Genomic DNA, 54,996 nt, shown 5'->3' on the forward strand with positions numbered 1-54,996 from the left:
CCAGTCGAGCGCGCCGGAGCGCAGCGCGGGTTCCGCACGACGGATGCCGAGGGCTCGGCGGTAGAGCGAGAGCATGGAGGCGGGGTCGGCCTCCTGCGCCTCCACGGTGAGGCCGGACCAGTCGGCCGGCTGCGGCAGCCACGGGGCCGCCGCGGCGCTCGCGGGGCTGAAGCCGTACGGCTCCGCGAGCCCGCGCCAGGGCAGCGGCACCCGGCAGCCGTCGCGGCCGGGGTCGATGCCGCCGGAGCGGAAGTGCATGGGGTCCTGCAGCACCGCGACGGGCAGCTCGGCCTCGGGCAGGCCGAGCTCGTCGCCCTGGTAGAGGTAGAGCGAACCGGGCAGCGCGGCGGTGAGGAGTGCGGCGGCGCGGGCGCGGCGGGTGCCGAGGGCGAGGTCGCTCGGCGTGCCGAAGCGCTTCTTGCGGAAGGCGAAGCCCGAGTCCTCGCGGCCGTAGCGGGTGACCGGGCGGGTGATGTCGTGGTTCGAGAGCACCCAGGTGCTCGGGGCGCCGACGGGGGCGTGCACCCGCAGCATGAGCTCGATCGAGGCGCGCAGCTCGGCGGCGCTCCACGGCCGGGTCATGAAGTCGAAGTTGAAGGCCGTGTGCATCTCGTCGGGGCGGAGGTAGGCCGCGAAGCGCTGGGCGTCGGGCAGCCAGATCTCGCCGACGAGCACGCGGGGGTCGTCGTAGCTCTCGGCGATGCGCCGCCAGGAGCGGTAGAGCTCGTGCAGCTCGTCGCGGTCGATGTGCGGGTGCTCGCCGGGGCCGGGCTCGGCGGGGTAGTCGGGCAGCTCGGGGTGCTTCATGAGCTGGGCGGCGGAGTCGATGCGGACGCCCGCGACACCACGGTCGAACCAGAACCGGAGGATCTCCTCGTGCTCGCGCCGCACGTCGGGGTGGTTCCAGTTGAGGTCGGGCTGCTCGGCCGTGAAGAGGTGCAGGTACCAGTCGCCGGGCGTGCCGTCGGGGTTCGTGGTGCGGGTCCACGGCTCGCCCGTGAACTCCGACACCCAGTCGTTCGGCTTCTCCGCACCGTTCTCGCCGCGGCCCGGGCGGAACCAGAACCGCTCGCGCTCGGGGCTGCCCGGCCCGGCGGCGAGGGCCTCCTGGAACCAGGGGTGCTCGTGCGAGACGTGATTCGGGACGATGTCGATGATGGTGCGGATGCCTCGCGCCGCGGCGTCCTCGATGAGCTGCTCGGCGTCGGCGAGGGTGCCGAAGGCGGGGTGGATGTCGCGGTAGTCGGCGACGTCGTAGCCGCCGTCTGCGAGCGGCGAGGGGTACCAGGGGGTGAACCAGAGCGCGTCGACGCCGAGTTCGGCGAGGTAGTCGAGCCGGCTGCGGACGCCCTGCAGGTCGCCGATGCCATCGCCGTTCGAATCGGCGAAGCTGCGCACGTACACCTGGTAGATGACGGCGCTGCGCCACCAGTCGGCGTCGCCCGCGGGGGCGCCGGGGCCGGCCGTGGTGGCGGTGAGTGGCATGGTCACGCGGTGGTGCTCCTCGTCGTTCGGCGCGCCGTCGCGTCCGTGACGACGGCGTCTTGCCGGTCAACGTAATGAGAGCAACAGGATGATGCAACTATTCAACAAATCAACAAAATGTTTCGACGGCTTGCGTGGAATTGCGTCAGCGGCTTGCGGCTGGAGCGCAAGCGGCATCCACCCCCTCAGAACCCGACTTGCCCGACTTTCATGAAAGTCGGGCAAGTCGAGAGCGGGAAGCAGGGTTGCCCGACTTTCATGAAAGTCGGGCAAGTCTGAACTCAGACGGGCGCGGGGGCGGGGGCGGGGCCCGTCGAGCCGCGGACGACGAGCTCGGGCGCGAAGAGCACCTCGTCCCCGAGGGCGCGCTCGCTCGTCATCTGCCGCAGCAGCAGCTCGATGACCATCTTGCCCATCGCCTCGATCGGCTGCCGCACGGTCGTGAGTGGCGGCTCGGTGCAGTTCATCAGCGCCGAGTCGTCGTAGCCGATGACCGAAACGTCCTCCGGCACGCGCAGGCCCGCCCGACGCACGGCGCGCACGGCACCGAGCGCCATCGGGTCGCTCGCGCAGACGATCGCCGTGACACCGGCCCGCAGCAGCTTCGCGGCGGCCGCCTGCCCCGACTCGAGCGAGTACAGCGAGTGCACCACGAGCTCGTCGTCGAGGGCGAGGCCGTGCCGCTCCGCCATCCGCCTGGCCGCGGCCAGCTTGCGCCTGGACGGCACGTGATCGCGGGGCCCGAGCAGGATGCCGATGCGCCGGTGCCCGAGCTGCACGAGGTGCCCGTAGCCCTGCTCGATCGACATGGCGTCGTCGCACGACACGGTCGCGAAGCCGAGACCGTCGACCGGGGCGTTCAGCAGCACCGTGGGCAGCTTGAGCTCGACGAGGCGTTCGTAGTGCTCGTGCGAGGCATCCCCCTGCGAGTACGCGCCGCCGGCGAAGACGACCCCCGAGACCTGCTGGTGCAGCAGCAGCTCGACGTAGTCCGACTCGGAGACGCCGCCCGCGCTCTGGATGCAGAGCACGGGGGTGAAGCCGTTCTGCGCGAGGCCGCCGCCGATCGACTCGGCGAGCGCGGGGAAGATCGGGTTCTGCAGCTCGGGCATGACGAGCCCGACAAGGCGGGCTCGCTCGCCGCGGAGCTTCGTCGGCCGTTCATAGCCCAGCACGTCGAGCGCCGTCAGCACGGCATCGCGCGTGGAGGCGGACACCCCGGGCTTGCCGTTCAGCACCCGGCTCACCGTGGCCTCGCTCACGCCGACCTTGCGTGCGACATCCGCCAGTCGTCTCGACATGCGAGCAATGGTATGCGAAGTCCGCGCAAGAACTCGACGATCGGACACCCCGGGCGGCGGGCCACCGTCCCGCGTAGGCTTGGCACATGGGCAAACTGGTCTACGGCGCATCGTTGCGCGAGTTCGACATCGACGACCGGACGCTCGCCCACCTGCGGGTCGCCATCCTGAACAAGCTGCGACGCTCGGAGTCGTTCGCGTTCACCTGGGAGCACGGCGTCGACCGCGGGTCGGGTCGCACGACGGTCTGGCTGAACGAGTCCATCCCGGTGCAGTTCGTCTTCAGCGGCAATCGGCCGCCGAAGCTGAACCGGCTGTGGGTGGAGCAGCTGCTGCTCTCGGCGAACAGCGCGGGCGGGTTGCAGCACGTCCTCGAACCCGACGAGACCGAGCCGTTCGACGCCGAGTAGCCTCCGGCCGGACTGCGCTCAGTCGACGGCCTCGATCTGGGTGCGCACGTAGTCGCGCTCGTGCGCCTCGAGCCGCACCGGCGGTTCGGCATCCGGCCGGCCGCTGCGCGCCGCGATGACGACGATCTCGGCGATCGCCTCCTCGTCAAGCTCGGCCTCGAGGTCGCGGAGCACGCGGTGCTTCGCCTCGATCGAGAGGTGCGGCCACCAGCGCTCGATCTCGATCCGCGCCGCGGTCTCGTCGGCCTGCCGGAGTTTCTCGTCGCGCTCGCTCATTTCGGCGCCTCCTCGTCGTCGTCGTCGCTGTGCTCGATCTCCTGCACGTCGACGCCGACCCGCACCGGCTGGTCGGGATCGGTCGGGATCGGCCCGGTGTCGAGGTACTCGGGCAGGAACTCGATGCCCCCGGTGCTGTTCGCCGAGCGCATCAGCTCCTCGATCCAGCGCATGCTGAGGTCGGGCCGCTCGGGCTCGTCGAAGACGAAGCGCAGCGGGATGGACGGATGCATCCACAGGGTGCTGCGCCCGCGCGGCTGCTCGTCGGTGTGCCGCCAGGAGAAGGTGAAGCTCTCGTTGCGGCGCAGTTTCGTCGTGATCGCCACCTTCAGGTGGGTGAGTGCGCGATCCTCGATGCCGATCGGGGTACCGGAGTCGCCGTAGTACAGCGTGCCCATGCGGCCGATGCTACGCCCACCCGGGCGCGGCCGCGAGGCCGGCGAGGGGTGTCAACCCCCTGCCGGGCCGGCTGCGCGCGATCTAGCGTCGCAGGCATCGAGGAAAGGAGCACGCCATGCCCGGACGACGGAACGCCTCACTGAAGGACCCGGAGCTGTACGAGAAGCTCCGTGACGACGGTGCCTCCAAGGAGAAGGCCGCGCGCGTCTCGAACGCGGCGGCGAAGCAGGGGCGCAGCGCGATCGGCCGCAAGGGCGGATCGCACGGCGACTACGAGGACTGGACGGTTCCCGAGCTGAAGAAGCGCGCCAAGGAGCTGGGCCTCTCGGGGTACAGCGACAAGCGCAAGTCCGAGCTCATCTCCGCCCTGCGGAACCACTGACGCGGGATCGCGCCCCGGCTCAGCCGCCCTCCCGGCGCACGCCGGCCGGGTCGAGGTCGGGTCGGAGGCCGCGCCAGCGCGCGTGCCGCACGACGCCCGTGCGGGTCCACGAGCCGAACTCGATCTCGCCGACGAGTTCAGGACGCAGCCACACGGCGTCGGCGGCGTCCGCCGCGGGCACCTCGACGAACGGCGAGGTCTCGCGCTCCAGCTCGCGGAAGCGGGCCAGGAGCCGGTCGAGTTCGCGCTCGCGGAAGCCGCTGCCGACCCGGCCGACGTACTCGAGCCCGCGCTCGCCGGGCAGCCCGAGCAGCAGTGAGCGGATCCGGCCGGTGCGCGTGCCGACGCCGCGCCGGTAGCCGCCGATGACGACCTCTTGGGTGCGCGCGAGCTTCAGCTTCAGCCAGTCGTCGCTGCGCTCTCCCGCACGGTACGGCGAGTCCCGCCGCTTCGCCATGACCCCTTCGAGGCCGAGCCGTTCGGCCTCGGCGAGGGCGGTCTCGACCGAGCCCTCGGCGGGTCCCGGCACCTCGACGGGCGCGCCGGTGCCCGGTCGGAGCAGCCGCTCCAGCCGCTCGCGGCGGTGCCGGTACGGCTCGTCGACCGTCGGCGAGCCGGCGACTTCGAGTACGTCGAAGAGCAGCAGCCGCACCGGGATGCGCGGCGCCGTCTTCGCGATCTCGCGCGGGTCGGCGAGGTTCATCCGGTGCTGCAGCAGGCCGAAGTCGGGGCGGCCGTCCTCGTCGAGCGCGACGATCTCGCCGTCGACGACGGCGTCGGCCCGGAGCGCCGAGGCGAGCCCGGCGAGCTCGGGGTAGACGTCGGTCACGTCGCGCCCGGTGCGGCTCGCGAGCCGGCTCGCGCCGTCCTCGACGCGGGCGAGCACGCGGATGCCGTCCCACTTCCACTCGAGCGCCCGGTCGTCGCCCGCGAGGCCGGGCGCGCCCGCGACGGCGAGCATGGGGGCGTAGGGGATGCGCGGCGGGCGTCCGGCGGCCCCGCGCGGCGCGGGCGCGGCGAGGGGCGCCGCGGATGCCTCGGGCGGAGGCGGGACCGCGGATGCCTCGGACGCCGCTGCGGGGCCCGCGTGCCGCTGCCCGGCGCGCTGCTCCTTCATGCGGTGCAGCAGCCAGCTGCTCTTTTCGCCCTCCCCGTCGGTGCGGATGAGCGCGAGCCGCACCCGCCCGAGCGGCCCGCCGACGCGGCCCTCGAGGGTGAAGATCAGTTCGTCGTCACGCCACTTCTCGAGCTCGTACTCACCGGTGTCCCAGACCGTCATGCGGCCCGCACCGTACTCCCCGGCCGGGATGGTGCCCTCGAAGTCGAGGTACTCGAGCGGATGGTCCTCGGTCTGCACGGCGAGGTGGTTCACGCCGGTCGTCTCGGGCACGCCCTTGGGCACCGCCCAGCTGCGCAGCACCCCGTCGCGTTCGAGTCGCAGGTCGAAGTGCAGCCGTCTGGCGTGGTGCTCCTGGATCGTGAAGCGGCGGCCCGAGGCATCCGTCGCGCCCGAGGCATCCGCACCCGCCGCCTCGATGCGCTCGCGCGGGCCCGGGATCGGCTCGGGCGTCGCGCCGACCGTGCGCTTGGCGCGGTACGCGTCGAGCGCGTCGCCGCCGGGCGCCGCGCGACCGAGCTGCGCCATCGGGTCGCCGCCCGCGGCGACCCGGGCGAGCACCTCGTGGAACTCCAGCTGGCCGAAGCCCGGTTCGTCGAGCTCGGCCCACTCCCGGGGCGCCGCGACGGAGGGGCGCAGCCGCCCGCGCAGGGAGTAGGGCGCGATCGTCGTCTTCTTGCCGTTGTTCTGGCTCCAGTCGATGAGCACCTTGCCCGTGCGCAGCGCCTTGCGCATGCTCGACACGATGAGTTCGGGGTGGTCGGCCTCGAGGGCGCGCGCCAGCTCGTGGGCGACGTCCGAGACCTGCTCGGAGCTCTGCGAGCCGTCGAGCCCGGCGTAGAGGTGCAGCCCCTTGCTGCCGCTCGTGACGGGCACCGCCTCGAGGCCCATGCCGCCGATGAGGTCGCGCACCAGCCGCGCCACCTCCGCGCACTCGGCGAGGCCGACGCCCTCCCCCGGGTCGAAGTCGAAGACCATCCGGTCGGGGTTCGCGGCCGAGCCGTCGGGTGCGAAGCGCCACTGCGGCACGTGCAGCTCGAGCGCGGCCTGCTGCGCCATCCAGACGAGGCTCGCCCGGTCGCCCGCGATCGGGTAGGTCTTGGGCCCGTCGGAGTGCTGGATGACCCCGCGGCGCAGCCACTCCGGCGCGTGCTCGGCGAGGTTCTTCTCGAAGAACGGGGTCTCGGGATGCTCGGCGGTGCCGACGCCGTGCACCCAGCGCTTGCGGGTGACCGGGCGTCCGGCGACGTGCGGCACCATGACGGCGGCGATCTCGGCGTAGTACGAGATCACCTCGCCCTTCGTCGTGCCCGTCTCGGGGTACATGACCTTGTCGACGTTCGTCAGCCGCAGCCGTCGACCGTCGACCTCGACGAGCTGGCGCTCCGCATCCGCCATGCCCCCATCCTGCCCGCTCGCGCACCGGGGAGGCGAGGGCTTGCGCAAGGGGGTTCCGGTGCGGCACCCCTGGGTGTTCACTGGGGGTATGCGAGCCGTCTGGAAAGGGGCGGTCACGTTCGGCCTCGTGAACGTGCCCGTGAAGCTGTACAGCGCGACCGAGGACCACGACGTGAGCCTGCACCAGGTGCACGACGAGGACGGCGGCCGCATCAGGTACCAGCGCAAGTGCGAGGTCTGCGGCAAGGTCGTGGCCTACCAGGACATCGACAAGGCGTACGACGACGGCGAGCGCACCGTCGTGATCACCGACGCCGACCTGAAGGCGCTGCCCGCCGAGCGCAGCCGCGAGATCGAGGTCGTCGAGTTCGTGCCGAGCGAGCAGATCGATCCGATCATGTTCGACCGCTCGTACTATCTCGAACCCGATTCGGCGTCGAGCAAGGCGTACGTGCTGCTGCGCGAGACCCTCGAGTCCACCGACCGCACCGCGATCGTGCGCCTCGCGCTGCGGCAGAAGACCCGCCTGGCGGCGCTGCGCGTGCACGACGAGGTGCTCGTCGTGCAGACCCTGCTCTGGTCGGACGAGGTGCGCGAGGCCGCCTTCCCCGCGCTCGACGAGAAGGTGAAGATCAGCGACAAGGAGCTCGCGCTCTCGAAGCAGCTCGTCGAGAGCCTCGTGTCCGACTTCGATCCGACGCAGTACGTCGACGAGTACCAGCAGGAGCTGCGCACCCTCATCGAGGCGAAGCTCGAGCAGGGCGACGCGCTCGACACCGCGGCCACCTTCGGCGAGGAGCCGGAGGAGGAGGGCGCCGAGGTCATCGACCTGATGGAGGCGCTGCGCCGCTCGATCTCCGCCAAGCGCGGCGGCGGCAGTGCGGATGCCTCGGACGACGCGGATGCCTCTCCGGAGAAGTCGACCGGGAAGAAGCCCGCCACGAAGAAGACCGCGCCCAAGAAGGCCGCCCCCGAGAAGGCCACGGCGAAGAAGCCGGCGGCCAAGAAGAAGGCGGCCTCCTAACCCGCGGTATCGCCGGCGCGTCGCCGCTACGCCGCGACCTCCCAGCTGGGCCGGGGCACCGAGTCCACGAGCAGCCGGGTGTAGGGGTGCTCCGGCTCTCGCAGCAACTGGTCGCTCGGGCCCTGCTCGACGATCTCGCCGCGGCGCATGACGACGGCGCGCTCGCACACCCGGCGCACGACCCCGAGGTCGTGGCTGATGAAGAGCACCGTGAGGCCTCGTTCCTCCCGGAGCCGCGCGACGAGGTCGAGCACCTGCGCCTGCACCGAGACGTCGAGCGCGCTCGTCGCCTCGTCCATGACGAGGAGATCGGGCTCGATGGCGAGCGCCCGGGCGATCGCGACCCGCTGGCGCTGCCCGCCCGAGAGGGTCTTGGGTCGCGCGGTGAGGTGGCGCTCGCCGAGCCCCACCGCCTCGAGCAGCTCGAGGGCCCGCGCCTCGGCGGCGGCGCGGTCGAGGCCGCCGTGCAGCCGCAGCACGTCCTGGATGGCGCGTCCCGCCGGGATGCGCGGATCGAGCGAGAGGTAGGGATCCTGGAACACCATCTGCACGCTCTTCGCGTGCGCGAGCCGCTCTGCGCGGCCGTGCGGCGCGGCGCCCCGCTCGCGGCCCGCGACGCGCACCTCGCCGCGATCGGCGGCCTCGAGGCCGACGATCAGCCGGGCCAGCGTCGACTTGCCCGAGCCGGACTCGCCGACCACGCCGAGCGAGCCGCCCCGCGGGATCTCGAGCTCCGCCTCGACGACGGCGTGCACCGGGGGCCGTCCGCGCAGCTGGTACTGCTTGTCGAGTCCGCGCACCTCGAGCATCGGGCCGGCGAGGGCCGAGGCATCCATGCGCCCCGAGGCATCCGCCCGCGACGAGGCATCCGGTTCGATGCCGCCGTCCAGGCTGCGCACCGCGATGCTCGGCGTCGCCTCGATGAGCCGCCGCGTGTAGTCCGCCTCGGGCGCCGTGAAGACGCGGCGGGCGTCGCCCGACTCCTCGATGCGGCCGCGGCTCATCACGACGACCCGGTCGCAGAGCGAGGCCGCGAGGTTCAGGTCGTGGGTGATGAAGAGCATGCCCATGCCGCGCCGCTCGCGGAGCTCCACGAGCACACGCACGATCTCCGCCTGCGTCGTGACGTCGAGCGCGGTCGTCGGCTCGTCGCAGATCAGCAGCTTCGGCGAGCTCGTGAGCGCGCCGGCGATCATCACGCGTTGCAGCATGCCGCCCGAGAACTCGTGCGGGTACTGGTCGAAGTGCTCCTCGGGGCGCGGCAGCTGCACGTCGGCGAGGAGCTCGATCGCCCGCGCCCGCGCCTCGGCGGCGGACTTGCCCTCGCAGCGGCGCAGCGTCTCGGTCAGGTGGTCGCCGATGGTGCGCATCGGGTTGATGCCGGCACGCGGGTCCTGGAAGATCATGGCGGCCGCATGGCGGCGGAGGTCGAGGATGTCGCGGGCGGGCGCGCCGATCACCTCGCGCCCGTCGAGCCGCACCCGACCGCCGAGGCGGGAGCGCTCGGGCACGAGGCCGAGCACGGTGCGCGCGGTCAGCGACTTGCCCGAGCCGGACTCGCCAACCAGCCCGACGGTCTCGCCGGGCGCGACCGACAGCGAGATGCCGTCGAGCAGACGGGTGCCGTCGTGCAGTTCGAGCGTGAGCCCGTCGATGTCGAGCAGCTGGCTCATGCCGGCACCCCTCCTCCGATGCGGTCGGAGAGCTCTTCTCCGATGATGTTCACGGCCACGACGACGAGCACCACGGCGACGGCCGGCACGATCGCGGGCAGGAAGTAGCCGCCCGCGACGCCGGACTGCGCCTCGTTGATCATCGCGCCCCAGTCGGGCGTCGGCGGTTGCACGCCGAGACCGAGGAAGGAGAGCCCGGCGAGTTCCGCGAGCACGTAGCCGAAGTTCAGCGTCGACTGCGCGCCGACGATCGGCGTGACGTTCGGGAGCACCCGGCGGAACGCGATCCACGCGCCGCCGAAGCCCTGCACCCGGTACGCCGCGACGTACGGCCGGGTGCGTTCGGCCTTGACGAGGGCGCGGGTCAGCCGGGCCACGAAGGGGGCGTAGGCGATGCTCATCGCGATCACTGGCGCCACGAGGCCCTTGCCGAAGAGCGCGACCGCCATGATCGCGAGCAGCAGCGAGGGGAAGGCGAACAGCACGTCGAAGACGCGGCCCAGCACGGCATCGATCCAGCCGCCGCGCCAGCCGGCGAGCAGGCCGAGCAGCATGCCGATGATCGTCGAGCCGATGACGACGAGGAGCGGCCCGAGCAGCGCGGTCCGCGCGCCGTAGACGAGTCGGCTCAGCAGGTCGCGGCCGAGGCCGTCGGTGCCGAGCCAGTGCGCGGCGCTCGGCCCGGCGTTCACGGCGGTGAAGTCGACCGCGTCGGGCGGGTACGGCGCGACGAACGGGGCGAAGACGGCGGCGAGCGTCATCACCGCGACGACGCCGCAGGCGATCGCGAAGACGAGGCTCGTGCGGTGGGCGCGGGGCGCGCGCAGCACCTTCACGGCGAGGGTGGGGGTCGGGGTCGTCATCTGGCACTGGCTCCTGCGGCGGATCGGGGGTCGATCCAGGGTTCGGCGAGGTCGACGATCGCGTTCACGACGACGAAGGCGGTCACGACGAGCATCACGATCGCCTGCACGACCGGGAAGTCGAGGCGGTCGACCGACTGCACGAGCAGCGAGCCGATGCCGGCGAGCCCGAAGGCCGCCTCGACGATCGTGGAGGCGACGAGGAGGCCGGCCACGAGCACGCCGCTGACGGTGAGGATCGGGCCGAGCGCGTTGCGGAACACGTGCCGGCGGATCACGGTGGCCCGCTTCAGGCCGCGGCTGGTGGCCACCTCGACGTGCTCGCGGCCGAGCTGCTCGACCATCGAGGAGCGGGTGACCTTGCCGACGAGCACGACGAACACGATCGCGAGCGCGATCGACGGCAGCACGAGGTGGGAGACCATGTCGCCGAAGCCCTGGCCGGAGCCGAAGGTCGGGAACCAGCCGAGCTGCACGGCGAAGATCGCGATCAGCACGATCGAGCCGACGAACGAGGGGATGGCGCTCAGCACCGTCAGCCCGATGAGCGTCAGCCGGTCGAGCGGACGGCCCTTGTTCAGCGCCGCCACGACGCCGGCGGAGAGGCCGACGATCGCGATCAGGAGGCCCGACATGACGACGAGCATGAGCGTGACGGGCAGGCGCTCGCCGATCACCGTCGAGACGTCCTGGCGGTACTGCAGCGAGCGGCCGAAGTCGCCCGTGAGCGCGCCGCCCAGCCAGTTCAGATACTGCTGCCAGGGCGGCAGGTCGAGGCCGTACTGGGCGGTGACCTGCGCGACCGCCTCGGGACTCGGCTTGCGGCCGCGGAGCAGGAAGCTCACCGGGTCGCCCGGCACGAGGAAGCGCGAGAAGAACACCAGCAGGGAGGCGAGGAAGAGGGTGAGCGCGAGTCCGCCGAGCTTGCCGGCGACCCGGCGCACGCCGGCGGCCGACCACCGCCCGCGGCGGGGCGCGTCGGCCGCCGCCTCGCGGGCGGCGACCGAGACGGTGCGACTATCGAGCGCCAATGGTGGCCGCCCAGGGGTAGTAGAGGAACGCGATCGATGGCGCGACGCCGGTGATCCGCTCGCCGACGAAGACCGGCATCGGACCGGCGAAGAGGGGCAGCCAGGGCAGCTCCTCGTTCGCGATGTGCTGCAGCCGGCTCGTGAGCTTCGCCCGCTCCTCCGGGTCCATGGTGCCGACCGCCTGCGTCGCGAGCTCGTCGAACTCGGGGTTCGACCAGTTGCCGTAGTTGCTGAACTCGCCGGTGCGGAGCACGCCGTACATCTCCAGCGGGTCGGGGCTCGAGAGGTACCAGACCGTGTAGAAGAGGTCGACGCCCTCACGAGCGCTCGGGTCGGAGAAGAGCGCCGTGTACGCGTTCGGCGTGACCGTCTTGATCTCGGCCTCGAGGCCGATCGACTGCGCCGCGGCGGCCGTCGCCTGCGAGACGACGGTGAAGTCGTTGCCGATCGGCGCGGTCGCGAAGACGATCTTCTGCCCGGCGACCCCGGCCTCCTCGACGAGCGCCTTGGCCTGCTCGAGGTCGTTCGGGTACTCCTCGAGTCCCGAGAACGCCTCGTCGCGGGTGGCCTCGGACGCGCCGCCCCAGACCGACTCCTGCGTCAGGGCGTTCGACACCTCGCCGTAGCCCTTCGCCGCAGCATCCAGGATGCCCTGCCGGTCGAGCGCGAACATGAGCGCCTTGCGCACCCGCAGGTCGCCGAGCGGCCCGTCGAGGTTCGAGACGATGAGGTTCGACGTCGCGGTGCTGAGCCCGAAGTACACGTCGCCCGCGCCCGAGGCCTGCAGCTGCGGGATGCCGTCGACGGGAAGCATCCAGCTGCCGTCGACATCGCCCGACTTCAGCGCGTTGACGCGGGCGGTGGCGTCGTTCATGAAGACGAAGCGCACCTCGCCCGACTTCGCCCGGAGCGACTCGTCCCAGTAGTCGTCGAAGCGGGTGAGCGTGATCGACTCGCCCGACTTCCACTCGCTGAGCTCGAACGGCCCGGTGCAGTTCACGAGACCGGTCGAGTTGCCGTAGTCGGTGCCGTCGGCCGCGAGGGTCGCCGCCGACTCGATCACGCCGGCCGAGCCGCCCAGCCCGAGGTTGAACTGGGAGTCGGGGATCGTCGTGGTCACCGTCACCTGGCGGTCGCCGGTCTGCTCGATGCTCGCGACGTTCTGGTAGACGGAGTACCAGGAGGAACCGACGGCCGGGTCGAGGTGGCGGCTCATCGAGGCGACCACGTCGGCCGCGGTGAGCGGCGTGCCGTCGTGGAAGCTGACGCCCTCGCGGATCGTGTAGACCCAGGTGGTCGGGCTCGTCTGCTCGTACGCCTCGGCGAGGCCCGGGCTCAGCGTGTAGTCGGGGTTCAGCCGCAGCAGCGACTCGCAGACGTTCGAGAGCACCATGTTGTCGGCGTAGTCGAACGCGTAGGCGTAGTCGAGCGAGTACGGCTCGGCGTAGTTCGCCCAGGTGAACGAGTCGATGTCGCCGGACGGGGCCGGCGTCTCGGCGGTCAGCTCCCAGTCGGGGGCCGCGGTGGGGGCGTCGGATGCCGGCGTGCAGGCGCTGAGCGCGAGCGCGGCGGCCGCGGCGCCGGCGGTGAGCGCGACGATGCGCCGGCCGGTGCGGGGTCGGAGGACTGGCATTGGGGGGCTCCTCTGGGTACTGGTGGGTGGACGGATGCAGCGGTGCTGGTGCGTGCGGTGCCGGTGTGCGCGGCTCAGCCCGCGTCGGGGGCGGCGTACACGCGCTCGCCCTCGATCCAGGTCGAGCGCACGGCGGCGCGGTGGAGCTCCTCGGGCGCGAGCCCGAAGGGGTCGGGCGCGACGACCACGAGGTTCGCGAGGTACCCCTCGCGCACGTGCCCGGTGTCGTGGTCGCGGTGGTTCACGTAGGCGCTGCCGGAGGTGTACGCGGCGAACGCCGTCTCGAGCGCGAGCCGCTGGTGGGCACCGCCGAGCGGCTCGGCGTCCAGACCGGGGGCCACCCGGGTGACCGCGATGTGGATAGCGGCGAGCGGGTCGGCGGTGGAGACCGGCCAGTCGCTGCCGGCCGCGAGCCGGGCGCCGTCGCGGACGAGGTCGCCGAAGGGGTACTGCCTGGCCTCTGCGCCCTCCTGCAAGAAGGGCAGGGTGAGTTCGTCGATCTGGTCCTCGTGGGTGGCCCAGAGCATCTGCAGATTCGCGACGGCGTCGAGCTCGGCGAAGCGCGCGGTGTCGGCCTCGTCGACGATCTGCAGGTGGGCGAGGTGGTGGCGGCCGTCGCTCGGGCCGTTGGCCGCCCGGGCCGCGGCGACGGCGTCGAGCGCCTCGCGCACCGCGCGGTCGCCGAGGGCGTGGAAGTGCACCTGCACCCCCTCCGCGTCGAGCCGTTCGACCGCCGCGCGGAGCAGCTCGGGGTCGATGAAGGAGAGCCCGCGGTTCTCGGTGTCGTGGCCGTGGTGATCGCGGTAGGGGGCGAGCATCGCGGCGGTCTGGTTCTCGGCGACGCCGTCGACCATCATCTTCACGGTGGCGAGGGAGAGCCGCTCCTCCCGGCCGAGCGCCGCGATCTCGTCGCGGAGGGCGAGGAGCCCGTCGACCTGCTCGAGGCCGGCGTCGCGCCGCCACCACTGCGCGCCGACGACGTGCACCTTGAGCTCGCCGGCGTCGAGGGCGCGGCGGTAGGCGGCGACGGGGTCATGCACGCCGCCGCCCTGGCCGACCATGGCGTCCTGCCAGCCGGTGATGCCGAGCGCGAGCAGCTCCTCCTGGGCGCGAAGCAGGCCGCGGTACGCGAGGGCGTCGCTCGTGGCGGGCCGCACCTCGGCGAAGAGCTCCATGGCGCCCTCGTGGAAGGTGCCGGCGGGCCATCCGTCGGCCTCTCGCTCGATCCGGCCGTCGACGGGGTCGGGGGTGGAGGCGTCGAGGCCCGCGGCGCGGATGGCGGCGGTGCTCGCCCAGGCGCTGTGGTGGTCGCGGCTCATGAGCAGCACGGGACGGTCGCCGACGACGGCGTCGAGAAGGCCGCGGGTGGGTGCCCCGCCCGGATAGTGGTCCATCGACCAGCCGCCGCCGAGGATCCACGGCTCCTCGGGGTTCGCCGCGGCGTACGCGGCGACGAGCGCGACGGCCTCCTCGGCGTTCGCGCCGGAGCTGAGCTCGCACTGCAGCAGCTCGATGCCGCCGCCGACCGGGTGGATGTGCGCGTCCTGGAAGCCGGGTGCGAGCAGCGCGCCCTCGAGCTCGACGACGCGGGTGCCCGGCCCGCGGAGGGCGTCGGCGTCGGCGTCTGGCACGACCGCGGTGATGCGGCCGCCGGCCACGGCGACCGTGTGGCCTCGGAGCGGGGATCCGGTTCCGGTGAACACGGACCCGCCGGTGAACAGGACGTCGGCAGTCACGTCGCCTCGCTTCCTCATCGAACGGACGAGGCGAGCGTACTCAGAGCCCATCACCGCTGTCAACACTGTTGACAGCGGTGATGCGGGACTTGCTACGCTTCCCGAGCCGCTGCACCGCCCCGGCGTGGCAGCATGGAGGCGACGCGGAGCGAAGGAGCGCCATGACGACAGCCACCGAGACCACGGCTGGCGCGAGCGCGCGCGGCAAGGCCAGGCTCGACCACGACTCGATCGTGGCCGCCGGCCTGGAGCTCGCCGCGGAGACCCGGGCGACCACCCTTTCGGTGCGGGAGCTCGGCGCCCGGTTGGGCGCCGATCCGACGGCGATCTACCGGCACTTCCGCAACAAGGAGGCGCTCATGCAGGCGCTGCTCGACGAGCTCAACGCGCGCTCGGTCGCGGCGGTGCGCGCGCCGCTCGACGACTGGCGCGGGCGCATCCGCCAGCTCGGCGACGCCACGCTCGAGCTCTTCTGCGCCCACCCGGCCGTCGCCGCCGAAGCGGTCGTGCTCACGACGCACGGCCGCGGCGAGCTCGACGCGATCGAGCTCATGCTCGATGCCTTCGCGCGCGCCGGCCTCGCCGAGGAGGAGCTCGTGCGCCACTACGCCCTGCTCGCCTCGCACGTGCTCTCGACCGCGGCCGGCATCGCACGCAGTCGCAGCGAACGCGGGGCCAACGAGGACGGCACGAGCCCCTGGTTCGACGGGCCGATCCTCGCGGACGCCCGCAGTCACCCCCGCGTCGTCGAGTACGGCACGCGCCTCGTCGAGCTCGAGGACCGCGAACTGTTCCAGCTCGGCATGGACGTCATCATCGCTTCGGCCGAGCGCGCCGCCGCCGCGCGCTGAGCCCGTGCCCGCAGCCGGGCGGGGCGCCTCGCGGCATCCGGCCCGCGTGCCGGAGACGACGGAGCGCGCGGCACCCGGGGAGGGATGCCGCGCGCTCGTGCGTCGGTGCGCCTGCCGTCAGGCGGCGCAGGCCGTGTTGACCTCGTTCGCAGCGGTCTGAATGGCCGTCTGCTGGGCGGCGAGCGCCTCCGGGTCCTGGGTGCCGTCGGCCGGGATGGTCGCGGCGTAGTCCGCCGCGTCGCCGAGCGCGGCCTTCAGCCCCTCGAGCGCGTCCTCCACCTTGGTGTCGTCGCCGGCCTGCTCGTCGAGCGCGTCGACCCGGTCCTCGAGGCCCTCGAGGTAGGTCTTCGTCTCGGCAGCGTCGGTCGCGGTCGCGAGCGTGTTCTGCGCGCCGTTCGACACGTTGCGGACCTCGCTGCGGATCGTGTCGCAGCCGTCCTTCGCGGACGTCGAAGCGGCGTCGCCCGAACCGGACGTGGCGCAGCCCGAGAGCAGCAGAGCACCCGCGAACACGAGTGCCGTCGTCGTCATGAATCGTTGCATTGTGTGCAACCTCCCCTGTTCTGTTGTGACCACGGGAGTCTACGCCGGAGCGGGGACACCGCCTCACCAGCCCCGGGTGCGGGGCTGCCCTCGCGGCGCGTCAGGCGGTCGCGAGCCCGATCCAGAGCGCGACGGCACCGAGCAGCGGCGGCCCCAGCTGGATGAGCGCAGCGCGCGCCTTCGACGGGCTCGACAGCAGCAGCACGAGACCCGCGCCGACCATCATGCCCGCGCCGGCGAAGACGAGCGTGGCGCCCACGTTGCCCGCGCCGGCCGCGAACGCGACGATGCCGGCGAACACGGCGAGCGCGAGGAACAGGTTGTAGAAGCCCTGGTTGAACGCGAGGGCGCGGGTGAGCTGCGCCTCCTCGTCGCTGCGGATGCCGAAGGTGGCGCGGGCGCGCGGGCCGGTCCAGACGAGCGACTCGAGCACCCAGATGTAGACGTGGATCAGCCCGCCGAGGCCGGCGAGCACGAGCCCGGCGACGATCACGCGGCGGCCCTCGCCTCGCGGCGCAGGTGCAGCAGCGGGAACGGGCGACCCTCGCCGTCGAGCTCGGAACGGCCGACCTCGACGAAGCCGCGCGCGAGGTAGAAGCCGCGCGCCACGGGGTTCTGCTCATTGACGTCGACCCGCAGCTCGCCCCCGTCGGCGCCGACGTCTTCGAGCAGCCTGGTGCCGACGCCCTGCCCGTGCACAGCCGGGTCGACGAAGAGCATGTGGATCTCGCCGTCGTCGTGCGAGATGAAGCCGACGACCTCGCCCTCGGCGTCGCCGCCGCCGTCGACCGCGACACGCAGGTCGCCGAGCTGCGGCAGATAGCCGGCGACGACCTCCTCGTACCAGTCGATGTCGGCCGGCGCGAGGAAGTGGTGGGTCGCCTCGACGCTCGCGCGCCACAGCTCGAGCAGGCGCGGGTGGTCGCTCGGCGCGGCCGATCGGATCGTGAGTGCCATGCAAGCACGATACGCGACGCCTCCGACGCGAGTCGTCACTCAACCGCCGAGGCCGTCGCCCGCGAGCAGCCGCTCCAGCACCGAGCCCGGCGGCACCTCGTCGTACTTGTAGCTGAGCTTCTGCAGCGGGGCGACGTCGAGGATACGGCGCACGGTCGTCGCGCGCCAGGGCTGCATCATCTCGAGCTGCAGCAGGTGCGCGGAGGTCGCCGAGAGCGAGGGCACGGCATTCCACTGGCCTCGGGCCTCCGGGACGAGCGCCTGGATCACCTCGAAGACGCGGTGGTAGAGGAAATAGTCGGGCAGCTCGTCCGTCGACTCCCACCAGGCGTCGAGGGCGAGCCGTTGCAGGGTGAGCACCACGGCGCCGGGCTGCGCCGCGATGAACCAGTTCGCGATCTGACGCTTCGCCCAGCGCGGGAACACCACCCCGGCGCGGAGCAGCCGGTGCAGCTCCGGGTCGAGCGGCCGGTCGACCCAGGCCGTGGCATCCGCCCAGATGCCGCCGTGCTCGGCGAGCACCCTGGTGCGCACGTAGTCCGAGAAGTGGGCGGGACGCGCCTCCTCCAGCACGGTCGCGACGCGCTCGGGGATCTCGACGAGCTCGCGCGCGGACGCCCCGTCGAGCACCAGGACGTGCGGGTAGGCGCGGTACAGCTGGGCGATGCAGGCCTGCACGAGGGGCGGTGCCTCGGCGACCGGCCGGTTCCAGAACGTGAAGACGCGGTCGGACGGCACCGGACGCGCGGCGAAGGCGCGGGCCGAGCGCCGCGCCCGCCAGCTCGCGAACAGCGGAGGCGACTCGGGCAGCCCGGCTGCGAGCCGCAGCTCGCCCAGCCGCGGCTGCAGCAGCTGCACGAGGCGCAGCGAGGTTCGCAGCGAGGCCGCCAGATCGATCGTGTCCTCGAAGCGCGCCGATCGTTCGAGCTGGGCGCGCAGGCCCGCCATCACCCGGTCGAGCTCGGGGATGCCGCCGGCGCCGGTCATGCTCGAGCGCTCAGCCCCGCGACGCCGGGGCCTCCGCACCCGCGACCGTCGCGGCGATCGGGGTCGCCCGCCCGCGGATGAAGATCAGCAGCAGGAAGCCGCCGACGATCAGCAGGATCGTCGCCGGCCCGGTCAGCGCGAGCAGCGGGCTCTCCGACGCGGCGCCGCCGGTCTTGTCGACGCCGCCCGTCGCGAGGAAGGTGGTCGGGTCGGTGAGGCCGTGCAGCACCATCGCCCAGATCAGGCTGCCCGTCACGCGCATCGTCAGGTACATCAGGATGCCGAAGGCGAAGGTGTAGAGGAGGGTGAAACCGACCGCCGCGACGCCCTGGCCGGTGAGGATGTTCACCGAGTGCATGAGGGCGAAGAACAGCGCCGACACCGCGGCGACGGCCCACTCGGCATGCCCCGCCTTGCGCATCAGCGTCACGACGAGGCCGCGGGTGACGAGCTCCTCCGAGAAGCCGATGAAGAGGCCGGCGACGAACGTCATCACGATGACGCCCACCGAGTAGGCGCCGTAGTCGGTGCCGAAGAGGCGCAGCACGATCGGGATGAGCACGAGCACCGGCGCGAACCACATCCACCAGCGGCCGCGCACGGGCTGCCGGCCGAACAGCGGCTTCAGCCAGCCGAGCGACCAGGCGAAGACGAGCAGCACGATCGAGCCGAGGACGACCGGCAGGGCGAGCCCGGCGAACACGCTCGCCGGGCTCGCGAAGAGGTTCTCCTCCATCAGCGGCCGGGTGAGCGGGAGCAGCACGATCGGCAGCAGCTGGTAGACGCCGAGATAGACCACGACGACGATGAGGGCCTTCCACCAGCCGCCCCGGTTCCAGAAGGCGCGCCAGCCGCGCTCGCGGGTCTCGGGGACGGGTGCGTCGGCGAGGGGGGCGTCGGTCACAAAAGGTCCTCTCGGCAGGGTCCCCGATCGCCTCGCGCGGGTGGCGCGACGGGCCGAGGTCAGTTCAGAAGGTAGCGGAGCGGATGGCCCGCGCGGAAGCACCGCGCGAGACGATCGCGATCATGATCGCGGTCGCGGCCGGCGGGGATGGCGCATGTCGGCGGGCCCCGCTACCGTCGCGCTATGACCTCGACGGCACTCACCGCTCTCGCCGAGCGCTTCGGCGACCGACTCGTCCTCCCCGGCGACCCCGTGTACGACGAGGCGCGCGCGCCGTGGAACCGGGCGGTCGAGCAGCGCCCCGCCGCGGTGGCGAGCCCGCGCGACGTCGACGAGCTCCGCGCTCTCCTCGAGGCGGCGCGCGCCGACGGCCTCCAGCTGGCGGTGCAGCCGGGCGGGCACGGCGCCTCGGGCTCGCTCGAGGGGGCCGTGCTCGTGCGCACCGCGCACTTCGACACCGTCGAGGTCGACGTCGAGCGCCGGGTGGCGCGCGTCGGCGCGGGCGTCGGCTGGGGCCGCGTGCTCGCCGCGCTCGAGGGCACCGGACTCGTCGCCCTCTCGGGGTCCAACCGGGTCGTGCACACGGTGCCGTTCCTGCTCGCGGGCGGGCACTCCTGGTTCAGCCGCGCGCACGGGCAGGGCTCCGCCTCGCTCATCGCCGTCGAGCTGCTCACCGCCGATGGCGAGCACCGCTGGGTGCGCGACGCCGACGACCCCGAGCTGCTGTGGAGTCTCCGCGGCGCGGGCGGCGCCGCGGGCGTCGTCACCGCGGTCGAGCTCGAGCTGTACCCCGCACGCGAGCTCGTCGGCGGGCGGCTCGCCTTCGACGGCGCCGACCTCGCACCCGTGCTCCAGGCCGCGCTCGCGGCGCAGGCGACGGCCCCGCGCGAGATCGCGCTGCACGCCGGAGCGATGCGGCTGCCCGACGTCGAGGCGGTGCCCGCCGAACTGCGGGGTCGCACGATCGTCACCGTGCAGGCCGTGTCGACCGACGGCGCCGAGGCGCTCGAGGCGGTGCTCGCCCCGGTGCGGGCCGCCGGCACCGTGCAGCTCGACACGATCGCCCCGATCGGCATCGAGCAGCTCGCGGTCGTGGCCGACGAACCGACCGAGCCGAGCGCGGGCTACGGCTGGGGCCGCTTCGCCGACCTCGACGCGGCCGGCCTCGACGCCCTGCTCGAGACCTGGCAATCGCCCGTGGGGCAGGCCGTCATGCTCATCGAGTTCCGCGGGCTCGGCGGGGCGCTCGCCGAGGCGCCAGAGCGTCCGGCCATCGCCGGGGCCGTGCCGTACACGCACGTCGTGAGCGCCCGTGCGGTCGCCGTTCCCGGTATCGAGCCGGCTGTGCAGGCGGGGTTCGCCGCCATCGCGGCGGCGCTCGGCGAGCGAGTCGTCGAGCGCACCTTCGCGACGTTCCTCGAGGGCGAGCCGAGCTATCTCGGCGCCTACGACCGGGCCGACGTCGAGCGCGCCGACGCGGTTCGCCGCCGCCTCGACCCTGAGGGCCGCTTCCGCGGCAACCGCGTCTTCGCCTGAGCCGCCGCCCCCTCCCCACGGGTGCCCCGCCTGCCCCGGCGCCCACCCAACCCTTCCGGGGCCCCGCCTCCACGGCAAGACGGCAAAATCTGTGGGTGCGCGAGCTTCCTAACCCGCAAATACTGACGTCGCGCCATCCCGCTCCGGCCCGCCACCGGCCCACCGGCTGCGGCGCACCCATACCCCCGCTCGAGGCAAGGTGTCAGTATTTGCGGGTGCGCGAGACGGCAGACCCACGAATACTGACGTCTTGCCCCGGGTGGGGTGGCGGAGCCGGCCGGGCCGGCGGCTCAGCGGTAGGCGATGTGCACGGTGTCGATCGTGCCGTCGAGGGCGAACGGCATCCGCTCGGCGTACGCCCGCGACACCGCGCCGCCGTAGGCACGCCCGATGTCGAGACAGTCGTTCGCCGAGAAGAGCAGCGGGGCGCTCGCCGGCACCGTGCCGCTCGCCACCTCGGTGCCGTCGACCCGCAGCACGACCGAGAGCGGGCCACCGGGCCGTCGCTCCACGTACGCCGTCTCGATCTCGATCGTCGCCTCGCCCGCCGGCAACGGGGCGTCCGCCGCGATGATCGTCCGCTGCACGAGGAACAGGTTGTACTCGTAGTGCAGCACGCCGTCGAGCAGGTACGCGGTGAGCCCGCCGCCCGCGCCGCCGAGCTTGTAGAACACGCCGTTCGCCCGTTCGGGCAGCGTGGCCCGGATGGTGACCAGGTTCGGCGTGTTCCCGAGCGCGGGCGCGCAGAACTCCGGGATCCGCACCGTGTCGCCCGAGAGCTCCCACTCCGTGTAGGCCGGCCCGAGCCGGTACTCCGGGTGGTAGACGGGCACCCACAGCCCGCCGCCGACGGGCAGCACCTCGTTGCGCGCCGCCTCGATCGCGAAGAGCTCCTTCAACTGCGCGAGCTTCTCGGGATGCTCGGCGGCGAGGTCGCGCGCCTGGCTCCAGTCCTCGTCGAGGTGGTAGAGCTCCCACGGATCGGCGTCCGGCGTCCAGGTCGCGATGCCGGGAGGGGCGCCGGGCACCCAGGGCAGCCGAGGCCCCGTCGCCGAGGCGAGCCAGCCGTCGGCGTAGATCGACCGGCTGCCCATGATCTCGAAGTACTGCACCCGGTGCCGCCCCTCGGCCGCGGCGTCGTCGATCGCGTAGGCGAAGCTCGTGCCGTCAATGGGGATCTGCGGGATGCCGTTCACCGTCTCCGGCGGCTGGATGCCGATGATCTCGTAGATCGTCGGCACGAGGTCGATGACGTGGTGGAACTGCGTGCGCGGCGAGGCATCCGCCGCGATCCGGCCCGGCCATTGGATGAACATGGGGTTCCTGGTGCCGCCCAGGTGGGAGGCCATGAGCTTCATGCCCTGGTAGGGCGTCGACCCGGCCCAGGCCCACGCCGCGTGGTACTGGTTGTCGGTCGCCGGGGTGCCGAGCGCGTCGAGGCCGCCGAGTTCCTCGAGCGCGGCGAGGTGCTGGTCGACGGTCGTCGGGATCATGTTCTGCGCGAGCAGTTCGCTGATGGTGCCGTTCTGCCCCTCGCCCGAGGATCCGTTGTCGCCCCAGATGTACACGATGATCGTGTCGTCGAGGTAGCCGAGCCGCTCGAGCTCGTCGATGAGCCGACCGGCCTGCACGTCGGCGTGCTCGCCGAATCCCGCGGCGATCTCCATCAGGCGCCGCTGGAAGGGCTTCTGGTGCTCGGGGATCTCGTCCCAGCCCTGCAGGTTCTCGGGCCGCGGGGTGAGCTCGGCGTCGTCGGGGATCCAGCCCGCCGCCTTCGCCCCGGCGAAGGCCTCCTCGCGGTAGGCGTCCCAGCCGTCGTCGAAGACGCCGGCGTACTTGTCGGCCCACTCCTTCATGATGTGGTGCGGGCCGTGGATGGCCCCGGTCGCCCAGTACAGGTAGAAGGGCTGCTCGGGCGCGTTCGCCTTGTGGTCGCGCAGCCAGCGCATCGCGTCGTCGGCGAGGTCCTCGCTCAGGTGGTAGCCGTCCTCGGGCGAGCGCGGCGGCAGCACGGTCGTCGTGTTCCGCACGAGGTTGGGTTCGTACTGGGATGCCTCGCCGGCGAGGAAGCCGTAGAAGTACTCGAAGCCGTAGCCGGTGGGCCAGCGGTCGAAGGGGCCGGCCGCGGTCGTCTCCTCGGCGGGGGTGTTGTGCCATTTGCCCCACGCCGCGGTCGAGTAGCCGTACTGGCGCAGCACTTCGGCCATCGTCGCGCTCGACTTCGGGATGTGCCCCGAGTAGCCGTCCCAATCGTTCGCGAGCTCGGCGATCTGGCCGTTGCCGACGCGGTGGTGGTTGCGTCCGGTCAGCAGCGACGCGCGGGTGGGCGAGCACATCGCGGTGGTGTGGAAGCGGTTGAAGCCGATGCCGCCCTCGCGGATTCGGGCGAGCGTCGGCGTCTCGACGAGGCCGCCGAGCGGTTTCGGCAGGGCCGGGCCGGCGTCGTCGATGAGGATGACGAGCACGTTCGGCGCGTCGGCCGGGAGCCGCCGCTCGGGCGGTCTCGGCGAGTAGGTGGATTCCTGCAGCGTCCGCCCGGCGGTGCTGCCTGACGCCTTCGGCGGGAACGGCAGCGTGCGCGCCGTGGGCAGCGCCTCCCCGATGACCGATGTGCGCTCGCCCGTCATGTCGACCTCGACTCCGCGGTGCCGCGCCGTTGCGGCGGGCGGGCCGACCGCGTCCCCCCGGATCCTGCGGCGTGTTCGCCGCCGTCGCCTCGCCTGCTCGCAGCCTAGGGCGAGATGCGAGGCGGACTCAAGAACCCGTCTCGGGGGGCGACCCCGTGCTCGTAGGCGTAGATCACGGCGTGCACGCGGTCGCGGAGGCCCAGTTTGCCGAGCACCGCGCGCACGTGCGTCTTCACGGTGTTGCGGGTGAGGTGCAGCTTCGCCCCGATCTCGTCGTTCGAGCGACCGGCGACGATGAGCCCGAAGATCTCGCGCTCGCGCGCCGTGAGCGGGGCGAGCGCGTCGGGATCGGCGACGGGCGCCTGTCGGAGCAGGCCGATCACCTTCTCCGCGACCCCCGGCGCGAGCGCGGCGCTGCCGTCGGCGACGTCGAGCACCGCCTGGCGCAGGGCGGCGGGCCGGATGTCCTTCGTGACGTAGCCGCAGGCGCCCGCCCGGATCGCGGCGACGACGAGCTCGTCCGCGTCGAAGGTCGTGAGCACGAGCACGCGGGTGGCCGGCGCGAGCCGGGTGATCTCCGCGGTGGCGCGCACCCCGTCGAGGCGAGGCATCCGCAGGTCCATCAGCACGACGTCGACGCGGTGCGCGCGCACGAGCTCGACGGCGGCCGCACCGTCGCCGACGTCGAAGGCGACCTCGATGCCGGGGTCGACCTCGAGCAGGGCGCGCAGCGCCCCGCGCAACATCGCCTGATCCTCCGCGAGCAGCACCCGCACCGGCCTCATCGCTTCTCCCGCACCGGGAGCATCGCCTCGAGTCGCCATCCGCCCTCCTCCGTCACCTCGAACGTCCCGTCCGCGGCGAGCACCCGCTCGCGCACGCCCGACAGCCCGGACCCGGAGCCGCGCGCCCGGCGCGGCCCGCTCCCGCCGTCGTCCTGCACCACCACCAGCACCCGCTGCGGCTCCCAGCGCAGCCGCACCCGCACTGCGAGCGGCGGCTGCACGTGCCGCAACGCGTTCGTGATCGCCTCCTGCACGAGCCGCACGAGCGCGAGCTCGGCGCGCAGGGACAGCGGCCCGCGCTCGCCCTCCTCGACGAGCTCGACGGTGTGCAACGAGGTCGACGCAGCGGCGACCATCGTCGGCAGCGCCTCGAGCGAGAGCGGCAGCTCGGGCGTGGCCCCCGGATCGGCGTCGAGCACCGCGAGCATCGCGCGCAAGCCGTCGAGGGCGTCGCGCCCCGACTCGGCGATCTCCAGCAGCTCCGCCTCGGCGCCCGGGTCGACGGTGGCGAGCGCCGCGGCCTCGGCGCGCGCGATCATGACCGTGAGCGAGTGGGCGATGACGTCGTGCAGGTCGCCGCGGATGCCGGCGCGCTCGGCCCGGCGCGCCTCCTCGATGCGGGCGGCCTGCGCGGACGCCACGCGCTGCCGTCGTCGGGTCGCCGCGATCGCCGCGAGCCAGACACCGACGACGGCGCCGGCGAGCAGCGCCCCCTCGGTCACCCGCATCCACGTCGGCTCGATTTCGCTCGACCGTGAGACGGCGACGAGCTCCGCGAGCAGCACGCCGAGAAGGCCGACGGCGAGCGCGAGGAGGCGCCGCAGGCGCGCACCGAGCTCCGCCTGACGCCAGAGCACCAGCAGGAAGCACCCCGCCGAGGGCAGCAGGCTCGGCGACCAGCCGGGCATGGGCAGCAGCACGAGCGCGAGCATCGCCACTGAGGCGAGCGCGAAGCCGACGTCGGGGTGGCGAACGGCGAGCACCACTGCGAGGTGCAGCGCGACGGCCACGGCGACGGTCGCAGCGACGAGCCAGGGGCCGCCGCCGCTGAAGGCGATGAGCACGATCACCGCGGCCGAGGCCGGGGCGAGCACGAGGTGGCTCGCGAGCGCGGCGCGCCGCCAGCCCCGGCCGGGCTGCGCGGCGGGGTGGACGGCGGACGGAGGTTCAGGATGCATGCTGCCGCAACGATCCCACGAGCGGCGGATGCCTGCCTCATCCCGCGGGGTGATGTCCGCCCCTCGGGAGATGCATACCGTTCCTGGCATGCACCAGTCGCTCCCCCGTGAATCCACCCTCGCGCGCCGGCTCGCCCTCGGCGGCGCCGCGGCCCTCGCCGCGCTCCTCCTCGCCGTGGGCTCGCCCGCCGGGGCGGCGACTGCGGCGAGCGAGCCGCCCGAGCCTCCCGAGGCATCCGCGCCCTCGGCAGCCCAGCTCGTCGAGGACTACCGCGCGGTATACGGCACCCCCGGCGTCGCCGCGGCGCTCATCACCGGCGGCGGGGTGGAGCGGGTGACGAGCGGGCAGGACGGCGACGGCCGGAAGGTGACCGCGAGCACCCCGTTCCGGATCGCCTCGATCAGCAAGTCGATGACGGCGACCGCGGTCATGCTGCTCGTCGAGCGCGGCGAGTTCGGCCTCGACGATCCGGTGGCGGGCCTGCTGCCGGAGTTCCGCCTCGACGACCCGCGCGCCGGCGACGTCACCGTGCGGCAGCTCCTGATGCACCGCTCCGGGCTCTCGATCCGCACGAACGACGAGTATGCGCTGCCGCCCGCCGGCAGCGCGGAGGAGGCCGTCGCGCGCCTCGCGGACCGGCACCTCGCCTGGGACCCCGGCACGCAGTTCGAGTACCACAACACGAATTACGCGATCGCCGCCCGGCTCGTCGAAGTCGTCTCGGGCCGGCCGTTCGACGAGTTCCTCGAGACGGAGCTCTTCGCGCCGCTGGGCATGGCGGACACGCTCGCCACGGAGGGCTGCTCCGACGAGGTCCCCGGCGTGGCCGACGGCTACGAGGTCGTGCTCGGCTTCGCCGTCGACGTGCCGGAGATGCCGGGCCTCTGCGCCGGCAACGGCGGCGTGATCTCGACGCTCGACGACCTCGTGCGCTGGATGCGCTTCAACACCGGCGCGACGGTCGGCCTGCTCGGCGCGGACTCGCTCGCGACCCTGCACCGCGCGACGGCCGCGAGCGACGGCTATGCACTCGGCTGGCAGGAGCGGCGCACCCCGTCGGGCATCCCGCTGGTCGGGCACGGCGGCACGCTCGCGACCTGGACGGGCGACGTGGTCTTCTCGCCCGGCGACGGCACCGCCGTGGTCGTGCTGACGAACGCGGCCGGTTCGCCGGGCGAGCTGTCCGCGAATCTCTTCGCGACGGTCACGGGCGACCCCGTGCTGCCGATCGAGAATCCGTTCACCGTGCTGAACGCGGTGCTGCTCGCGCTCACGCTCGTCATCGGCATCCTTCTGATCGTCGCGATCGTGCGGGCGCCGCGCTGGGCGCGCCGTCGCGTGTTCGCGAAGCGCCCGCTCGTGGCGCTGCGGCTGCTGCCGATCGCGCTGCTCGTCGTCGCCGGGGCGCTGCTGCCGATGCTGATGAACGCGAAAGCGGGGCTCGTCACGAACTGGGTGGTGACGGTGTGGCTGCTGCCGATGGCGGCGATCCTCGGCCTGGTGTGCGTCGGGCTCGGGCTCGCCGCTCTGGTCTGCCGCCTCGCGGGCTACGCGAGGGCGCGCCGCCGCGCGGCGACCCCCTGAGCGCGCCGCGGGGGTCGCTTTCCGACGCGGGCGCGCCGCCGGGACGGAACGGATGTCGCAGAACGACCCCCTCGGCGGGCCGGAGCGGCCGGGCGCCGGGCGGGCAACCCCCGCGCTCAGCGGAGCACGCGGTCCCGCCCGGCCAGGAAGCCGAAGACGACCGTGAGGCACACGAGCCCGGCGAGCACGAGCAGCGGCGGCGTCCACGAGCCGGTGACGTCGTGCATGAGGCCGACCGCGATCGGCCCGATCGCGGCGAGCGTGTAGCCGACCGACTGCGCCATGCCGGACAGCGAGGCCGCCTGCGCGTGGTGGCTCGTGCGCAGGCCGAACGAGCTCAGCGCGATCACGATGTTCGATCCGCCCGCGATGCCCGCGAGCACCGCCCACCCGGCGGCGAGCTGCGGCGCGAGCAGCACCCCGAGCACCGAGCCGAGGAAGAGCGCCGAGCTGCCCGCGGCGAGCCAGCGCTGGTCGCGGAGTCTCGGGATGAGCGCGGATGCCGCGAGGCTCCCCGCGATGCCCGCCCCGTTCAGCAGCAGCTGGTGGAGGCCCGCCGACGCCCGGTCGATCCCCGCCGAGGCCTCGATCGAGGGCAGCCAAGTGATCAGCACGTAGAAGCCGAGCGACTGCAGCCCCATGAACGCGGTGACCTGCCAGCCGATCGCCGAGCGCCACGGCGAGCGCAGCCCGGAGAGGTCGGGGTGCTCGGCGTCGGCGAGGTCCTGCGCCGAGAGGTGGGTGGTGCGCCGGAACTGCGGCAGCATCACCGCGATCGCGAGGAGCGCGAGTCCGGCCCACATGCCGAGCGGCAGCCGCCAGCCGAGCGCCGATGCGCCCGCGACGGGCACGGCGACGCCGGCGGCCAGTGCGGCGAAGGCGGCCTGCACGGCCGAGTAGGCGCCGGTGACCTGGCCGATGCGCTTCGGGAAGTCGCGCTTCACGACCGCGGGCAGCACGACGTTCAGCACGGCGATCGCGACACCGAGCAGGGCGGTGCCGATCCAGAGCAGCGGCAGGCCGGGCAGCGAGCGCACGACGAGACCGACGGCGAGCGCGGCGAGGGCGATGCCGAGCGATCGCTCGAGGCCGATGCGGCTCGCGACCGCCGGCGCGATCGGCGAGACGATCGCGAAGGCGACGAGCGGCAGGCTGATGAGCACGGATGCCTCGAGCGAGGCCAGCCCGAGATCCTGCTGCAGCTCGCCGAGGACCGGGCCGACCGTGGTGATGCCGGCACGGAGGTTCGCCGCGACGAGCAGCAGCCCCGCGAGCACGAGCGCGGGGCTGAGGGCGCGGGCCGCTCCCCCGCGGCTCATCGGGCGGCCTCGGCGTCGCTCGCGGCGGTGCCGGTGACGGCGCCGGGGAATCCGGTCTGCTCGTGGGCGAGGCGGACCATCCGTTCCGCGGCCTCAGCCGCGGCGTCGGGATCGCGGGCGACGATCGCCTCGGCGAGCTCGGCGTGGGCGTCGTCGACGTGCCCGAACGCGGCGCGCTGCGCGGCGAGGTCGACCTCGGGCCCCGAGAGCGGCGCGAGCGCCTGCTCGTTGCCGCCGACCCCGCGGTAGAGCTCGGCGAGGAGTGCGTTGCCCGAGGCATCCTGCACCGCGCGGTGGAAGCGCACGTCGGCGGCCGCGTACTCCGGCGCCGTCTCGGCGGCGGCCCGGGCGGCGAGGGCTTCGAGGATGGCGCGACGCTCGGGTTCACCCGCACGCAGGGCGGCGAGCCGGGCGCCCTCGCGCTCGAGCAGGAGCCGCACCTCGGCGACGTCCTCGGCGCGGTCGTGGTCGAGCCGCCGGGCGAGCGCCGGGGCGACGTCGCTCGCGGCGACGACGAAGGTGCCGTAGCCGGCGCGGGCGCCGAGGAGCCCGGCGTGCACGAGCGAGCGGATCGCCTCGCGCAGGCTGTTGCGGCTCACCTCGAACTCGGCGGCCAGCTCGGCCTCGGTCGGCAGGAGCGCGCCGACGGCGTACTCCCCCTCGGCGATGCGGCGGCGGAGCTCGTCGGCGAGTTGGGCGGACAGGGGGATGTTGGGGGTGATTCCGGGCACCGATCCAGCCTAGCCGCAATAGAGCCAAATGTCGGACAAAAGATGTCGCGCTCCCGCCGGGCCGTCCCGGCGCGGCCGGGCGCCGCGGCACGGCGCCGAACCGCGGCGCGCCTCGGCACGACCGATCGGCGGCGCCTCCGCGCTACGGCAGCACGATGTCGAACGCCGTGTCGCCCTTCGAGAGCACCCCGAGCAGCTGCGACAGCACACCCGTGTCGCCGACGGCGTCGATCCCGGGCGAATCGAGGTCGCCGCCCGCGAGGGCGATCAGCCGCGGCTTCGTGAGCGACAGCCGCAGCGCCCCGTCGTCGGCGGGCTCGCGCTCCACGTATACGAACACCCCGTTCCGCAGCGTCAGCCGGAAGCTCCGGTCGAGGTCGGTGAGCACGAGGTCGAAGGCGAGGTCGAGGTCCCACGCCCGCGGGCCGTCGACCGTGATCGCGACGGCGTCGAAGAGCTGCTCCGGCGTGAGCTGGGCGAGGATCGCGGGCGCGTTCGTCGTGGTCGGCGTGCCGAAGTTGCCCTCGCGCAGCTCGGTCGCCCCCGAGAGGAAGAAGTTCCGCCACGTGCCGTTCTCCGCGCCGTAGCCGAGCTGCTCGAGCGTGTCGGCGTAGAGCTCCTTGGCGGCCTCGTTGTCCGGCTCCGCGAACACGGCGTGGTCGCAGAGCGTCGCCGCCCAGCGGAGGTCGCCGTCGGCGAACGCCTGCCGGGCGAGCTCGAGCACCCGGTCGATCCCGCCGATCGCGGCCACGTAGCGCTCCGCCTGCGCCTGCGGCGGGTGCGGCCAGAGTCGCGCCGGGTTGCCGTCGAACCAGCCCATGTATCGCTGGTAGATCGCCTTCACGTTGTGACTCACCGAGCCGTAGTACCCCCGGGTGTGCCAGGCGTTCTCGAGTGCGGGCGGCAGCTGGATGGCCTCCGCGATCTCGGCGCCCTGCATGCCCTGATTCAGCATCCGGAGGGTCTGGTCGTGCAGGTAGCCGTAGAGGTCGCGCTGCAGGCCGAGGAACTCGACGATGCGCTCGCTCCCCCACGTCGGCCAGTGGTGGGAGGCGAAGACGACGTCGGTACGGTCGCCGTAGCGTTCGATCGCCTCGGTGAGGTACCGCGACCAGATGTGCGGGTCGCGCACGAGCGCCCCGCGCAGCGTGAGCAGGTTGTGCAGGGTGTGCGTCGCGTTCTCCGCCATGCAGAGCGCCCGGTAGCGCGGGAAGTAGAAGTGCATCTCGCTCGGCGCCTCGGTTCCCGGGGCCATCTGGAACTCGATCTCGAGCCCGTCGATCGTGTGCCGCTCGCCCGTCGTCGTGACGTCGATCGTGGGCGCGATGATGGTCGCATCGCCGGTCGAGGTGGTCTGGCCGAGCCCCGCGCCGACAGCACCGCGCGGACCGCGGGCGAGCGCCGCGCCGTACATGTAGCCGGCGCGCCGGCCCATCGCCGGTCCCGCGTAAACGTTCTCGGCGACCGCGTGGCCGACGAGCCCCTCCGGCGCGATGATCTGCACCTCGCTGGCATCGACCTGGGCCTGGTCGACGATGCCCTGCACTCCGCCGAAGTGGTCGATGTGGGAGTGCGTGAAGATCACGGCGGTGATCGGCCGCTCGCCCCGATGCGCCCGGTAGAGCGCCATGGCGGCGGCGGCCGTCTCCGTGGAGATGAGCGGGTCGATGACGATGACGCCCGTGTCGCCCTCGACGAAGGACATCACCGAGAGGTCGAGGCCACGCGCCTGGTAGAGCCCGGGCACGACCTCGAACAGCCCGTGTTTCGCGACCAGCCGGCTCTGCCGCCAGAGGCTCGGGTTCACCGTGTCGGGCGCCTCCCCCTCGAGGAAGTCGTAGCTCGAGGCATCCCAGACCACCGTGCCGTCCGCGTCCCGGATGACCGGATCGTCGAGCGTGCCGAGGAAGCCGCGCTCGACGGCCTCGAAGTCGGCGGTGTCGGCGAACGGCAGTCGCGCGGCCAGCTCCCGCTGCTGCGCGACGATGGCCTCGCTCGGGTCCTTCTGCGGCATGGTCTCCCCCTCCGGGGGCGCCGGGCGGCGGATCCCCCCGCTCCCGACCCTGCCGGACATCCAGGCCCCGGGCAAGAGGGAATCCGCCGGGGGATGCGGCCGTCGGCGGTCGGTGGCATCATCGCGCCCATGGAGCGGGACGAACGCGACGAGGACGTCATCGACTGGCTGCTGCACGCCGACCCCGCGATCCGCTGGCAGGTGCAGCGCGACCTGCTCGACTCGCCGCCCGACCTCGTCGCCGCCGAACGGGCGCTCGCGACGCGCGAGGGGCTCGCCGCGCGCATCCTCGAGCTGCAGGACGAGCGGGGCTACTGGGGCGGCTTCACGTACGGGCCGCAGCGCGAGCGCGACAGCGTGATGTGGACCCTGCACGTGCTGCTCCGCTTCGGCGTCGACCCGCAGGCGCCCGAGGTGCGCACCGCGATCGAACGCGTGCGCGAGGGGGTGCGCTGGCCCGAGGAGGACGGCGGCCGGCCCTTCTTCGCCGGCGAGATCGAGGAGTGCGTCAACGGGGGCGTGCTGGCGTACGCCGCGTACTTCGGGGTGCTCGACGAGGCATCCGATCGCCTGGTCGACCGTCTGCTGGGCCAGCGGCTCAGCGACGGCGGCTGGAACTGCGACCCCGTCGAGGAGTCGGTGCGCTCGTCCTTCGACAGCACGCTCTGCGTGCTCGAGGGGCTGCGCGCGTACCAGCGGAAGACCGGAACGGCGGATGCCTCAATCGCCGACGCCGTGCGCACGGGCGAGGAGTACCTGCTCGAGCGCGGCCTGTTCCGCCGCCGGAGCACCGGTGAGCTCGCGAATCCGCAGTACGCGACGTTCGCGTTCCCCATGTACTGGTTCTACGACGTGCTGCGCGCCCTCGAGCACTTCCGCCTGAACGGCGGGGCGCCCGACGCACGGCTCGCCCCTGCGCTCGAGCTGCTCCTCGCGCAGCGGCTGCCCGACGGCCGCTGGCCGGCGGGACCGCAGCGGCCGACGCTGCGCGGCTACGTCGTCGAGGCGCCCGAGGGGCAGCCGAGCCGATGGAACACGCTGCGGGCGCTCCGGGTACTGCGCTGGGCGGAGCCCGCCGCGCTCACGCGCCGCTGAGGCGTCCGCCCGTCGGCCGGCGTGAGGAATCCGTTCGGATCGCGCGCCGGGCCGTTCGGACTCCGTCGGGCCCCCGCCGGCCGGCCTCGCTCCGGCGTAGACCGGACGGCATGACCCTGACGACCATCCTGCCGACGCTCCGCCTCAGCATCCCCGACCCGCACACCCCTGGGCTCTGGCCCGCGGAGACCCGGATGACGGTGACCGACGTGATCGTCGCCGGCGTCTCGCTGTCCGCGCTGGCGGCGGCGCGAGGCACCCCGTGCCGAGCCGCGGCGGCCGACGGGGTCCTGCTCATGCGGGTGACCGGCTGCGTCGACGGAGTGCCGCGCCGCCTCCTCGTCGACGCCGAGTTCGACGGCTCGGCGGTCTGCGCGGGCGAGACCCGGCTCGTCGGCCGGGCGTCGCGAGCGCGTGCGGCCCGCTTCGAGATCGGCGGCCCGGAGTGCGGCTGTCTCGCCGAGCTGCCCGGCGACGTCGGGATCGGGGATCTGCTCGCCGTGCCGATCGTCCGCGGCGCCGCGCCGACCCAACGCCGAGTTGCCCGACTTTCATGAAAGTCGGGCAACACCGCGTTGGGGCGGCTCAGCTGAGCTTCTTCCGGTAGATCGCGATCGCGAAGCCGTACGCGACGACCAGGATGCCGACGAGCCAGGCGAGCGCGATCCAGATCTCGGCGCCGACCGGCTGCCCCGCGAACAGTGCCCGGATCGTGTTCACGATCGAGGTGACCGGCTGGTTCTCGGCGAACCAGGCGACCGGGCCGGGCATCGAGTCGGTCGGCACGAACGCCGAGCTGATGAACGGCAGGAAGATCAGCGGGTAGCTGAACGCGCTCGCCCCGTCGACCGACTTCGCCGAGAGCCCCGCCACCACGGCCAGCCAGGTCAGCGCGAGGATGAAGAGCACCAGGATGCCGGCGACGCCGAGCCACGCCCCCACGGACGCCCCCGTGCGGAACCCCATGATCAGGGCGACGCCCACGACGATCGCGACGGACACGAGGTTCGCGACCACCGAGGTGAGCACGTGCGCCCAGAGCACGCTCGAGCGGGCGATCGGCATCGACTGGAAGCGGTCGAAGATGCCGCCCTGCAGATCGAGGAACAGCCGGTACGAGGTGTACGCGACGCCCGAGGCGATCGTGATGAGCAGGATGCCGGGCAGCAGGTAGTTGATGTACGACTCGTCGGAGCCCGTGTTGATCGCCCCGCCGAGCACGTACACGAACAGCAGCATGAGCGCGATCGGGGTGACCGCGGTCGTGATGATCGTGTCGGGGCTGCGGAGGATGTGGCGCAGCGAGCGCCCGGTGAGCACGCCGGTATCGGCGATGGCGTGGGTGGTCATCGTGCGTCCATTCGTGTCGAGGCATCCGCCGCCGCGTCGGCGTTCTCCGCCGCTTCGGCCTCGCCCGTGTCGCCGACGAGGGCCAGGAAGACGTCCTCGAGGGAGGGCTGCTTCTCGACGTACTCGATCTCGGCGGGCGGGAGGAGCTGCTTGAGCTCGGCCAGGGTGCCGTTCTGGATGATGGTGCCGCGGTGCAGGATCGCGATGCGGTCGGCGAGCTGCTCGGCCTCGTCCAGGTACTGCGTGGTGAGCAGCACGGTGGTGCCGCCGTCGGCGAGCTGCTTGACGGTGCGCCAGACGTCGATGCGCGCCTGCGGGTCGAGCCCGGTGGTGGGCTCGTCGAGGAAGATGATCTTCGGCTCCCCGATGAGGCTCATGGCGATGTCGAGCCGGCGGCGCATGCCGCCCGAGTAGGTCGCCGCGCGGCGGTCGCCCGCCTCGGTGAGCGAGAACCGGGCGAGCAGCTCGTCGGCGATCGCGCCCGGGTTCTTCACGTGCCGGAGCTTCGCGACGAGCACGAGGTTCTCCCGCCCGCTCAGCACTTCGTCGACCGCGGCGAACTGCCCGGTGAGGCTGATCGACTCGCGCACCTCGCCCGGCGCTCGGGCCACGTCGTGGCCCTGCACGGTCGCGGCTCCGGCGTCGGCCTTCAGCAGCGTCGACAGGATGCGCACGAGGGTCGTCTTGCCCGCGCCGTTCGAGCCGAGCAGGGCGAAGATGCTGCCCCGCTCGACGTCGAAGTCGACGCCTCGGAGCACGTGGACGTCCTTGAAGGACTTCTCGATGCCCCGCACCTGGATGGCGGTGTCGCTCACTTCCGATCACCTCGCTTCGCCTGGTCGATGTCCTTGACGAGCCGCGCCCGCTCCTTGTCGATCCACTGGGTGCCGCCGTAGGCCTGGGCGAACGTCTCGGCGAACTCGACGGGGTCGTCGCCCACGATCTCGGCGACGGGCGTGCCGTCGACGGCCGCGCGCTCCCAGAGGTCGGCGAGGTCCACGAACATCTGCACGAGAGTCTCGCCGTCGGTGATGCCGCCGTAGTACATGAGGTAGCGGTGGCAGGCGCTCGCGGCGGTGCGGTACGGCTCGGGCAGCGCCTCGAGCCTGGCCTTCGTCTGGCGGTACTGCTTCTTCTGCTCGAGCGAGCCGGTGAGGGCTTCGATCCACTTTGCAGCCATGGTCACTTCTCTCCTTCGTGGAGCTGTTCGATACGTTCTGCGAGGAAGCTCCACGTCCTCCAGAACTCTTCGAGTTCGTCGTGCCCCTTGGCGTTCAGAGTGAACATCTTGCGGGGCGGGCCCTTCTCGGAGGGGACCTTCTCGACGTCGACGAGGCCGCGCTGCTCGACTCGGACGAGCAGGGCGTAGATGGTGCCCTCGGCGATGTCGGTGAAGCCGCGCTCGCGGAGCCGCGCGGTGATGTCGTAGCCGTAGGCCGGCTGCACCGCGATGATCGCGAGGACGATGCCCTCGAGCGTGCCCTTGAGCATCTCGGTCATCTGCTTGCCCATCGGGATGCTCCCTTCTCTTCGTTCAGTTCCGTGCTTTGGTATTCAGTGTTGCTGAGTACCACTAGAAAGTATCACTGAGTACCGGTACTTAGCAACACCGAATACTGAACTTCTTTCTCGACTTGCCCGACTTTCATGAAAGTCGGGCAAGTCATGGACGGGGCGGGCAGGATGAAGGCATGGCCGACGACCACGCACTGGCCGAGATCGCCGGGGAGCTCTACGGGACGCGTCCCGCGGAGTTCGTCGCGGCTCGGAACGCCCGGGCGAAGGAGCTGAAGCCGAGCGACCCGGCGCTCGCCGGCGCCGTCGCCGAGCTGCGCCGCCCGGCCCCGGCCGCCTGGCTCGTGAACCAGCTCGCCAGGCACCGACGGGACGATCTCGAGCAGCTCCTCGAACTCGGCGAGGAGCTGCGGGCCGCACAGGCCGAGCTCGACGCCGCCGCCCTCACCGCGCTCGCCCGGCAGCGGCGCACCGTGGTCGCCGCCCTCGCCCGCGATGCGGGCGCGCTCGCCGACCAGCTCGGCGCGCCCGTGCGCCAGCCGGTGCTCGACGAGGTCGCCGAGACGCTGCAGGCGGCGATGACGGATGCCTCGGCCGCCGACGCCGTACGCACCGGACTGCTCGTGCGGGCCCTCGAAGCCGTCGGCACCGAGGTGGACCTCGACGGGGCCGTCGCCGGTGGACTCGCGGGTGGCGTCGCCCCGGCAGCGGCGGGGCGACGGGCGAATCCGCCCGACGAGCTCGCCGAGCGGCGCACGCGCAAGCAGCAGGAGGCCAGGGCGCGCGCCGAGCGCGAGCTCGCCGAGGCGGAGGAGAAGGCGGATGCCGCCGAGGCCGCCGCGGCCGAGGCATCCGAGCTGGTCGACACGGCGAGCGCCGCCGCCGGGGCCGCCGCCGCGCAGCGGGACGCACTCCTCGCCGAACGCCGTGAACTCGAACGCCGGCTGAGCGACGCCGAGGGCGAACTGGCCCGCGCCGAGCAGGCGGTGCCGCCGCTCGAACGGGAGCGCGCCCGGGCCGCCCGCGCGGCGAGCGACGCGCGCGCCGCCGCCGAGGCGCTGCGCGCCCGCCTGGCGCCCTGAGCCCACCCTGGTTCCCTGAGCCCGTCGAAGGGAACCTCGCCCACCCCGCTTCGACAAGCTCAGCGGACCACCTTGGTTCCCTGAGCCCGTCGAAGGGAACCCCGCCCACCCCGCTTCGACAAGCTCAGCGAACCACCCTGGTTCCCTGAGCCCGTCGAAGGGAAACCCCGCCCACCCCGCTTCGACAAGCTCAGCGGACCACCTTGGTTCCCTGAGCCCGTCGAAGGGATCCGGGCGGGTGAGATCATCGTTCGCATGAGCTCCGAGGCGATCGCGTCGATCCGCGCCGCGATCGTGGCGGACCCGGCGAACCGCGCGTTCGTGGACGCCGGGGCGCAGCCCGTCTTCACCGCCGACCCCCGCGCGCGCATTCTCGTCGTCGGGCAGTCCCCCGGTCGGCAGGCCCAGGACAACGCCCTCCCCTGGAGCGATGCGAGCGGCGAACGGCTCCGCGACTGGCTCGGCGTGGACGAGCACACCTTCCGCGCGCCGGAGTCGTTCGCGTTCCTGTCGATGGACTTCTTCTACCCGGGTCGCGGTCCGAACGGCGACCTGCCGCCCCGGCCCGGCTTCGCCGCGAGGTGGCATCCGCCGATCCTGCGATCGATGCCCGAGCTCCGGCTGACCCTGCTCATCGGCGGCTACGCGCAGCGCCACTACCTGGGTCGGCGGGGCGGCGCCAGCCTCACCCGGACGGTGCGCGACTTCGCCGAGTTCGGGCCGGCGATCGTCCCGCTCGTGCATCCGAGCCCCCGCAACACGGCCTGGCAACAGCGGAATCCCTGGTTCGCCGCCGAACTGCTGCCCGTGCTGCGCGAGCGGGTCGCGGCCGCCCTGGCTCCCTGAGCTGGTTCCCTGAGCCCGTCGAAGGGAACGCCGCTTCGACAAGCTCAGCGAACCAACGCCGCTTCGACAAGCTCAGCGAACCAACGCCGCTTCGACACGCTCAGCGAACCAACGCCGCTTCGACACGCTCAGCGAACCAATGCCGCTTCGACAAGCTCAGCGTGCCAGTAGACGCCCACCGAAGCGGACCAGCTTCGTCGATTTGCGGCCGGGGCCGCACTCTGGCAGGATCCCCCTACCTTCGGGGTGGTTCCCACCCGGAAGGACATCGGAGGCCGGCGTTTTCCCTGCCGCTCCGATGGCACGGCCGGCCCGGGCAAGCATCCCCCCGATCTCGCCCGGGTCGACCCCCCACCGCGGTGCGCCGGCACGCCGCTCGAACGGTTGACGTGCCGCAACCACCGCAGTGCGCGTCAGCATACTCCCGGGCGGCACCCGGCCAACACCCCCGAACGGGCGACGAGCCGTGGCAGCCTGGAAGCGCTCTCAGCCAGTGACCGCCCGCAGCCGCTCCGGGACGGGCTGCGAGTGGTGCGGCGCATCGAGCAGCTCCGCCTGGAGCTCCCACAGCTGCACCTCGAGCTCCTCGCGGATGCCGCGGTAGGCCGGCTCGCGCACGACGTTCCGCAGCTCCTCGGGGTCGAGCTCGAGGTCGTACAGCTCCCACTCCGGCGGGTAGACGTGCGGCGAGCTGCCCGGCAGCCCCATCCCGTCGTTGTAGAAGTAGATGAGCTTGTACCGCTCCGTGCGGATGCCGTAGTGCGCGAGCGCGTGATGGTTCACATCGTCGTTCTCGAAGTAGCGGTAGTACATCGCGGGACGCGTCGGGGCATCCGGCTCGCTCGTGAGCTGCGGCCAGATGCTGAGGCCCTGCATCCGCGGATGCGGGGCGACCCCGGCGGCCTCGAGCACAGTCTGTGCGAAGTCGACGTTCGTGACGATCTGCCCGAGCGGTTCGGAGCGGGCCGGGATGCGCGACGGGCAGCTCACGAGCAGCGGCATCCGCAGCGACTCGTCGTACATGAAACGCTTGTCGAACCAGCCGTGGTCGCCGAGGAAGAAGCCCTGGTCCGAGGTGTACATCAGCAGGGTGTCGTCGAACGCGTCGTGCGCGCGCAGCCAGTCGATGACCCGGCCGACATTGTTGTCGACGGACGCCACGCAGGCGAGGTAGTCCTCCATGTAGCGCTGGTACTTCCACAGCGCGGCCTGCTCGTAGTCGAGCCCCTCGGGCGGCGCCTCCTTGAGGTCCGCGAGCGTCAGATGGTCGGCGATCCGCATCGCCGCACGGTGCGCTGCCGAGCCCCGAGTGGCGTAGTCGTCGCCGAAGGTCGCCGGCACCGGGATCGGCTCTCGGTACATGCCGCGGTGCCGCTCGTCCGGCTCCCACGGGCGGTGCGGCGCCTTGTGGTGCACGAGCAGGCACCACGGCTCCTCCCCCTCGAGCGAGTCCAGCCAGTCGAGCGAGAGATCGGTGATGACGTCGGTCGCATACCCCTCGACGATCTCGACGCCCCGGGCGGTGCGGATCTGCGGATCGAAGTACTCGCCCTGATCGCGCAGCACCGCCCAGTAGTCGAAGCCCTCGGGGTCGTGCCCGGGCCCCTCCCCCATGTGCCACTTGCCGACGATCGCCGTGCGGTAGCCGGCCGCCTTGAGCTGCGAGACGAAGGTCGGCTGCGAGGCGTCGATCGGGGTCTCCAGCGTGGTGACGCCGTTGACGTGACTGTAGGTCCCGGTGAGGATCGTGGCCCGGCTCGGCGTGCACAGCGCGTTCGTGCAGAAACAGTTGTCGAGCCGGACGCCCGCCTCGGCGATCTCGTCGATCCGCGGGGTGCGGTTCACGACCGAGCCGTACGCGCCGATCGCGTGCGCGGCGTGGTCGTCGGTCAGGATGATGACGACGTTGGGCCGTCGGGGTTGCTCGGTGCTCATCGTCCTCATTCGTGCACGAGCGTGCGCTCGGGGGTGTACGCCGCGTCGTCGAAGCCGCCGAAGGAGGGGTCGTAGTCGACCCCGCCGACGGGGTACATCGCGGTCATCCAGTGCGAGAAGTTGTCGCCTCGCTCCTGCAGCAGGCGGTAGAGCCGCTCCAGCATCCGCTGGCGGATCGCGCCGTACTCCGGCAGTTCGTAGACGTTCTGCAGTTCGTCGGGGTCGAGGCCGAGGTCGTAGAGCTCGTTCACCGACTCGGGGTTGACGACGAGCTTGTAGCGCTCGTTGCGCAGCATGCGCTGCGGGTACGGGAACTGGTGGCCGTGGAACTCGCAGACGATGTCGTCCGGCCATTCGGGGGACTCGCCCGCGACGAGCGGCACGAGGCTGCGGGAGTCCGTCGCCGGCGTCGGGTCCACCCCGGCGAGCTCGAGGATCGTCGCGGTGCAGTCGAGCAGGCTGACGAACTCGTCGCGCACCTGCCCGGCGGGCGCGCCCGGGATCCGGATGAGTCCCGGCGTGCGGTAGATGTCCTCGTACATGGCCGGCCCCTTGTCGTGGAGCCGGTGCGAGCCGGTGAACTCGCCGTGGTCGCAGGTGAAGAACACCGCCGTGTCGTCGACGAGGCCGAGCCGCTCGAGCGCCGCCATGACCCGGGCGATCTGCTCGTCGATGAGGGTGATGTACCCCCAGGACACGGCGATGAGCTTGCGGCTCTGCTCGACCGTCAGCGAGTCGAACGCCCAGTGCGCGCTGTAGTTGCGCTGCACCGGCGGCTTGCCCGCGAACGTCTCGAGCATCGAGACGGGCAACTCGATCTGCTCGGGATCGAAGCGGTCGAAGTACTCGCTCGGCACGATGTACGGCAGGTGGGGGCCGAAGAAGTGCAGGGCGAGGAAGAACGGCCGCCGCCCCGAGCGGTAGTCGTCCGCGTAGCGTTCGAGCATCTCGATCGTGCGCGTCGCGAGGTAGTACTCGAAGGTCGCCTCGACGGGCTGGTGCAGGCGGGCGGCGAGCAGGTTGCCCGGCCCGCCGTTCGGCAGCACGCCGCGGATGCGGTCGCTGATCTCGTACGGCGGCAGCACGTGCTCCGCGAGGTACGCGAGGTAGTCCTCGTGGTCGATCGCGTTGTGCCAGCCGTCGAAGTGCGGCCCGTCGAAGCCGAAGTCGGCCGCGGTGCGCTTGGTTCCCGCGTGCCACTTGCCGAGCAGGCCGCAGTTGTAGCCCGCCTCGCGCAGCGCCGAGGAGAACGCGAACTGCCCGTCCGGGAGATCCTCGATGTAGCCGACGTTGCGCTCGTGGTTCGCGAGCAGCTTGTGCCGGAACGGCGCCTGCCCGGTGAGCAGGCTCGCCCGCGCCGGCGTGCAGATCGCGGTGGGCGTGAACCAGCGGTCGAACCGGGTGCCGCTCGCCGCGAGGGCGTCGAGCGCCGGCGTCTCCGCCGCGGTGTTCCCGTAGGCGCCGAGGCTGTCGACCCGGTGCTGGTCGGTCATCAGGAAGAGGATGTTGCGCCCGGTCACGTCACTTCCCCGCAGCGACGAACTGCTCGCCGAGGTAGTAGGTGGAGGCGTCCGTCGGCTCGTCGAGCTTGCCCGCCGTGACGAAGTACTCGTTCAGGCCGGTGAGCCACGAGGCGACCGTGCCGTCCTCGGTGAGTGCGTCGAGTTCGCTCGCCGAGAGGTACTTCGCGTTCGCGGCATCCGCGGCGAAGCCCTTCGGGTCTGCCTTGAGCTTCGCGGCCGTGAGCTCGACGGTCTCGTCGAGGTGCTCGACGCGGTAGTCCATCGCCTCGCGGAGCACCGCGAGCACCGCCTCGGTGGCCTCCGGGTGCTCCTCCGCGAAGGCGGGGCTGACCACGAACGCGCTCGGGAAGGCGATCTCCTCGGCGAAGTCCTCGTTCTCGGCGAGGATCTCGAGGTCGGGCACCTGCTGCTCGATCGTGCCGATGAGCGGGTACCAGATGCCCGCCGCGTCGACCTGCTTCGAGGAGAACGCCGAGACCACGGTCGCCGGGTCCATGGCGACCTTCTCGACGTCGTCGATCGTGAGCCCGGCCGACTTCAGCGCCATGGTCAGGATCATGTCGCCCGAGGTGCCCTCCGGCACGGCGACCTTCTTGCCCTTGAGGTCCTCGATCGAGTCGATGCCGGGCTGCGCGATCACCCGGTCGGCGTTGCCGAGTCCGTTGATCGCGGCGATCTCCGCCTGCCCCGAGGCGGGCAGCCACATGGCGCCCGGCCCGATGTAGCCGAAGTCCAGGTCATTCGTGCCGAGCGCCTGGATCTGCAGCGGGCCGTTGGTGAAGACGGGGGTCTCGACCTCGAGCCCCTGCTTCTCCCAGAGCCCCTGTTCCTCGGCGATCGCGAGGAGGCTGCCGCCGTTGAAGTCGGCGATGTAGCCGAAGCGGATCTTCGGGAAGTCGGCCGCGGCGTCGCCGCTCGCGGCGGGCGCCTCGGAGCCGGTGCTCGAGCAGCCGGCGAGGGCGAGGGCGGCCGCGGCCGCCGTGGCGATGGCGGCGACGATGCCGCGCGTGGTCCTGATCTGCATGGGGGGTCCTCTGCTCTGGCCGTCAGGCGACGGCGGTGGGGGATGGTGCGATGGCTCGGTGGGTGGCGTCGACGCGCCGGCCGGGGGTCTGGTGGTACACGGCGCTCCACACCCGGTTGCGGAGCTCGGTGAACTCGGGGCTGAGGCGCAGGTCCTCGGTGCGCGGGCCCGGCAGCTCCACGTCGATGACGTCGTAGATCCGACCGGGCCGCGCCGCCATCACGACGACGCGGTTGGCGAGGAAGACGGCCTCGTCGACGTCGTGCGTGATGAACATGACGGTGCGCTTCTCGCGGCTCCATGTGTCGAGCAGCTGCTCCTGGAGCTTGACGCGGGTGAGGGCGTCGAGGGCGCCGAACGGTTCGTCCATGAGCAGGATGCTGGGATCGACGGCGTACGCCCTCGCGATCGCGCAGCGCTGCTTCATGCCGCCGGAGAGCATCTTCGGCAGCGCATCGGCGAACTCGCCGAGGCCGACCATCTCGATGAAGTGCTCGGCCTTCTCGCGCCGGTCCTTCGCGCTCAGCCCGGCGGTCTTCAGCCCGAACTCGACGTTCTTGCGCACCGTGAGCCAGGGGAAGAGCGCGTATTGCTGGAAGATGACGCCGCGGTCGGGACCCGGCCCGGTGACTGGTCGGCCGTCGACGAGCGCCTCGCCGCTCGTGGGGGTGTCGAGCCCGGCGAGGATGTTCATGAGCGTGGACTTGCCGCAGCCGGAGGGCCCGACGACGGTGATGAACTCGTTGTCTGCGACGTCGAGCGAGACGTCGTCGAGGGCGACGAACTCCTCGCCCTTGAGGTCGAAGGTGCGGGTGACGTTCCGCATCGAGATACGGGGGCTGCCGGCGGTGGGCGTGGTCGTGGTCATCGGCGTTCCTGCCATCCGGTGAGCTTCTTCTCGGCGAGCAGCAGCAGCCGGTCCATGACCAGGCCGAGCACGCCGATGACGATGAGTCCGACGAAGATCGTCGGGAGGTCGTAGTAGAGCTGGGCCTGCTGCATCCGGTAGCCGAGGCCCTGCTGGGCGGCGATGAGCTCCGCCGCGACGAGCGTCGCCCAGGCGGCGCCGAGGCCGACGCGCATGCCGACGAGGATGAACGGCACGGATGCCGGCACGACGACCCGCACGAAGATGCCGGCGTCCTTGGTGCCCAGCACCCGGGCGGCGTTGATGAGCGTGCGGTCGACGTTCACGACGCCCTGGAACGTCGAGATCACGCAGGCGAAGAACGCCGCGAGGAAGATCACGAGGATCTTCGGCTCCTCGCCGATGCCGAGCAGCACGATCGCGAGCGGGATGATCGCGAGCGGCGGGATGGTCCGGAAGAACTGGATCCACGGCTCGATGAGCCCGCGCGCCCAGGCGTACCAGCCCATCAGGAAGCCGACGGGGATGGCGACGATCGTGCCGAGCGCGAAGCCGACGAGCACCCGGGTGAGGCTCGCGACGAGGTCGGCGCCGAGGGTGCCGTCGACGGTGAGCTCCCAGCCGCGCACGACGACGTCGGCGGGCGAGGGCAGCTTGAAGCCGATCGACGACAGCAGCCACCACACGCCGATACCGGCGGCGATGCTGATCGTGCTCAGCAGCAGGGTGCGGGCGCGCTTCGCGGAGTCCTGTCGCGCGCGGCGGGTGCGGCGGGTCTGCTCGGTGCCCGGCTCGGCGAGCGCGCTCGCCGAGGTGGCGGTGCCGGGCTCGTCGCGGGCGGTCACGGTCTCGGTCATCGAGGCCATCGGAGTCCTCCTCGGGGGAAAGCGGACACTAGGCGTTGCTCCTTCGCAATCGGGTCTCGGCCGACGCGTCGTCGGCGGTCAGGGTGGCGTAGCCGGCGAGCAGCGGCGAGCTGCGCAGCAGCGCGATGATGCCGCCGATGGCGCCGCCCTCGTCGCCGAGCACGGCGCGCCGGATGCGCGGGGTCGAGCCGCCCACGGGGACGAGCTCGTAGGCGACGGTCGCCGCGATCTGCTCGACGACGACCTCGGACACGTGCGCCACCTCGCCGCCGATGACGATGTCGGCGGGGTTCGTGGCGACGGCGAGCGAACCGAGCACCTGGCCGACGGCCTCCCCCGCCTCGCGCAGGGCGGCGATGACGATCGGGTCGCCCTTCGCGGCGGCGGCGTCGAGCTCGGCGAGGGTGGTGACGGCGGCGCCCGTCTCGGTGCAGCGCCGCAGGATCGCGTCGATCGAGGCGATGGTCTCGAGGCATCCGCGCTTGCCGCAGCGGCAGTCGACGCTGCTGCCGGCGACGCTCATGTGCCCGAACTCCCCGGCGAAGCCGGCCGCGCCCGTGACGAGCCGGCCGCCGATGACGAGCCCGCCGCCGATGCCGGCGGACAGCCGCACGTACAGCAGGTGCTCGGTCTCGGTGCTCGGTTCCCAGGCGGCCTCGCCGAGGGCCGCGAGGCGGGTGTTGTTGTCGACGAGCACGGGGACGCCGAAGCGGCGTTCGAAGGCCGTGCGAACCAGTTCGGCCCCGACCCGGCGGGCCTCCGCGACCGGCTCGGCGCGCCGCCGCGGCAGCCGCGGCGAGAACGGACCGGGGAAGCCGATGGCGACGCCCTGGATGCCCTCGTAGTGCAGTTCGGGCGCCTCGGCGAGCCGCTCGATGAGCCCGAGGGCGAGCTCGACGCGGGTGCCCCAATCGGCCGGCTCCTCGTACGGCGCCACGTCGGAGGCGATGAGCTCGTGCGCGGCGTTCATCACGGCGACCCGGACGCGGCGGTGCGAGAAGTCCACCCCGAGGTATTGCCCCGCGGCCGGGTCCAGCGTCAGGATCTCGGCCGGGCGACCGCGGCCGACGCGCGGCGAGTCGTCGATCGTGACCGACACGACGCCGCGCGAGATGAGGTTGCCGGAGATCTCGGAGAGGGTCGTGCGCGACAGCCCGATGTGCTTCGCGAGCTCGCCGCGGGTCATGCCGCCGTGCTGGCGCAGCAGCTGCAGCACGCGGTCCTCGTGCGTGCGTCTCACGAGCGTGTGCACTCCGGTGGGCAATGGCATGCGTTGAACGCTAAGCGGGCCGATTTTTTCCGTCAATCACCCGACAGAATTCGCCGGGAAAAACATCCATCGCTTTGTGAAAACCCTCCGGACATGGACGGTCCGGCGGCGATCAGCGTCGGCGGCGCAGCTCCGGCAGCACCGCCACGGCGCCCACCACGATCGCCGCGACGAGCACCGCGACCGCGAATCCGCCCGTCGCGAGGGCGGCGGCGATCGTGCCGAACACGGCGATGCCGAGGCCCGAGCCGAGCGCGAAGCCGATCTCCTGGATCGCGCCGACCTGCCCGGCCTGATCCTCGGTGGTCGCCTCGAACAGCGCCGTCGCGGCGAGCGTGCCGGCGATGCCGAAGCCGAGGCCCACGAGCACGAGCGGGGCGGCGATGAGCCCCGGATCGCTCGCGAGCCAGCCGAGGCCGGCCGCCTGCACGAGCAGGGCGAGCACGGTCAGCGTGTTCGCGGACAGCCAGCGGAGCAGCAGCGGCGTGACGACGCCGCCCGCCGCGATCGCGGCCGCCTGCGGCAGCAGGGCGAGGCCGGCCTCCGCCGCGCTCGCGCCACGGGTGTCTTGCAGCTGCAGGCTGACGAGCAGCACCGAGGCCGCCGAGGCGCCGGCGCTGACGAGGATCCGGGTGATCGCCGGCGAGAACCCCGCGAGCCCGAACAGCCGCACGTCGATGAGCGGTTCACGCAGCCGCCGCTGCCGCACGACGAAGAAGACGAGGCTCGCGACGGCCACCGCACCGGCGACGATCGCGACGAGCGGGGCGACGACCGCCTCGTGCAGCGCGAGCACCAGCCCGCCGAGGGCGAGCATCGAGGCGAGGATGCTCGGCACGTCCCAGCCCGGGCGGACGCTGCTGCGCGAGTCGGGCACCAGCCAGGCCGCGAGCACGATCGCGATGATCGCGAGCGGCACGCTGCCGAGGAAGAGCCACCGCCAGCCCGGGCCCTCGGCGAGCGCGCCGCCGAGCACCGGCCCGAGCGCGTTGCCCACGCCGAAGGTCGCGGTCCAGAGGCCGTAGGCGACGACACGGTCGCGCCCGGCGTAGCGGGCGCCGATCGTGGCGACCACGCCCGCGATCACGAACGCCTCCGCGATGCCGAGCAGCGCCCGCGCCCCGATGAGCATCGCGCCACCGGTGGCGAGGCCGCCGGCCAGGTTCAGGATGGCGAAGCCGGCGAGCCCGATGAGGATGATCCGCTTGCGGCCGAACGCGTCGCCGATCCTCGCCGCGATGATGAGCGTCGCGGCCATCGCGAGCGAGTAGCTGTCGACGAGCCAGAGCGCCTCCGTGTCGCCGAGCGAGAGCTCCGCGCGGATCGCGGGCAGCGCCGTCGCGGCGCTGCTGATCGCGAGCGAGCCGATGAGGATGCCGAGCAGCATCGGCACCATCGCGGCCCAGCGGCGGATCGAGGAACGGGAGTCGGGGAGCGCCGGAGAGAGGGTCACTCGACCATTCTGTGGAGTACCGTACGGAGGAACAAGTACGGACATTCTCGTCACGTAGTGACTGATTGGATACTATGGGCGCGAGGAGTCATCCCGATCGCGACCCGGAGGTGCAGCCGATGCGAGAGAAGACCGAACGCGTCATCCGCGAATGGACCGACACCTGCGACGCCGAGGTTTCGATCGCCGTGCTCGGCGGCGCGTGGAAGCCGAGCATCCTGAGCCTCTTGGCCGAGCACGGCGTGCTCCGCTTCGGCGAGCTCGGGCGCCTGCTCGACAACCCCACCGCCCGGGTGCTGACGCGCCAGTTGCGCGAGCTCGAGCAGGACGGCCTCGTCACCCGCACCGTCTACCAGCAGGTGCCGCCGAAGGTCGAGTACCGGCTGAGCGAGCTCGGTGAGAGCGCGGGCCCCCTCGTCGAGGCGCTGACCCGCTGGGGCGGCCACTACGCGGGACTCCAGCGCGCGACGCCCGCGGTCGTCGCGCCGACCGCGGGCTGACCCGGGAGCCATCCGGCCGGCCGCCGTGCGACGATACTCGGATGGCCCTGGCTGCACCGACCCTCCTGACACCGCGGCTGCGACTGCGCCCGTTCGCCGAAGCGGACGGCGACGCGCTCTTCTCGCTGATGAGCGATGCCGAGGTGCTGCGCTATTGGGATTCTCCGCCCTGGACGGACCGGGAGTCCGTCGGCCGCTTCTTCGAACGGAGCCGGACGATGGCGGAGGACGGCAGCGGTGCTCGTGTCGTCATCGAGCACACCGAATCCGGTGCCTTCCTCGGCTGGTGCACCTTCAACAGTTGGGACCCGGACTTCCGCAGTGCCTCGCTCGGGTACTGCCTCACCGAGCGGGCGTGGGGTCACGGCTACGCCACCGAGGCCGCGGGCGCCGTCCTCGCCTGGGCGTTCGGGGCGCTGGACCTGAACCGGGTCCAGTCCGAGACCGACACGCGCAACCTCGCCTCGGCGAGGGTGCTGGAGAAGCTGGGGTTCCGCCGCGAGGGCACGCTGCGCGAAGACTGCATCGTCGACGGCGTCGTCTCCGATTCCTGGGTCTACGGGCTGCTGCGGCGCGAGTGGGAGGCGGGGCGAGCGTCGGCCGGATGACCGATTCCGGAGGCCGATCGGCATCCGATCGATCCGGACCGCGGAAGTCGGGTCCCGGTCCGCGGCGACGAGCAGGCTGGAGGGCGAAGGAGGCACCGTGATCGCCACGCTGAACCTCGTGGTCGAGCTGGTCGAGCAGCAGCTCGACCAACCGACCGAGCTGACCGTGCTCGCCCGACGGGCGGGCACGACCGAATACCACCTGCGTCGGATGTTCTCGTCGCTGGCGGGGATGCCGCTCTCGGAGTACGTCCGCCGGCGGCGGATGACGCTCGCCGCGGCGGAGGTCCTCGGCGACGGCGAGCTACTCGACATCGCCGTCCGCCACGGCTACGGCTCGACGGAGGCGTTCGGCCGGGCGTTCCGTGCGGTGCACGGCGCGTCCCCGGCCGAGGTGCGTCGCGACGGCGGCCCCCTTCGCACACAACCGCAGCTCAGGTTCCGCCTGACCGTCGAAGGGAGTGCCCCGATGGACACCCGAATCACCGACCGCCCCGCGTTCACGCTCGCCGGCCACGCCGCGCGCGTCCCACTCATCCACGAGGGGGTGAACCCGCACATCCAGGCGCACATCGCCGCGATCGAGCCGAGCGAGCACGCCCGGTTGAAGCAGCTCAGCGACACCGAGCCGCGCGGGCTCCTCCAGGTGAGCGCCGACGTCGACCCCGACGCCCGCGAGGGCACGCCGCTGACGTATCTGCACGGCGTCGCGCTCGCGGACGCCGCCGCAGCGCCCGAGGACCTCGACACGATCCAGGTCCCGGCCGGTCAGTGGGCCGTGTTCCGCGTCGCCGGCGAGTATCCGGCCGCGCTGCAGACCGCGTGGGCCGCGACGGCGACGGACTGGTTCCCGTCGAACCCGTGGCGGCTCCGCCCCGGCCCCTCGATCGTCGCCGTGCTCGACCGCGCGGACGATTTCACCACGGCGACGTGCGAGCTCTGGCTCCCGGTCGAGCGGGCGTGACCGCACGAGTCGGCGGCCCGACCCCCTCGGGCCGCCGACGGCGGGCTCAGCGCGAGTAATAGAAGTACGCGCTCCAGTAGCCACCGCCGCTGTGGTAGCAGGGCTGGCGCAGATCGACCTTGTAGCCGGTCATCAGCTTGCCGCGGATGGCGCTCGTCAGCATGCCCTTGCAGGCGCTCTGCCCCTGCACGCTGACGCTGTACGCCTTCCAGTCGGCGGCCTGGGCCGGTGCCGCAGTCGCCACGCCCCCCGTGACGACGAGAGCGAGTGCCGCGGTCATCGTGGCCAGCCGGATCTTGCGCTTCATGGTTCTTCTCCCCCGGATTCGGTGTCCCTTGTGCTCCAATGCAAGCAGCCCGGGCGTCGGTTCGGAATGGGGAGGACTCCCCGCTTCCGTCTATCCGGCCGCTCAGGCGGCCCGGATCGCGGCCAGCACCCGTTCGATGTCGCGGAGGTCGTTGAAGCCGTGCACGCCGATCCGGAGTCGATCGCCGGTCACCCGTGCGCGCACGTCCGCCTCGGAAAGACGGGCGGCGAGCCGCTCGGGGCGCGCCACGCGCACCACCCGGATGTGCGAGCCCGCCCCGGTCCGGACGGGGACGGCGCCGAGCTCGAGGGCTTCGCGCTCGAAGAGCTCGGCGAGTTCGAGCGCACGCTCCTCGATCGCGAGCGGATCGAGCCGGGCGAGGAGGCCCACCGCGGCCTCCGCCCCGATCCAGGAGAGCCAGGCCTGCGAGGTGTCGCACCGCGCGAGCCCGCCGCCGAGCTGCGGCCGGCCGCCGAACAGTCCCTCCGCGCCCTCGGCGGTCTTCCAGCCCGGCGCGATGGCTTCCAGCTGAACCGCCGCTGCGGGAGCCGCGACGAGCCACGCCGCGCCGCGCGGGGCGAGCATCCACTTGTAGCCGTGCACCGCGAGGTAGTCGGGCGCCGCCGCCGGGATCGGCGAACGGAGCACGCCGAGGCTCTGCGTCGCGTTCACGAAGAGCTCGGCGCCGACCTCGCTCGCGCGCTCCCGCAGCGCCGCGAGGTCGATCCGTTCCCCGTCGAGCGTCGTCGTCTCCGACACCGCGACGAGCGAGACGCCCGGCCGGATCCGTTCGAGCAGCGCGTCGCTCCGGCTCTCGCCGGCTTCGACCGGCACGAGTTCGACCGGGCGGCGGGGGTCCCGGCCGGCCTCGGCGACGAAGGGCAGCAGCAGGCTCTGGAACTCGTCGGCGGCGAGCAGCGCGACGCCCGCGGGCCGGAAGCGGGCGACCGTCGCGGCGGCCTCGGCGAGCGAGCCGAGCGTCGCGACCGACTCGCGCGGCACGCCGCACCAGGCCGCGAACCGAGCCCTGGCCCGATCGGCGGCCCCGTCCCACTCGCTCCAGTCGAACTCTCCCGCCAGCTGCCCGTCGATCGCGCGCCGGAGGGCCGCCGCGACCGGCGCCGCCGCCGGGGCCGAACCGGGGGTGTCGAGCCACGCCCAGCGCTCCAGCGCCGGGAAGCTCGCGCGGAACTCCTCCGGCGTCATCGCGGGACCGCGACCACGGCCTCGATCTCGACGAGGAGCTCCGGGGCGGCGAGCTCGGCCGCGACGAACGCGGAGTGCGCAGGGTACGCGCCGTCCGGGTACCAGCGACCGAAGACCTCGGTGCGGACGCCCGCGAACTCCCGGAAGCTCCCCTCGCCCGCGACGATCGTGAAGAGCTTCACGATGTGGGCGGGGGTCGCTCCGAGCTCGTCGAGCAGGAGCTCGAGATTGCGGAAGACCTGCGCCGTCTGCGCTCCGCAGCCGCCGGGAGCGAGCACGCCGTCGCGGTCCTGGCCCACCTGCCCCGAGAGGTACACGAGGCGGTGGTCGTCCGGCACGACCGTGTAGTGCCGGAACTGCCCGATCGGTGCGGCGAGCGCGTCGGGGTTGCCTCCGGTGACGATCATGGCCGTTCTCCTCCTTCATCGAGCGTTCCGGGCATCCGGAACACGGTCTTGCCCAGCGTCCGTCCGTCGGCGCTCGCGCGCATGGCGGCCGGGGCCTCCTCGAGCGGATGCACCGCGTCGACGACGGGCCGGATCCCATGCTCGCGCACGAAGGCGAGCGCGTCACGGAACTCCTCCGCGCTGCCCACGGAGGTGCCCCGCAGGCTCAACTGCCGGAAGAACAGCTCGCGCAACGACAACCGGATCTCCGCGCCCGTCGTCGCCCCGAGGGTGACGACGCGGCCGCCGGGGCGCAGCGTGCCGAGCGCCGCCGGCACGCTCGCGGCGCCGACCGTGTCGACGACGAGGTCCACCGGTGGCAGGCGGGCCCCGCCGAGCTCGTCGCTCGGCACCGCCGCGGCGGCACCGCGGGCGAGCGCGAAGTCGCGCTTCTCGGCCGAGCGGCTCGTCACGGTGACCCGGGCGCCTGCGGCGAGCGCGAGATCGAGCGCGAGGAGGCCGACCCCGCTGCCGATGCCCGGGATGAGCACGTGCTCGTCCGCGGCCAGCTCGCCGACGGTGAAGAGCGCCCGGTACGCGGTGACCGCGGCGAGCCCGAGCGCCCCGGCCTCGGGCCCCGAGAGGTGCGCCGGCACGGGATGGGCGTTCCCCGCCGGCACGGCGACGAACTCCGCGAAGGTCCCGGGCGCGCGGCCGCCGAGCAGGTCGGGATGCTCCGGCACCCGAGCGCGCTCCGGCCAGTTCAGGGTGGGATCGAGCAGCACCCGGTCGCCGAGCGCGGGCCCGTCGCCCCCGAGCGCCGGTCCGTCGCCCCCGCGCCCCGGGCGGGTGGCGGGCCCGAGGCCCACCACCCGGCCGACCGCGTCGGCGCCGAGTATCCGCGCCGGCTCCGAGCCGTCGCGCCGCTCGGCGGTGAACAGCTCGTGCCGGTTCAGGCCCGCGTACTCGACGGCGAGCAGCACCTCCCCCGCCGCGGGTTCCGGGGCCGGCATCCGCTCGACGCGCAGCCCGTCGAGCCCCGTCGCCCCGCCGTGCACGAGGGCCAGCATGCCGACATCCGCGCCCGTCATGCGCCCGCCGCGGGGATCGCGCCGGTGCGCAGTTCGGTGTGCTTCGTCTCCGGGGTGAACAGGGCGGCGATCAGGCTGATGACCGCACCGCCCACGAGGTACCAGGAGGGCGACCAGCTCGAGCCCGTCGCCGTGACGAGGGCCTGCGCGACGAGCGGGCCGAGGCCGCCGAAGAGCACCACGCCCAGGTTGTAGCCGACCGCGAGGCCGCTGTACCGCTGCGCGGTCGGGAAGAGCTCGGCGAAGAGCGCGGGCTGGGCCGCGAGCATCATCGCGTCGCCGACGAGGATGAGTCCGATGCCGAGGATCGCGAGGCCGAGCTGCTGGGTGTGCAGCAGCAGGAAGCCGATCGGCGTGGTGACGATCACGAGCGCGGCGCCCCAGCGGATGAACGGACGCCGGCCGAAGCGGTCGCACGCCTTCGCGAACGCGAGGACCAGCGCGACGAGCACGAGCATCGAGACGAGGCCGATGTTGCGCGCCTCCGTGTCGGCGTACCCGAGCTGGCCCGCGAAGAACGTCGGCCCCCAGACGAGCAGCACGTAGGTGCACATGGTGGGCGAGGCGACGAGTCCCGCGACGAGCAGCACCGAGCGCCAGTTCTCGCGGAGCACCCGGGTGAGCGGCGAGCGACCTGCCTGGCGTCCGTCGGATGCCTCGACCTCGGCCTTCGCCTCGGTGAACTCCGCGGGGTCGGCGAGCCGGAGCCGCATGTACAGCCCGATCAGGCCGAGCGGGAGCGCGACGAGGAACGGGATGCGCCAACCCCACTCGAGCACTGCTTCGGGGCTCATCGAGGTGGTGATGAAGAGGGAGGTGAGTGCCGCGACGAACATGCCGAGCACGATCGTGATGGTCTGGAAGCTGCCGTACCAGGCGCGCTTGCCCGCGGGGGCGGTCTCGATGATGTACGTGACCGCGCCCATCCACTCGCCGCCGGCGGAGAGCCCCTGCACCAGGCGCAGCAGGAAGATCAGGATCGGGGCGAGGACGCCGATGCTCGCGTACGGCGGCACGAGGCCCATGAGCGCGGTCGCGATCGAGATCATCAGGATGATCGCCGACAGGGCGGCCTTCCGGCCCAGCCGGTCGCCGACGAGGCCGAACAGCACCCCGCCGAGCGGGCGGATGATGAAGCTGATGCCGAAGACGAGGAACGTCGTCAGCAGCGCGACGGCCGGATCCTCCTGGGGGAAGAACAGCGCCGCGAAGACCGCGGCGAAGTAGCCGTACAGGACGAATTCGTACCACTCGAGGAAGTTGCCGATGCAGGCGGCGACGATCGCGCGCATCTGCGAGGGCTGCAGGCCCTTCTCGCGGGCGTTGCGGGGGTGCGTGACAGTCATCGTGAGCTCCTTTGCTGTTCGGTGACGCGGGGGATGGATCGGGTGACGCGTGGGATGGATCGGATGACGCGGGAAGATCGCCGGGACGATCGGGGCGGATGCCGGGAGAGCTGCGCGGCCTCAGGGCGCGTGCTGCGCGTGCGGCGGCACCGGGGTCCAGCTCGGGCGGCCGAGCGGCGCGGGCGGATCCACGTCGGCGAGGTACCGGCCGTAGCCGATGTCGAGCACGGCGCGGCCGTAGGCGGCCGTCGCCGGTCCGTTCGGGGCGAAGACGTGCAGGGGGTCGGCCTCGCTCGCGCCCCAGGCGAAGTCCGCGGTGCCCGTGCGGGCGGGACCGAGGGCGGTGAGGCTCCACGGGATCTCGACGAGCTTGCACAGGTCGTAGCCGGTGCCCTCCGCGCTCGGGATCGCCTTCACCGTGCAGTGCCGGGCGAACCAGTCGGGGGCGGGGATGTCCTCCGAGCCGCGCCCGAGCATCGCCTCCCCCGCGACGAGCTCCTCGCCGAGGGCGGAGACGATCGCGAAGGCGACGCCGTCGCCGTGCTCGTCGAGCCGGACCGCTCGGGCCTGCTTCTTCGGCAGTCCGAACAGCTCGCGGCCGAGGATGCCGTGGTTCAGGCCCTCGACGAAGGTCTCGATCGCGTAGGCGCCGTCCGGGCCGCCGCGGTATCCGGCGCAGCGCAGCGAGACGCCGCCCTGCAGGTAGTCCGGGCGACGCTCCACGCCGCCGGACGAGGCGAACTCCGCGCCGATGAACTGGGCGATCCAGAGCGCCACGGTCGGCGAGTCCGGCACGCCCAGCCCGGCGGGCAGGCACCGGGCGGCGACGTCGGCGTCGATCGGCGCCTCCACGGTCAGCCAGCGCACCTCGACGCGCTCGGTGCCGGGCGTGAACAGCGGGGCGAAGACCGGCATGGCGAGCGGCACGGCGACCGGCGCGGCGGCGCTCATCGCGCACCCACCGGCATGGCTTCGACCCGGCCGGCCGGCACGTCGTGCGCGACGCGGCGGATGGCACCGAGGATGTCCTCGTCAGCCGGCAGCACTCGGGCGGCCAGCTGTACCGCCGCCGGGATCCGCGTCTCCAGCGCGCCGATGCGCACGGGCGGCGAGTTGAGCCGGACGCCGCTCTCGACGACGCGGGAGACCACTTCGGCGCCCACCCCGCCGGTCGTGTGCGCCTCGTGCACCACGAGCAGCCGGCCCGTCCGCTGCACGCTCGCGAGGATGCTGTCGAGATCGAGCGGGCGGATCCACCGGGCGTCGAGCACCTCGGCGTCGATGCCCTCGGCCGCAGCGCGCTCGGCGGCGGCGAGCACCCGGTGCTGCATCGCGCCCCAGGTGACGACGGTGAGGTCCGAGCCCGAGCGGCGCAGGCCGACCCCGCCGACCGCCTGCACGGGACCGCCGATGCGCACCGGCTGCTTGGCGCCGTGGTAGAGCGTGCGGTTCTCGATCACGATCGTCGGGTCGTCGCTCCAGATGGCGCTGAGCAGCAGGTCGTAGGCGTCCTGGTTCGTGGTCGGCATGCAGACGCGGATCCCGGGGATGTGGGCGAACAGGGCCTCCAGCGACTGCGAGTGCTGGGCGCAGGCGCCCGGGGCGTTGCCCTGCTGGGTGCGCACCGTCAGCGGCGCGGCGAGCGCGCCCCGGGAGACGTACCGCACGTTGGCCGCCTGGTTCACGATCTGGTCGAACGCGACGAGGGCGAAGTCGGCCCACATGATCTCGACGATCGGCCGCCGGCCGAACATCGCGGAACCGACCGCGCCGCCGAGGATCGCCGACTCGGAGATCGGGGTGTCGAACACCCGCTCGCCGAACTTCCGGCGCAGGCCCTTGGTGACGCCGAATACGCCGCCGGGGATCGCCACGTCCTCACCGAAGAGCAGCGTCTCAGGCCGCTCCTCGAGCGCACGGGCGAGGGCCGCGTTCACGCTCTCCGCGTAGGACAGGGTCTTCTCGATGATCTCAGGCATAGACGTGCTCCTCGACGGTGGCGGGGTCTGCGAGCGGGGCGGCGAGCGCGGCCTGGGCGGCGCGATCGACCTCGTCGACCACGCGCTGGCGCAGCGCCGCGAGCTCCGCGTCGCCGACGCCGGCCGCCCGGGCCATCCGCTCGGCCCTCGCGATCGGCTCGGCCGCGATGGCGGCGTCGAGCTCGCCCGCCGGCCGGTAGTGCTGGACGTCGCCGATGTAGTGCCCGACGATGCGCTGGGTCATGGCCTCGAGCAGCACCGGTCCGGCGCCGTTCCTGCACCGTTCGACGGCGTCGGCGACGGCGTCGCGCACCGCGTCGGGGTCGTTGCCGTCGAAGCGCACGCCGGCCATGCCGTACGCGGAGGCGCGGCGGAAGAACTGGTCGTTGCGCACCACGTCCCGCGTCGGGGTGAGCTCGGAGTACGTGTTGTTCTCGACGAGGAAGACCACCGGCAGCGTCATCGCCGCGGCGAAGTTCATGGCCTCGTGCACGGCGCCCTGGTTCATCGCGCCCTCGCCGAAGGAGGCCAGGGCCACTCGGCCGCTCCCGTCGAAACGGCCGGCGAGCGCCGCGCCGCACGCGATCGGCGCGCCCGCGCCAACGATCGAGTTCTCGCCGTACATGCCGTAGGCGGGAGCCGTGAAGTAGGCGGATCCCCCGCGGCCGCCGCTGATGCCGCTCTCCCGGCCGAGCAGTTCGGCGAGCACGGCCTCCGGCGGGACGCCGCAGGCGATCGCCCAGCCGTGCCCCCGGTAGGTCGGGAACACCGCGTCGCGGCTCAGCTCGAGCGCGCGGACCGCGCCGGCGTAGATCGCCTCCTGCCCGTTGCAGAGATGCACCGATCCGACGATGTCCTCGCTGAGGCGGAGCCGGGTGATCGTCTCCTCGGTCTCTCGGATGCGGTGCATGGCTCTGTTGCAAAAATCGTGAAGCTTGAGCATGCTTGGCGGAGATTGGACGGACGGAACGATGACGGATTTCAAGTGGCGCCATTTCCAGGGTGATGTGATCCTGTGGGCGGTGCGCTGGTATTGT

General features: G+C 72.6%; 53 protein-coding genes (1 of these 53 running past the window's edge). 13 read left to right on the plus strand and 40 right to left on the minus strand.

The genetic code is table 11. The features are described 5' to 3' along the window. Together QSJ60_RS18540 and QSJ60_RS18545 are read right to left on the minus strand one after the other, a co-directional pair. On the minus strand, positions 1-1,485 hold the 5' portion of the coding sequence (locus tag QSJ60_RS18540) for a glycoside hydrolase family 13 protein (RefSeq protein ID WP_285465376.1). The gene continues 201 nt to the left of window position 1, outside the view; only the first 1,485 of its 1,686 coding nucleotides appear in the window; its start codon is at positions 1,483-1,485; the stop codon falls past the left edge of the window. 281 nt (positions 1,486-1,766) lie between these two features. Next, on the minus strand, positions 1,767-2,786 hold the full coding sequence (locus tag QSJ60_RS18545; RefSeq protein WP_285465150.1) for a LacI family DNA-binding transcriptional regulator: 1,020 nt from the start codon (positions 2,784-2,786) through the stop codon (positions 1,767-1,769). 86 nt (positions 2,787-2,872) lie between these two features. Here QSJ60_RS18545 and QSJ60_RS18550 point away from each other — a divergent pair, with 86 nt between their 5' ends. Beyond that, positions 2,873-3,196, plus strand: a complete 324-nt coding sequence (locus tag QSJ60_RS18550) for a DUF7882 family protein (protein WP_189085430.1) — start codon at positions 2,873-2,875, stop codon at positions 3,194-3,196. Between the two features lie 18 nt (positions 3,197-3,214). Here the strand turns inward: QSJ60_RS18550 and QSJ60_RS18555 are convergent, their stop codons facing one another. Together QSJ60_RS18555 and QSJ60_RS18560 are read right to left on the minus strand one after the other, a co-directional pair. Next, the gene (locus QSJ60_RS18555; RefSeq protein ID WP_285465152.1) at positions 3,215-3,472 is read right to left on the minus strand and encodes a hypothetical protein; all 258 of its coding nucleotides are present in this window, start codon (positions 3,470-3,472) and stop codon (positions 3,215-3,217) included. Then, complete coding sequence (locus tag QSJ60_RS18560) at positions 3,469-3,870, minus strand: DUF7882 family protein (protein WP_285465154.1); 402 nt, start codon at positions 3,868-3,870, stop codon at positions 3,469-3,471. Before QSJ60_RS18560 ends, QSJ60_RS18555 begins: the two co-directional genes overlap by 4 nt. A 116-nt stretch (positions 3,871-3,986) precedes the next feature. On the opposite strand from QSJ60_RS18560, the gene QSJ60_RS18565 reads away from it, so the two are divergent. Then, positions 3,987-4,253: a DUF7218 family protein gene (locus QSJ60_RS18565; protein WP_230765816.1), complete on the plus strand. Its 267-nt coding sequence runs from the start codon at positions 3,987-3,989 to the stop codon at positions 4,251-4,253. 19 nt (positions 4,254-4,272) lie between these two features. On the opposite strand, the gene QSJ60_RS18570 is transcribed toward QSJ60_RS18565, so the two are convergent. Next, positions 4,273-6,768, minus strand: a complete 2,496-nt coding sequence (locus tag QSJ60_RS18570; protein ID WP_285465156.1) for an ATP-dependent DNA ligase — start codon at positions 6,766-6,768, stop codon at positions 4,273-4,275. A gap of 88 nt (positions 6,769-6,856) precedes the next feature. On the opposite strand from QSJ60_RS18570, the gene ku reads away from it, so the two are divergent. Then, positions 6,857-7,792: a non-homologous end joining protein Ku gene (gene ku / locus QSJ60_RS18575; RefSeq protein ID WP_230765812.1), complete on the plus strand. Its 936-nt coding sequence runs from the start codon at positions 6,857-6,859 to the stop codon at positions 7,790-7,792. 26 nt (positions 7,793-7,818) lie between these two features. Here ku and QSJ60_RS18580 read toward each other — a convergent pair whose 3' ends face one another. The 5 genes from QSJ60_RS18580 to QSJ60_RS18600 form a co-directional block, all read right to left on the minus strand. Then, positions 7,819-9,465 carry a dipeptide ABC transporter ATP-binding protein gene (locus QSJ60_RS18580; RefSeq protein ID WP_285465159.1) on the minus strand — a complete coding sequence of 549 codons (1,647 nt, stop codon included), beginning with the start codon at positions 9,463-9,465 and terminating at the stop codon, positions 7,819-7,821. Continuing rightward, the gene (locus tag QSJ60_RS18585) at positions 9,462-10,328 is read right to left on the minus strand and encodes an ABC transporter permease (protein ID WP_189085424.1); all 867 of its coding nucleotides are present in this window, start codon (positions 10,326-10,328) and stop codon (positions 9,462-9,464) included. Before QSJ60_RS18585 ends, QSJ60_RS18580 begins: the two co-directional genes overlap by 4 nt. Next, positions 10,325-11,359: an ABC transporter permease gene (locus tag QSJ60_RS18590; RefSeq protein ID WP_502871398.1), complete on the minus strand. Its 1,035-nt coding sequence runs from the start codon at positions 11,357-11,359 to the stop codon at positions 10,325-10,327. The genes QSJ60_RS18585 and QSJ60_RS18590 overlap by 4 nt, the downstream gene beginning before the upstream one ends. After that, positions 11,346-12,992 (minus strand): ABC transporter substrate-binding protein, encoded by a 1,647-nt coding sequence (locus QSJ60_RS18595; protein WP_285465161.1) that lies wholly within the window; start codon positions 12,990-12,992, stop codon positions 11,346-11,348. Before QSJ60_RS18595 ends, QSJ60_RS18590 begins: the two co-directional genes overlap by 14 nt. Before the next feature lie 74 nt (positions 12,993-13,066). Next, on the minus strand, positions 13,067-14,728 hold the full coding sequence (locus QSJ60_RS18600) for an amidohydrolase (RefSeq protein WP_285465163.1): 1,662 nt from the start codon (positions 14,726-14,728) through the stop codon (positions 13,067-13,069). 161 nt (positions 14,729-14,889) lie between these two features. Here QSJ60_RS18600 and QSJ60_RS18605 point away from each other — a divergent pair, with 161 nt between their 5' ends. Beyond that, on the plus strand, positions 14,890-15,579 hold the full coding sequence (locus QSJ60_RS18605; RefSeq protein WP_230765803.1) for a TetR/AcrR family transcriptional regulator: 690 nt from the start codon (positions 14,890-14,892) through the stop codon (positions 15,577-15,579). A 117-nt stretch (positions 15,580-15,696) separates the two neighbouring features. Here the strand turns inward: QSJ60_RS18605 and QSJ60_RS18610 are convergent, their stop codons facing one another. The 5 genes from QSJ60_RS18610 to QSJ60_RS18630 form a co-directional block, all read right to left on the minus strand. Beyond that, on the minus strand, positions 15,697-16,110 hold the full coding sequence (locus QSJ60_RS18610; protein WP_189085420.1) for a hypothetical protein: 414 nt from the start codon (positions 16,108-16,110) through the stop codon (positions 15,697-15,699). A 112-nt stretch (positions 16,111-16,222) separates the two neighbouring features. Next, positions 16,223-16,615 carry a DUF1304 domain-containing protein gene (locus tag QSJ60_RS18615; protein WP_285465165.1) on the minus strand — a complete coding sequence of 131 codons (393 nt, stop codon included), beginning with the start codon at positions 16,613-16,615 and terminating at the stop codon, positions 16,223-16,225. Beyond that, the gene (locus tag QSJ60_RS18620) at positions 16,612-17,079 is read right to left on the minus strand and encodes a GNAT family N-acetyltransferase (protein ID WP_285465166.1); all 468 of its coding nucleotides are present in this window, start codon (positions 17,077-17,079) and stop codon (positions 16,612-16,614) included. Before QSJ60_RS18620 ends, QSJ60_RS18615 begins: the two co-directional genes overlap by 4 nt. A 39-nt stretch (positions 17,080-17,118) precedes the next feature. After that, on the minus strand, positions 17,119-18,066 hold the full coding sequence (locus QSJ60_RS18625; RefSeq protein WP_285465168.1) for a capsular polysaccharide synthesis protein: 948 nt from the start codon (positions 18,064-18,066) through the stop codon (positions 17,119-17,121). 10 nt (positions 18,067-18,076) lie between these two features. Further along, positions 18,077-18,970 (minus strand): CPBP family intramembrane glutamic endopeptidase, encoded by an 894-nt coding sequence (locus tag QSJ60_RS18630; protein ID WP_285465169.1) that lies wholly within the window; start codon positions 18,968-18,970, stop codon positions 18,077-18,079. A gap of 183 nt (positions 18,971-19,153) precedes the next feature. Here QSJ60_RS18630 and QSJ60_RS18635 point away from each other — a divergent pair, with 183 nt between their 5' ends. After that, the gene (locus tag QSJ60_RS18635) at positions 19,154-20,506 is read left to right on the plus strand and encodes an FAD-binding oxidoreductase (RefSeq protein ID WP_285465171.1); all 1,353 of its coding nucleotides are present in this window, start codon (positions 19,154-19,156) and stop codon (positions 20,504-20,506) included. A 290-nt stretch (positions 20,507-20,796) separates the two neighbouring features. Here QSJ60_RS18635 and QSJ60_RS18640 read toward each other — a convergent pair whose 3' ends face one another. The 3 genes from QSJ60_RS18640 to QSJ60_RS18650 form a co-directional block, all read right to left on the minus strand. Further along, positions 20,797-23,133: an arylsulfatase gene (locus tag QSJ60_RS18640; protein ID WP_285465173.1), complete on the minus strand. Its 2,337-nt coding sequence runs from the start codon at positions 23,131-23,133 to the stop codon at positions 20,797-20,799. Positions 23,134-23,237: 104 nt separating this feature from the next. Next, positions 23,238-23,918: a response regulator gene (locus QSJ60_RS18645; protein ID WP_285465175.1), complete on the minus strand. Its 681-nt coding sequence runs from the start codon at positions 23,916-23,918 to the stop codon at positions 23,238-23,240. After that, the gene (locus QSJ60_RS18650; protein ID WP_285465176.1) at positions 23,915-25,096 is read right to left on the minus strand and encodes a sensor histidine kinase; all 1,182 of its coding nucleotides are present in this window, start codon (positions 25,094-25,096) and stop codon (positions 23,915-23,917) included. The genes QSJ60_RS18645 and QSJ60_RS18650 overlap by 4 nt, the downstream gene beginning before the upstream one ends. An 88-nt stretch (positions 25,097-25,184) precedes the next feature. Here QSJ60_RS18650 and QSJ60_RS18655 point away from each other — a divergent pair, with 88 nt between their 5' ends. Further along, entirely contained in the window at positions 25,185-26,681 is a 1,497-nt protein-coding gene (locus QSJ60_RS18655; RefSeq protein WP_285465178.1) for a serine hydrolase domain-containing protein, read from the plus strand. A 116-nt stretch (positions 26,682-26,797) separates the two neighbouring features. Here the strand turns inward: QSJ60_RS18655 and QSJ60_RS18660 are convergent, their stop codons facing one another. From QSJ60_RS18660 to QSJ60_RS18670, 3 genes are all read right to left on the minus strand, one after another. Next, positions 26,798-28,000 carry a CynX/NimT family MFS transporter gene (locus QSJ60_RS18660; RefSeq protein WP_285465180.1) on the minus strand — a complete coding sequence of 401 codons (1,203 nt, stop codon included), beginning with the start codon at positions 27,998-28,000 and terminating at the stop codon, positions 26,798-26,800. After that, positions 27,997-28,731, minus strand: a complete 735-nt coding sequence (locus tag QSJ60_RS18665; RefSeq protein ID WP_285465182.1) for a FadR/GntR family transcriptional regulator — start codon at positions 28,729-28,731, stop codon at positions 27,997-27,999. Before QSJ60_RS18665 ends, QSJ60_RS18660 begins: the two co-directional genes overlap by 4 nt. Positions 28,732-28,873: 142 nt before the next feature. Continuing rightward, positions 28,874-30,745 (minus strand): alkyl/aryl-sulfatase, encoded by a 1,872-nt coding sequence (locus tag QSJ60_RS18670; protein WP_285465184.1) that lies wholly within the window; start codon positions 30,743-30,745, stop codon positions 28,874-28,876. A gap of 129 nt (positions 30,746-30,874) precedes the next feature. On the opposite strand from QSJ60_RS18670, the gene QSJ60_RS18675 reads away from it, so the two are divergent. Continuing rightward, positions 30,875-31,840 carry a hypothetical protein gene (locus tag QSJ60_RS18675; protein ID WP_285465186.1) on the plus strand — a complete coding sequence of 322 codons (966 nt, stop codon included), beginning with the start codon at positions 30,875-30,877 and terminating at the stop codon, positions 31,838-31,840. A 110-nt stretch (positions 31,841-31,950) separates the two neighbouring features. Further along, positions 31,951-32,397, plus strand: a complete 447-nt coding sequence (locus QSJ60_RS18680; RefSeq protein ID WP_285465187.1) for a hypothetical protein — start codon at positions 31,951-31,953, stop codon at positions 32,395-32,397. 28 nt (positions 32,398-32,425) lie between these two features. On the opposite strand, the gene QSJ60_RS18685 is transcribed toward QSJ60_RS18680, so the two are convergent. The 4 genes from QSJ60_RS18685 to QSJ60_RS18700 are packed head-to-tail and all read right to left on the minus strand — an operon-like array spanning position 32,426 to position 34,702. Continuing rightward, positions 32,426-33,190 (minus strand): ABC transporter permease, encoded by a 765-nt coding sequence (locus QSJ60_RS18685; protein WP_230765743.1) that lies wholly within the window; start codon positions 33,188-33,190, stop codon positions 32,426-32,428. Further along, entirely contained in the window at positions 33,187-34,005 is an 819-nt protein-coding gene (locus QSJ60_RS18690) for an ABC transporter ATP-binding protein (protein ID WP_285465190.1), read from the minus strand. Before QSJ60_RS18690 ends, QSJ60_RS18685 begins: the two co-directional genes overlap by 4 nt. Next, a complete protein-coding gene (locus QSJ60_RS18695; protein WP_230765739.1) occupies positions 34,002-34,370 on the minus strand; it encodes a DUF1048 domain-containing protein in 369 nt (122 codons plus the stop codon). The genes QSJ60_RS18690 and QSJ60_RS18695 overlap by 4 nt, the downstream gene beginning before the upstream one ends. A gap of 2 nt (positions 34,371-34,372) precedes the next feature. Next, complete coding sequence (locus QSJ60_RS18700) at positions 34,373-34,702, minus strand: PadR family transcriptional regulator (protein ID WP_285465193.1); 330 nt, start codon at positions 34,700-34,702, stop codon at positions 34,373-34,375. 179 nt (positions 34,703-34,881) lie between these two features. Here QSJ60_RS18700 and QSJ60_RS18705 point away from each other — a divergent pair, with 179 nt between their 5' ends. Continuing rightward, on the plus strand, positions 34,882-35,787 hold the full coding sequence (locus QSJ60_RS18705) for a transposase (protein ID WP_285465194.1): 906 nt from the start codon (positions 34,882-34,884) through the stop codon (positions 35,785-35,787). 255 nt (positions 35,788-36,042) lie between these two features. After that, positions 36,043-36,633: a uracil-DNA glycosylase family protein gene (locus QSJ60_RS18710; RefSeq protein WP_285465195.1), complete on the plus strand. Its 591-nt coding sequence runs from the start codon at positions 36,043-36,045 to the stop codon at positions 36,631-36,633. A 486-nt stretch (positions 36,634-37,119) separates the two neighbouring features. On the opposite strand, the gene QSJ60_RS18715 is transcribed toward QSJ60_RS18710, so the two are convergent. The 7 genes from QSJ60_RS18715 to QSJ60_RS18745 all read right to left on the minus strand — a co-directional run bounded on the left by QSJ60_RS18715 (position 37,120) and on the right by QSJ60_RS18745 (position 45,572). Next, the gene (locus tag QSJ60_RS18715) at positions 37,120-38,568 is read right to left on the minus strand and encodes a sulfatase family protein (RefSeq protein WP_285465197.1); all 1,449 of its coding nucleotides are present in this window, start codon (positions 38,566-38,568) and stop codon (positions 37,120-37,122) included. A gap of 5 nt (positions 38,569-38,573) precedes the next feature. After that, positions 38,574-40,088 (minus strand): sulfatase family protein, encoded by a 1,515-nt coding sequence (locus QSJ60_RS18720; protein ID WP_285465199.1) that lies wholly within the window; start codon positions 40,086-40,088, stop codon positions 38,574-38,576. A 1-nt stretch (position 40,089) separates the two neighbouring features. Then, on the minus strand, positions 40,090-41,115 hold the full coding sequence (locus QSJ60_RS18725) for an aliphatic sulfonate ABC transporter substrate-binding protein (protein WP_230765728.1): 1,026 nt from the start codon (positions 41,113-41,115) through the stop codon (positions 40,090-40,092). Between the two features lie 22 nt (positions 41,116-41,137). After that, a complete protein-coding gene (locus tag QSJ60_RS18730; protein ID WP_285465203.1) occupies positions 41,138-41,983 on the minus strand; it encodes an ABC transporter ATP-binding protein in 846 nt (281 codons plus the stop codon). After that, positions 41,980-42,849, minus strand: coding sequence for an ABC transporter permease (locus tag QSJ60_RS18735; RefSeq protein WP_285465204.1), 870 nt, complete (start codon positions 42,847-42,849; stop codon positions 41,980-41,982). Before QSJ60_RS18735 ends, QSJ60_RS18730 begins: the two co-directional genes overlap by 4 nt. A gap of 28 nt (positions 42,850-42,877) precedes the next feature. Beyond that, the gene (locus QSJ60_RS18740) at positions 42,878-44,119 is read right to left on the minus strand and encodes an ROK family transcriptional regulator (RefSeq protein WP_285465206.1); all 1,242 of its coding nucleotides are present in this window, start codon (positions 44,117-44,119) and stop codon (positions 42,878-42,880) included. A 112-nt stretch (positions 44,120-44,231) separates the two neighbouring features. Further along, entirely contained in the window at positions 44,232-45,572 is a 1,341-nt protein-coding gene (locus QSJ60_RS18745; RefSeq protein WP_285465208.1) for an MFS transporter, read from the minus strand. 119 nt (positions 45,573-45,691) lie between these two features. Between QSJ60_RS18745 and QSJ60_RS18750 the strand changes: the two genes are divergently transcribed. The 3 genes from QSJ60_RS18750 to QSJ60_RS18760 all read left to right on the plus strand — a co-directional run bounded on the left by QSJ60_RS18750 (position 45,692) and on the right by QSJ60_RS18760 (position 47,644). Beyond that, positions 45,692-46,072, plus strand: coding sequence for a winged helix-turn-helix transcriptional regulator (locus QSJ60_RS18750; RefSeq protein WP_230765719.1), 381 nt, complete (start codon positions 45,692-45,694; stop codon positions 46,070-46,072). 41 nt (positions 46,073-46,113) lie between these two features. After that, the gene (locus QSJ60_RS18755; protein ID WP_285465210.1) at positions 46,114-46,680 is read left to right on the plus strand and encodes a GNAT family N-acetyltransferase; all 567 of its coding nucleotides are present in this window, start codon (positions 46,114-46,116) and stop codon (positions 46,678-46,680) included. 97 nt (positions 46,681-46,777) lie between these two features. After that, complete coding sequence (locus QSJ60_RS18760; RefSeq protein ID WP_285465212.1) at positions 46,778-47,644, plus strand: AraC family transcriptional regulator; 867 nt, start codon at positions 46,778-46,780, stop codon at positions 47,642-47,644. A 46-nt stretch (positions 47,645-47,690) separates the two neighbouring features. Here QSJ60_RS18760 and QSJ60_RS18765 read toward each other — a convergent pair whose 3' ends face one another. The 8 genes from QSJ60_RS18765 to QSJ60_RS18800 all read right to left on the minus strand — a co-directional run bounded on the left by QSJ60_RS18765 (position 47,691) and on the right by QSJ60_RS18800 (position 54,869). Continuing rightward, positions 47,691-47,951: a hypothetical protein gene (locus QSJ60_RS18765; protein WP_230765712.1), complete on the minus strand. Its 261-nt coding sequence runs from the start codon at positions 47,949-47,951 to the stop codon at positions 47,691-47,693. Between the two features lie 102 nt (positions 47,952-48,053). Next, entirely contained in the window at positions 48,054-49,157 is a 1,104-nt protein-coding gene (locus tag QSJ60_RS18770; RefSeq protein ID WP_285465214.1) for an aminotransferase class V-fold PLP-dependent enzyme, read from the minus strand. Continuing rightward, positions 49,154-49,564, minus strand: coding sequence for a RidA family protein (locus tag QSJ60_RS18775; protein ID WP_230765708.1), 411 nt, complete (start codon positions 49,562-49,564; stop codon positions 49,154-49,156). Before QSJ60_RS18775 ends, QSJ60_RS18770 begins: the two co-directional genes overlap by 4 nt. Further along, a complete protein-coding gene (locus tag QSJ60_RS18780) occupies positions 49,561-50,634 on the minus strand; it encodes a quinone oxidoreductase family protein (RefSeq protein ID WP_285465217.1) in 1,074 nt (357 codons plus the stop codon). The genes QSJ60_RS18775 and QSJ60_RS18780 overlap by 4 nt, the downstream gene beginning before the upstream one ends. Continuing rightward, entirely contained in the window at positions 50,631-51,980 is a 1,350-nt protein-coding gene (locus QSJ60_RS18785; RefSeq protein WP_285465218.1) for an MFS transporter, read from the minus strand. The genes QSJ60_RS18780 and QSJ60_RS18785 overlap by 4 nt, the downstream gene beginning before the upstream one ends. A gap of 120 nt (positions 51,981-52,100) precedes the next feature. Beyond that, on the minus strand, positions 52,101-52,931 hold the full coding sequence (locus QSJ60_RS18790) for an acetoacetate decarboxylase family protein (RefSeq protein WP_285465221.1): 831 nt from the start codon (positions 52,929-52,931) through the stop codon (positions 52,101-52,103). Then, positions 52,928-53,959, minus strand: coding sequence for an alpha-ketoacid dehydrogenase subunit beta (locus tag QSJ60_RS18795; protein WP_285465223.1), 1,032 nt, complete (start codon positions 53,957-53,959; stop codon positions 52,928-52,930). Before QSJ60_RS18795 ends, QSJ60_RS18790 begins: the two co-directional genes overlap by 4 nt. Continuing rightward, on the minus strand, positions 53,952-54,869 hold the full coding sequence (locus QSJ60_RS18800; RefSeq protein ID WP_285465224.1) for a thiamine pyrophosphate-dependent dehydrogenase E1 component subunit alpha: 918 nt from the start codon (positions 54,867-54,869) through the stop codon (positions 53,952-53,954). The genes QSJ60_RS18795 and QSJ60_RS18800 overlap by 8 nt, the downstream gene beginning before the upstream one ends. Between the last annotated feature and the right edge of the window lie 127 nt (positions 54,870-54,996).

The organism is Agromyces sp. NBRC 114283 (genome assembly GCF_030268405.1).
Taxonomy (GTDB): Bacteria; Actinomycetota; Actinomycetes; order Actinomycetales; family Microbacteriaceae; genus Agromyces; species Agromyces mediolanus.

Coding starts and splice junctions, on each gene's coding strand:
- QSJ60_RS18545 (WP_285465150.1), bottom strand. CDS start 2,786: ATGTCGAGACGACTGGCGGATGTCGCACGCAAGGTCGGCGTGAGCGAG.
- QSJ60_RS18550 (WP_189085430.1), top strand. CDS start 2,873: ATGGGCAAACTGGTCTACGGCGCATCGTTGCGCGAGTTCGACATCGAC.
- QSJ60_RS18555 (WP_285465152.1), bottom strand. CDS start 3,472: ATGAGCGAGCGCGACGAGAAACTCCGGCAGGCCGACGAGACCGCGGCG.
- QSJ60_RS18560 (WP_285465154.1), bottom strand. CDS start 3,870: ATGGGCACGCTGTACTACGGCGACTCCGGTACCCCGATCGGCATCGAG.
- QSJ60_RS18565 (WP_230765816.1), top strand. CDS start 3,987: ATGCCCGGACGACGGAACGCCTCACTGAAGGACCCGGAGCTGTACGAG.
- QSJ60_RS18570 (WP_285465156.1), bottom strand. CDS start 6,768: ATGGCGGATGCGGAGCGCCAGCTCGTCGAGGTCGACGGTCGACGGCTG.
- ku (WP_230765812.1), top strand. CDS start 6,857: ATGCGAGCCGTCTGGAAAGGGGCGGTCACGTTCGGCCTCGTGAACGTG.
- QSJ60_RS18580 (WP_285465159.1), bottom strand. CDS start 9,465: ATGAGCCAGCTGCTCGACATCGACGGGCTCACGCTCGAACTGCACGAC.
- QSJ60_RS18585 (WP_189085424.1), bottom strand. CDS start 10,328: ATGACGACCCCGACCCCCACCCTCGCCGTGAAGGTGCTGCGCGCGCCC.
- QSJ60_RS18595 (WP_285465161.1), bottom strand. CDS start 12,992: ATGCCAGTCCTCCGACCCCGCACCGGCCGGCGCATCGTCGCGCTCACC.
- QSJ60_RS18605 (WP_230765803.1), top strand. CDS start 14,890: ATGACGACAGCCACCGAGACCACGGCTGGCGCGAGCGCGCGCGGCAAG.
- QSJ60_RS18610 (WP_189085420.1), bottom strand. CDS start 16,110: ATGACGACGACGGCACTCGTGTTCGCGGGTGCTCTGCTGCTCTCGGGC.
- QSJ60_RS18620 (WP_285465166.1), bottom strand. CDS start 17,079: ATGGCACTCACGATCCGATCGGCCGCGCCGAGCGACCACCCGCGCCTG.
- QSJ60_RS18625 (WP_285465168.1), bottom strand. CDS start 18,066: ATGACCGGCGCCGGCGGCATCCCCGAGCTCGACCGGGTGATGGCGGGC.
- QSJ60_RS18635 (WP_285465171.1), top strand. CDS start 19,154: ATGACCTCGACGGCACTCACCGCTCTCGCCGAGCGCTTCGGCGACCGA.
- QSJ60_RS18640 (WP_285465173.1), bottom strand. CDS start 23,133: ATGACGGGCGAGCGCACATCGGTCATCGGGGAGGCGCTGCCCACGGCG.
- QSJ60_RS18645 (WP_285465175.1), bottom strand. CDS start 23,918: ATGAGGCCGGTGCGGGTGCTGCTCGCGGAGGATCAGGCGATGTTGCGC.
- QSJ60_RS18650 (WP_285465176.1), bottom strand. CDS start 25,096: ATGCATCCTGAACCTCCGTCCGCCGTCCACCCCGCCGCGCAGCCCGGC.
- QSJ60_RS18655 (WP_285465178.1), top strand. CDS start 25,185: ATGCACCAGTCGCTCCCCCGTGAATCCACCCTCGCGCGCCGGCTCGCC.
- QSJ60_RS18660 (WP_285465180.1), bottom strand. CDS start 28,000: ATGAGCCGCGGGGGAGCGGCCCGCGCCCTCAGCCCCGCGCTCGTGCTC.
- QSJ60_RS18670 (WP_285465184.1), bottom strand. CDS start 30,745: ATGCCGCAGAAGGACCCGAGCGAGGCCATCGTCGCGCAGCAGCGGGAG.
- QSJ60_RS18675 (WP_285465186.1), top strand. CDS start 30,875: ATGGAGCGGGACGAACGCGACGAGGACGTCATCGACTGGCTGCTGCAC.
- QSJ60_RS18680 (WP_285465187.1), top strand. CDS start 31,951: ATGACCCTGACGACCATCCTGCCGACGCTCCGCCTCAGCATCCCCGAC.
- QSJ60_RS18685 (WP_230765743.1), bottom strand. CDS start 33,190: ATGACCACCCACGCCATCGCCGATACCGGCGTGCTCACCGGGCGCTCG.
- QSJ60_RS18695 (WP_230765739.1), bottom strand. CDS start 34,370: ATGGCTGCAAAGTGGATCGAAGCCCTCACCGGCTCGCTCGAGCAGAAG.
- QSJ60_RS18700 (WP_285465193.1), bottom strand. CDS start 34,702: ATGGGCAAGCAGATGACCGAGATGCTCAAGGGCACGCTCGAGGGCATC.
- QSJ60_RS18705 (WP_285465194.1), top strand. CDS start 34,882: ATGGCCGACGACCACGCACTGGCCGAGATCGCCGGGGAGCTCTACGGG.
- QSJ60_RS18710 (WP_285465195.1), top strand. CDS start 36,043: ATGAGCTCCGAGGCGATCGCGTCGATCCGCGCCGCGATCGTGGCGGAC.
- QSJ60_RS18715 (WP_285465197.1), bottom strand. CDS start 38,568: ATGAGCACCGAGCAACCCCGACGGCCCAACGTCGTCATCATCCTGACC.
- QSJ60_RS18725 (WP_230765728.1), bottom strand. CDS start 41,115: ATGCAGATCAGGACCACGCGCGGCATCGTCGCCGCCATCGCCACGGCG.
- QSJ60_RS18730 (WP_285465203.1), bottom strand. CDS start 41,983: ATGACCACGACCACGCCCACCGCCGGCAGCCCCCGTATCTCGATGCGG.
- QSJ60_RS18735 (WP_285465204.1), bottom strand. CDS start 42,849: ATGGCCTCGATGACCGAGACCGTGACCGCCCGCGACGAGCCCGGCACC.
- QSJ60_RS18740 (WP_285465206.1), bottom strand. CDS start 44,119: ATGCCATTGCCCACCGGAGTGCACACGCTCGTGAGACGCACGCACGAG.
- QSJ60_RS18750 (WP_230765719.1), top strand. CDS start 45,692: ATGCGAGAGAAGACCGAACGCGTCATCCGCGAATGGACCGACACCTGC.
- QSJ60_RS18755 (WP_285465210.1), top strand. CDS start 46,114: ATGGCCCTGGCTGCACCGACCCTCCTGACACCGCGGCTGCGACTGCGC.
- QSJ60_RS18765 (WP_230765712.1), bottom strand. CDS start 47,951: ATGAAGCGCAAGATCCGGCTGGCCACGATGACCGCGGCACTCGCTCTC.
- QSJ60_RS18770 (WP_285465214.1), bottom strand. CDS start 49,157: ATGACGCCGGAGGAGTTCCGCGCGAGCTTCCCGGCGCTGGAGCGCTGG.
- QSJ60_RS18775 (WP_230765708.1), bottom strand. CDS start 49,564: ATGATCGTCACCGGAGGCAACCCCGACGCGCTCGCCGCACCGATCGGG.
- QSJ60_RS18780 (WP_285465217.1), bottom strand. CDS start 50,634: ATGACGGGCGCGGATGTCGGCATGCTGGCCCTCGTGCACGGCGGGGCG.
- QSJ60_RS18785 (WP_285465218.1), bottom strand. CDS start 51,980: ATGACTGTCACGCACCCCCGCAACGCCCGCGAGAAGGGCCTGCAGCCC.
- QSJ60_RS18790 (WP_285465221.1), bottom strand. CDS start 52,931: ATGAGCGCCGCCGCGCCGGTCGCCGTGCCGCTCGCCATGCCGGTCTTC.
- QSJ60_RS18795 (WP_285465223.1), bottom strand. CDS start 53,959: ATGCCTGAGATCATCGAGAAGACCCTGTCCTACGCGGAGAGCGTGAAC.
- QSJ60_RS18800 (WP_285465224.1), bottom strand. CDS start 54,869: ATGCACCGCATCCGAGAGACCGAGGAGACGATCACCCGGCTCCGCCTC.